This is a genomic window from Ruegeria profundi (assembly GCF_049800715.1).
Taxonomy (GTDB): Bacteria; Pseudomonadota; Alphaproteobacteria; order Rhodobacterales; family Rhodobacteraceae; genus Ruegeria; species Ruegeria profundi_A.
Window position 1 is genome coordinate 115,343 of the sequence record NZ_JBNAFO010000002.1, and the last position, 55,779, is coordinate 171,121.

The 55,779-nt window shown below is 58.9% G+C and carries 57 protein-coding genes and 1 tRNA gene (1 of these 58 running past the window's edge); 25 read left to right on the plus strand and 33 right to left on the minus strand.

The window, feature by feature from the left end; genetic code table 11:
• Window positions 1–604: the 3' portion of a hypothetical protein gene (locus ACP15L_RS04415; protein WP_425083285.1), read on the plus strand. The gene continues 125 nt to the left of window position 1, outside the view; 604 of the gene's 729 nt are visible here — the last part of the coding sequence; its start codon lies off the left edge, out of view; its stop codon occupies window positions 602–604.
• On the opposite strand, the gene ACP15L_RS04420 is transcribed toward ACP15L_RS04415, so the two are convergent.
• Window positions 598–2,553 (minus strand): 4Fe-4S binding protein, encoded by a 1,956-nt coding sequence (locus ACP15L_RS04420; RefSeq protein ID WP_425083286.1) that lies wholly within the window; start codon window positions 2,551–2,553, stop codon window positions 598–600. The genes ACP15L_RS04415 and ACP15L_RS04420 overlap by 7 nt on opposite strands.
• A 262-nt stretch (window positions 2,554–2,815) precedes the next feature.
• Between ACP15L_RS04420 and ACP15L_RS04425 the strand changes: the two genes are divergently transcribed.
• From ACP15L_RS04425 to ACP15L_RS04470, 10 genes are all read left to right on the plus strand, one after another.
• A complete protein-coding gene (locus ACP15L_RS04425) occupies window positions 2,816–3,370 on the plus strand; it encodes a DUF3305 domain-containing protein (protein ID WP_170469868.1) in 555 nt (184 codons plus the stop codon).
• On the plus strand, window positions 3,367–3,939 hold the full coding sequence (locus ACP15L_RS04430) for a DUF3306 domain-containing protein (protein WP_425083287.1): 573 nt from the start codon (window positions 3,367–3,369) through the stop codon (window positions 3,937–3,939). Before ACP15L_RS04425 ends, ACP15L_RS04430 begins: the two co-directional genes overlap by 4 nt.
• Window positions 3,940–3,942: 3 nt before the next feature.
• The gene (locus tag ACP15L_RS04435; RefSeq protein ID WP_170551332.1) at window positions 3,943–4,554 is read left to right on the plus strand and encodes a molecular chaperone TorD family protein; all 612 of its coding nucleotides are present in this window, start codon (window positions 3,943–3,945) and stop codon (window positions 4,552–4,554) included.
• 58 nt (window positions 4,555–4,612) lie between these two features.
• Window positions 4,613–4,801, plus strand: coding sequence for a ubiquinol-cytochrome c reductase iron-sulfur subunit N-terminal domain-containing protein (locus ACP15L_RS04440; protein ID WP_170376587.1), 189 nt, complete (start codon window positions 4,613–4,615; stop codon window positions 4,799–4,801).
• Between the two features lie 133 nt (window positions 4,802–4,934).
• A complete protein-coding gene (locus ACP15L_RS04445) occupies window positions 4,935–7,829 on the plus strand; it encodes a formate dehydrogenase subunit alpha (protein ID WP_170376584.1) in 2,895 nt (964 codons plus the stop codon).
• Window positions 7,830–7,844: 15 nt separating this feature from the next.
• Window positions 7,845–8,441 (plus strand): formate dehydrogenase FDH3 subunit beta, encoded by a 597-nt coding sequence (gene fdh3B, locus ACP15L_RS04450; RefSeq protein ID WP_170376582.1) that lies wholly within the window; start codon window positions 7,845–7,847, stop codon window positions 8,439–8,441.
• Window positions 8,442–8,512: 71 nt separating this feature from the next.
• Window positions 8,513–9,718, plus strand: a complete 1,206-nt coding sequence (locus ACP15L_RS04455) for a formate dehydrogenase subunit gamma (RefSeq protein ID WP_425083288.1) — start codon at window positions 8,513–8,515, stop codon at window positions 9,716–9,718.
• On the plus strand, window positions 9,719–10,981 hold the full coding sequence (locus tag ACP15L_RS04460) for a c-type cytochrome (protein ID WP_170689980.1): 1,263 nt from the start codon (window positions 9,719–9,721) through the stop codon (window positions 10,979–10,981).
• A gap of 13 nt (window positions 10,982–10,994) precedes the next feature.
• Entirely contained in the window at window positions 10,995–11,120 is a 126-nt protein-coding gene (locus tag ACP15L_RS04465) for a hypothetical protein (protein ID WP_256439764.1), read from the plus strand.
• On the plus strand, window positions 11,121–11,993 hold the full coding sequence (locus ACP15L_RS04470) for a substrate-binding domain-containing protein (RefSeq protein WP_425083289.1): 873 nt from the start codon (window positions 11,121–11,123) through the stop codon (window positions 11,991–11,993).
• A gap of 39 nt (window positions 11,994–12,032) precedes the next feature.
• On the opposite strand, the gene ACP15L_RS04475 is transcribed toward ACP15L_RS04470, so the two are convergent.
• The 10 genes from ACP15L_RS04475 to ACP15L_RS04520 form a co-directional block, all read right to left on the minus strand.
• The gene (locus tag ACP15L_RS04475) at window positions 12,033–12,848 is read right to left on the minus strand and encodes a substrate-binding domain-containing protein (protein ID WP_170665302.1); all 816 of its coding nucleotides are present in this window, start codon (window positions 12,846–12,848) and stop codon (window positions 12,033–12,035) included.
• A 20-nt stretch (window positions 12,849–12,868) separates the two neighbouring features.
• Complete coding sequence (locus ACP15L_RS04480; protein ID WP_425083290.1) at window positions 12,869–13,603, minus strand: ATP-binding cassette domain-containing protein; 735 nt, start codon at window positions 13,601–13,603, stop codon at window positions 12,869–12,871.
• The gene (locus tag ACP15L_RS04485; RefSeq protein ID WP_170689975.1) at window positions 13,596–14,309 is read right to left on the minus strand and encodes an ABC transporter permease; all 714 of its coding nucleotides are present in this window, start codon (window positions 14,307–14,309) and stop codon (window positions 13,596–13,598) included. The genes ACP15L_RS04480 and ACP15L_RS04485 overlap by 8 nt, the downstream gene beginning before the upstream one ends.
• A gap of 159 nt (window positions 14,310–14,468) precedes the next feature.
• A complete protein-coding gene (locus tag ACP15L_RS04490) occupies window positions 14,469–15,458 on the minus strand; it encodes an ABC transporter substrate-binding protein (protein ID WP_170376562.1) in 990 nt (329 codons plus the stop codon).
• 56 nt (window positions 15,459–15,514) lie between these two features.
• Window positions 15,515–16,360 carry an ABC transporter permease gene (locus ACP15L_RS04495; protein ID WP_425083291.1) on the minus strand — a complete coding sequence of 282 codons (846 nt, stop codon included), beginning with the start codon at window positions 16,358–16,360 and terminating at the stop codon, window positions 15,515–15,517.
• Window positions 16,357–17,289 (minus strand): ABC transporter permease, encoded by a 933-nt coding sequence (locus ACP15L_RS04500; RefSeq protein ID WP_170376556.1) that lies wholly within the window; start codon window positions 17,287–17,289, stop codon window positions 16,357–16,359. The genes ACP15L_RS04495 and ACP15L_RS04500 overlap by 4 nt, the downstream gene beginning before the upstream one ends.
• On the minus strand, window positions 17,286–17,729 hold the full coding sequence (locus tag ACP15L_RS04505; RefSeq protein ID WP_425083292.1) for an N-acetyltransferase family protein: 444 nt from the start codon (window positions 17,727–17,729) through the stop codon (window positions 17,286–17,288). The genes ACP15L_RS04500 and ACP15L_RS04505 overlap by 4 nt, the downstream gene beginning before the upstream one ends.
• Window positions 17,719–18,516: an ABC transporter ATP-binding protein gene (locus tag ACP15L_RS04510; protein WP_425083293.1), complete on the minus strand. Its 798-nt coding sequence runs from the start codon at window positions 18,514–18,516 to the stop codon at window positions 17,719–17,721. The genes ACP15L_RS04505 and ACP15L_RS04510 overlap by 11 nt, the downstream gene beginning before the upstream one ends.
• Window positions 18,517–18,570: 54 nt before the next feature.
• Window positions 18,571–20,025: a dihydropyrimidinase gene (hydA, locus tag ACP15L_RS04515; protein WP_170665305.1), complete on the minus strand. Its 1,455-nt coding sequence runs from the start codon at window positions 20,023–20,025 to the stop codon at window positions 18,571–18,573.
• 92 nt (window positions 20,026–20,117) lie between these two features.
• On the minus strand, window positions 20,118–21,368 hold the full coding sequence (locus ACP15L_RS04520; protein WP_425083294.1) for a Zn-dependent hydrolase: 1,251 nt from the start codon (window positions 21,366–21,368) through the stop codon (window positions 20,118–20,120).
• Window positions 21,369–21,539: 171 nt separating this feature from the next.
• Between ACP15L_RS04520 and ACP15L_RS04525 the strand changes: the two genes are divergently transcribed.
• Window positions 21,540–22,154: a TetR family transcriptional regulator C-terminal domain-containing protein gene (locus tag ACP15L_RS04525; RefSeq protein WP_170551383.1), complete on the plus strand. Its 615-nt coding sequence runs from the start codon at window positions 21,540–21,542 to the stop codon at window positions 22,152–22,154.
• Window positions 22,155–22,157: 3 nt separating this feature from the next.
• Here ACP15L_RS04525 and ACP15L_RS04530 read toward each other — a convergent pair whose 3' ends face one another.
• From ACP15L_RS04530 to ACP15L_RS04550, 5 genes are all read right to left on the minus strand, one after another.
• Window positions 22,158–22,637, minus strand: coding sequence for a hypothetical protein (locus ACP15L_RS04530; RefSeq protein ID WP_170376543.1), 480 nt, complete (start codon window positions 22,635–22,637; stop codon window positions 22,158–22,160).
• A gap of 73 nt (window positions 22,638–22,710) precedes the next feature.
• The gene (preA, locus tag ACP15L_RS04535; protein WP_425083295.1) at window positions 22,711–24,015 is read right to left on the minus strand and encodes an NAD-dependent dihydropyrimidine dehydrogenase subunit PreA; all 1,305 of its coding nucleotides are present in this window, start codon (window positions 24,013–24,015) and stop codon (window positions 22,711–22,713) included.
• An 18-nt stretch (window positions 24,016–24,033) separates the two neighbouring features.
• A complete protein-coding gene (locus ACP15L_RS04540; RefSeq protein ID WP_425083296.1) occupies window positions 24,034–24,870 on the minus strand; it encodes a class I SAM-dependent methyltransferase in 837 nt (278 codons plus the stop codon).
• 46 nt (window positions 24,871–24,916) lie between these two features.
• Window positions 24,917–26,251, minus strand: coding sequence for an NAD(P)-dependent oxidoreductase (locus ACP15L_RS04545; RefSeq protein ID WP_425083297.1), 1,335 nt, complete (start codon window positions 26,249–26,251; stop codon window positions 24,917–24,919).
• 157 nt (window positions 26,252–26,408) lie between these two features.
• On the minus strand, window positions 26,409–27,041 hold the full coding sequence (locus tag ACP15L_RS04550; protein ID WP_425083298.1) for a cupin domain-containing protein: 633 nt from the start codon (window positions 27,039–27,041) through the stop codon (window positions 26,409–26,411).
• Window positions 27,042–27,168: 127 nt separating this feature from the next.
• Between ACP15L_RS04550 and ACP15L_RS04555 the strand changes: the two genes are divergently transcribed.
• The 3 genes from ACP15L_RS04555 to ACP15L_RS04565 all read left to right on the plus strand — a co-directional run bounded on the left by ACP15L_RS04555 (window position 27,169) and on the right by ACP15L_RS04565 (window position 30,250).
• Window positions 27,169–28,158, plus strand: coding sequence for a hypothetical protein (locus tag ACP15L_RS04555; protein ID WP_425083299.1), 990 nt, complete (start codon window positions 27,169–27,171; stop codon window positions 28,156–28,158).
• Window positions 28,159–28,242: 84 nt separating this feature from the next.
• Complete coding sequence (locus tag ACP15L_RS04560) at window positions 28,243–29,535, plus strand: O-acetylhomoserine aminocarboxypropyltransferase/cysteine synthase family protein (protein WP_425083300.1); 1,293 nt, start codon at window positions 28,243–28,245, stop codon at window positions 29,533–29,535.
• Between the two features lie 4 nt (window positions 29,536–29,539).
• Window positions 29,540–30,250 (plus strand): GNAT family N-acetyltransferase, encoded by a 711-nt coding sequence (locus tag ACP15L_RS04565; RefSeq protein WP_425083301.1) that lies wholly within the window; start codon window positions 29,540–29,542, stop codon window positions 30,248–30,250.
• Window positions 30,251–30,252: 2 nt separating this feature from the next.
• On the opposite strand, the gene ACP15L_RS04570 is transcribed toward ACP15L_RS04565, so the two are convergent.
• Window positions 30,253–30,948 carry an SIMPL domain-containing protein gene (locus ACP15L_RS04570; protein WP_425083302.1) on the minus strand — a complete coding sequence of 232 codons (696 nt, stop codon included), beginning with the start codon at window positions 30,946–30,948 and terminating at the stop codon, window positions 30,253–30,255.
• 164 nt (window positions 30,949–31,112) lie between these two features.
• On the opposite strand from ACP15L_RS04570, the gene ACP15L_RS04575 reads away from it, so the two are divergent.
• Both ACP15L_RS04575 and ACP15L_RS04580 read left to right on the plus strand, forming a co-directional pair.
• Complete coding sequence (locus ACP15L_RS04575; protein ID WP_425083303.1) at window positions 31,113–33,002, plus strand: hypothetical protein; 1,890 nt, start codon at window positions 31,113–31,115, stop codon at window positions 33,000–33,002.
• Window positions 32,995–33,633 (plus strand): class I SAM-dependent methyltransferase, encoded by a 639-nt coding sequence (locus ACP15L_RS04580; protein WP_425083304.1) that lies wholly within the window; start codon window positions 32,995–32,997, stop codon window positions 33,631–33,633. The genes ACP15L_RS04575 and ACP15L_RS04580 overlap by 8 nt, the downstream gene beginning before the upstream one ends.
• A gap of 85 nt (window positions 33,634–33,718) precedes the next feature.
• Here ACP15L_RS04580 and hppD read toward each other — a convergent pair whose 3' ends face one another.
• Entirely contained in the window at window positions 33,719–34,816 is a 1,098-nt protein-coding gene (hppD, locus tag ACP15L_RS04585) for a 4-hydroxyphenylpyruvate dioxygenase (RefSeq protein ID WP_425083305.1), read from the minus strand.
• A 147-nt stretch (window positions 34,817–34,963) separates the two neighbouring features.
• Between hppD and ACP15L_RS04590 the strand changes: the two genes are divergently transcribed.
• Entirely contained in the window at window positions 34,964–35,419 is a 456-nt protein-coding gene (locus ACP15L_RS04590; RefSeq protein ID WP_170376867.1) for an Lrp/AsnC family transcriptional regulator, read from the plus strand.
• A gap of 19 nt (window positions 35,420–35,438) precedes the next feature.
• Window positions 35,439–37,319, plus strand: a complete 1,881-nt coding sequence (locus ACP15L_RS04595; RefSeq protein WP_425083306.1) for a monovalent cation:proton antiporter-2 (CPA2) family protein — start codon at window positions 35,439–35,441, stop codon at window positions 37,317–37,319.
• Window positions 37,320–37,349: 30 nt separating this feature from the next.
• Here the strand turns inward: ACP15L_RS04595 and cobT are convergent, their stop codons facing one another.
• On the minus strand, window positions 37,350–38,360 hold the full coding sequence (gene cobT / locus ACP15L_RS04600) for a nicotinate-nucleotide--dimethylbenzimidazole phosphoribosyltransferase (RefSeq protein ID WP_425083307.1): 1,011 nt from the start codon (window positions 38,358–38,360) through the stop codon (window positions 37,350–37,352).
• A 78-nt stretch (window positions 38,361–38,438) separates the two neighbouring features.
• On the opposite strand from cobT, the gene cobS reads away from it, so the two are divergent.
• Entirely contained in the window at window positions 38,439–39,203 is a 765-nt protein-coding gene (gene cobS, locus ACP15L_RS04605) for an adenosylcobinamide-GDP ribazoletransferase (protein WP_425083308.1), read from the plus strand.
• Here the strand turns inward: cobS and ACP15L_RS04610 are convergent.
• The 6 genes from ACP15L_RS04610 to ACP15L_RS04635 form a co-directional block, all read right to left on the minus strand.
• Window positions 39,200–39,961, minus strand: a complete 762-nt coding sequence (locus ACP15L_RS04610; RefSeq protein ID WP_170469956.1) for a potassium channel family protein — start codon at window positions 39,959–39,961, stop codon at window positions 39,200–39,202. The genes cobS and ACP15L_RS04610 overlap by 4 nt on opposite strands.
• 119 nt (window positions 39,962–40,080) lie before the next feature.
• Entirely contained in the window at window positions 40,081–40,596 is a 516-nt protein-coding gene (locus ACP15L_RS04615; RefSeq protein ID WP_170376497.1) for a CarD family transcriptional regulator, read from the minus strand.
• A 286-nt stretch (window positions 40,597–40,882) separates the two neighbouring features.
• A complete protein-coding gene (gene fdxA, locus ACP15L_RS04620) occupies window positions 40,883–41,221 on the minus strand; it encodes a ferredoxin FdxA (RefSeq protein WP_170469959.1) in 339 nt (112 codons plus the stop codon).
• Between the two features lie 53 nt (window positions 41,222–41,274).
• Entirely contained in the window at window positions 41,275–41,649 is a 375-nt protein-coding gene (locus ACP15L_RS04625) for an RNA-binding S4 domain-containing protein (protein WP_425083309.1), read from the minus strand.
• 6 nt (window positions 41,650–41,655) lie between these two features.
• Window positions 41,656–44,466, minus strand: a complete 2,811-nt coding sequence (locus ACP15L_RS04630; protein ID WP_425083310.1) for a helicase-related protein — start codon at window positions 44,464–44,466, stop codon at window positions 41,656–41,658.
• A 23-nt stretch (window positions 44,467–44,489) separates the two neighbouring features.
• A complete protein-coding gene (locus ACP15L_RS04635; protein WP_170376486.1) occupies window positions 44,490–45,098 on the minus strand; it encodes a tetratricopeptide repeat protein in 609 nt (202 codons plus the stop codon).
• 30 nt (window positions 45,099–45,128) lie between these two features.
• On the opposite strand from ACP15L_RS04635, the gene ACP15L_RS04640 reads away from it, so the two are divergent.
• From ACP15L_RS04640 to ACP15L_RS04650, 3 genes are all read left to right on the plus strand, one after another.
• A complete protein-coding gene (locus ACP15L_RS04640; protein WP_425083311.1) occupies window positions 45,129–45,419 on the plus strand; it encodes an SCP2 sterol-binding domain-containing protein in 291 nt (96 codons plus the stop codon).
• Window positions 45,419–46,366, plus strand: a complete 948-nt coding sequence (locus tag ACP15L_RS04645) for an alpha/beta fold hydrolase (RefSeq protein ID WP_425083312.1) — start codon at window positions 45,419–45,421, stop codon at window positions 46,364–46,366. The genes ACP15L_RS04640 and ACP15L_RS04645 overlap by 1 nt, the downstream gene beginning before the upstream one ends.
• A gap of 92 nt (window positions 46,367–46,458) precedes the next feature.
• Complete coding sequence (locus ACP15L_RS04650; protein ID WP_425083313.1) at window positions 46,459–48,279, plus strand: M3 family oligoendopeptidase; 1,821 nt, start codon at window positions 46,459–46,461, stop codon at window positions 48,277–48,279.
• On the opposite strand, the gene ACP15L_RS04655 is transcribed toward ACP15L_RS04650, so the two are convergent.
• The 5 genes from ACP15L_RS04655 to ACP15L_RS04675 form a co-directional block, all read right to left on the minus strand.
• Window positions 48,280–49,167, minus strand: a complete 888-nt coding sequence (locus ACP15L_RS04655) for a DMT family transporter (RefSeq protein ID WP_425083314.1) — start codon at window positions 49,165–49,167, stop codon at window positions 48,280–48,282.
• Window positions 49,168–49,179: 12 nt separating this feature from the next.
• The gene (locus tag ACP15L_RS04660; RefSeq protein WP_170469981.1) at window positions 49,180–49,449 is read right to left on the minus strand and encodes a DksA/TraR family C4-type zinc finger protein; all 270 of its coding nucleotides are present in this window, start codon (window positions 49,447–49,449) and stop codon (window positions 49,180–49,182) included.
• Between the two features lie 59 nt (window positions 49,450–49,508).
• Window positions 49,509–50,483, minus strand: coding sequence for a Gfo/Idh/MocA family protein (locus ACP15L_RS04665; protein ID WP_425083315.1), 975 nt, complete (start codon window positions 50,481–50,483; stop codon window positions 49,509–49,511).
• Between the two features lie 162 nt (window positions 50,484–50,645).
• On the minus strand, window positions 50,646–51,542 hold the full coding sequence (rpoH, locus tag ACP15L_RS04670; RefSeq protein ID WP_170376464.1) for an RNA polymerase sigma factor RpoH: 897 nt from the start codon (window positions 51,540–51,542) through the stop codon (window positions 50,646–50,648).
• A gap of 145 nt (window positions 51,543–51,687) precedes the next feature.
• Window positions 51,688–52,722 carry an RluA family pseudouridine synthase gene (locus ACP15L_RS04675; RefSeq protein ID WP_425083316.1) on the minus strand — a complete coding sequence of 345 codons (1,035 nt, stop codon included), beginning with the start codon at window positions 52,720–52,722 and terminating at the stop codon, window positions 51,688–51,690.
• On the opposite strand from ACP15L_RS04675, the gene ACP15L_RS04680 reads away from it, so the two are divergent.
• Window positions 52,721–53,029, plus strand: coding sequence for a DUF6476 family protein (locus ACP15L_RS04680; protein WP_170487624.1), 309 nt, complete (start codon window positions 52,721–52,723; stop codon window positions 53,027–53,029). The genes ACP15L_RS04675 and ACP15L_RS04680 overlap by 2 nt on opposite strands.
• Here the strand turns inward: ACP15L_RS04680 and lipB are convergent.
• Both lipB and ACP15L_RS04690 read right to left on the minus strand, forming a co-directional pair.
• A complete protein-coding gene (gene lipB / locus ACP15L_RS04685) occupies window positions 53,026–53,682 on the minus strand; it encodes a lipoyl(octanoyl) transferase LipB (protein ID WP_425083317.1) in 657 nt (218 codons plus the stop codon). The two genes, ACP15L_RS04680 and lipB, sit on opposite strands and share 4 nt — an antisense overlap.
• 39 nt (window positions 53,683–53,721) lie before the next feature.
• Window positions 53,722–54,381: a DsbA family oxidoreductase gene (locus ACP15L_RS04690; RefSeq protein ID WP_425083318.1), complete on the minus strand. Its 660-nt coding sequence runs from the start codon at window positions 54,379–54,381 to the stop codon at window positions 53,722–53,724.
• 130 nt (window positions 54,382–54,511) lie between these two features.
• Here ACP15L_RS04690 and ACP15L_RS04695 point away from each other — a divergent pair.
• Window positions 54,512–54,598 (plus strand) — tRNA-Leu (locus ACP15L_RS04695).
• A 680-nt stretch (window positions 54,599–55,278) separates the two neighbouring features.
• Here ACP15L_RS04695 and ACP15L_RS04700 read toward each other — a convergent pair.
• Window positions 55,279–55,695, minus strand: coding sequence for an HIT family protein (locus tag ACP15L_RS04700; RefSeq protein ID WP_425083319.1), 417 nt, complete (start codon window positions 55,693–55,695; stop codon window positions 55,279–55,281).
• Between the last annotated feature and the right edge of the window lie 84 nt (window positions 55,696–55,779).

Below are 55,779 nucleotides of genomic sequence, written 5' to 3' on the forward strand. Positions count from 1 at the left end.
GCGCTTTTCACTCAAGACCGGGATAAGGGTAATCAGCGATGCCGAGGGCGTTATGTCGTTGAATACCGGCGCAGAGGGCGATCCGGTCTTTGCACGTGGCAAAATTGTCTATCACCTGCGCATTCAAGGCGACCCGAAACAGGAGCGCTTTCGCGAATGGCTTTTGTCGGATATCGGCAAACGCACGATTGAAAGCTTTGCTCCGGATCAAGGCCCGCCCTTTAGCGCCAGTTTCGAGGTTGCCAGCGCCGAGGCCTCCGAAGTCATTGATGGCAATACCGCATTGGGTGAGGAGCTTTCGATGACCCATTGCGGCCGCTGTCATGTGATCGGCCCGCAGAACCGCATGAATGGGCTCGGCTCGACCCCCTCTTTCGCCGTGTTGCGCACGTTGCCAGATTGGGATGAGAGGTTTCAGGCCTTCTTCGCGCTGAACCCTCACCCGGCCTTTACGCAGATCGAAGGGCTGACGCCCCCCTTCGATCCCTCGCGTCCGTCGCCGATACACCCTGTTGAGATGACGCTGGACGATCTGGACGCCATTCTGGCCTTTGTCTCGGTCATCAGCGCAGCGGATCTGGGCGCGCCGCTGCAGCATCAATGATCCTTCCGCTTTGAGAAATAGTCATCCGTCGTCACAACCTTGGGCCGCGGCTTGGACTGGAACGGATTGTCCTGCATGTTGAACTGCGCGCCCACCCGGCAATTGTCGCACATCTGGATCATCCGCGCCTGCTCGGACGAGGCAAACATCGGGTGTATACCCGACAGCTTCTCCATGACCCGCTCAACCGTTGACTTCACGCCAAACGGGGCACCGCATTCGACACATTCAAAGGGCTCTTCCTCGTTCAGCACCTGCTGAGACAACGCGGCATCGCTCAGGTCCAGTTGGGGAACCAGCGCAATGGCATCCTCGGGGCAGATGTTTCGGCACAGGCCGCATTGCAAACAGGCGTCCTGCTGGAAGTTAAGCTGAGGTTTATCCGGGTTGTCGATCAGGGCCCCCGATGGGCACAGCGACACACAGCTGAGGCAAAGCGTACACGCATCCGTATCCACAGCGACGGCCCCATAGGGTGCGCCTTGAGGCAAGGCCAGAGGCTCTTCGGCCTTGGGGTTCAGAGCCTGCGCCGCCAACCGGGCGATTTGTCGGCGGTTGCCCAACGGTAGAACCGGGTCGGTCAGTGCCGTAGGTACGACTTGAGCATAAAGCAGATCGCTCATCGCATCCGGGTCGGCCTCATCAATAAGTCCAAGCCCCGCGACCGGCGCGATCGCCTGTGCAAGCTCCAGCTCGCGGTCCAGCGCGTCCCGCTCGGTCGTGGGGGCCAGCAGGATGTCGACCCTCGCAAAGCCGTGGGCCAAAGCGGCCAGCATCTCGGCGTGGCCGAAACCGGAAATCACACTCAACTCCATCGGAATGACATCGGCGGGAAGACCACGTCCGAACCGCGCGGCAAGTCGGATCATCTCGGCGCCGTGGGCGTCATGCACCAGCAGACGCGGCGCGGAGCCTCCGGCCCGGCGATAGGTTCGGGCCAGGACATGCATCCGCGACAGCACCGCCGACACAGGCGGGTCTTCATAGGTGATCGCGGTCGAGGGGCACAGCGCCGCGCAAGCCCCACAGCCTGCACAGATCATCGGGTCAATGGCGACATGCTCTCCGGCAGGCGTGATTGCTCCAGTCGGGCAGATATCGAGGCAATTGGTACAGGCGACCTGCTCGGCCCGCGAATGGGCACACAGAGTTTCCTCAAGACGCACATAGAGTGGTTTTTCGAACGTCCCTACCAACTGCGCTGCATCAAACGCCAGTTTGGAGACCGCCAGCGGGTCGCGCGGGTCAGCCCGCAGATAACCCTCTCGCTTAGCCGGGGCTTGAACCAGTGGCGTGTCTCCGGCCACATCAATCAGGATGTCGCAGGCCGACTGCGCCCCGTCACGCGGCTCGGTCCAGCCAAACGCCCCACGACCACCCGGGGCAATTTGCTGCAACCTTTCGATCCGCAGATTAAACCCACCCAATGCTCCCGAAACCGAACGGACCTGCCCCCGTACCACATCAAAGCTGCGGCCGATGGGCGGGGTCTCATCTCCCGTCACAACAGTCGCCGCCAGCGTGGTCGACAAACGCTCGGCCAGATCAAAGGCGACCTCAGCCGGGCCGACGATGCAACAGGTCCCCTCGCTGATTACATCAACACTGGGCGAGATGGGCATGGGCACCAACGCCTCGGCCGCCAGGGCCGCCATCTTGGGCGCCGCGTCACCGGATTGGTCAGACCAGCCTGCGCGGTCTCTCAGATCGACAAAGGCGGGCGGTTCAACCTCAAGATCCTCGGCCAGATCGCGGAACACCTCCTGCTCCTGCCCGCAGGCAATCAGCAGTTGGTCATCCCCCTTCATAAAGTCAGCAACAACACCCAGCTCTCGCGTGCAAAGGGCGGTGTGCGTCTTGCTGCACTCGAGTTCAGTGGCCGCGCCGATACGGTCGGCATCCACCTGCTGCGAGCCTTCGCAGTTACATAGAATAAGTTTGGTGGCCATGTCCCTCCCCCGGACAGCTTCCTGACTTGTTACCTTAGATGGTATCGCCCGGCTGGCAATCCAGTCTTTGTCAAACACCGCGGATCGCACATTAAATTCTTTGGGAGCGCCTGTTTTTCCTGACACAAACGCTCGGAATTTCACTTGTTAAACTTTAGTCGTACAAGAGGTTTTTCACGCGATTGAGACTTGGCAGAGCCGCCCTATGTGTACCATAGTAGACCTAGGGTAAGGCAGGGGAGAGCCTTACGGGGAGGAGCCAGTGGCCAAGGCCGCAAGCCGTATTGAAATGCCTGTTGGCGTCATCGTGCGCAAAACACCCGGGGTAACTCGCTGGGCGAAGTGGAACTGGCGCGCAGTTGCCGTGCTGCCCGGTGCAGGCCCTGCTGATTGGGTAGAGCTTCGGCGCGAAGGCGATGCGGTGGAATACCACGCCGCCACCCTACCCCTGACCCTCTGGGCCGATGAGACAGAAGCTTATATGGTTAACCTCTCCGATGGGCAGCCTTCCGTTTATCTGGTTCTGCGCAATGATCTGGACGGCAACCGCCCGATGGATGCGGCGCTGATCACTGCTTCGCCGTTCGAGGGGCAGGATTATGCAGATACTGGCGAGGAGATCGTTGAGAAAATCCCAATGACCGAAGGCCTGATCGCCTGGGTTCGGGATTTCACCTTGGAACACCACCGCGATGAGGTTTTCATCAAACGCCGTCGTGACAAGAAACGCACGGACCTTGTGGAGGACGGCAAAGGGGATGCGCGTATTCGGCAGACCTCGGACGTCTACCGCGCACCGAGGAAGGTGCTGCAATGACACAACCCCGCGATTTCTGGTCCCGCCGAAAGGCAGCCGTTCAGGCCGAAACCGAGGCCGAAGCAATCGCGGCGGAACAACAAACCATTGCGGCGCAACAAGCCGAGTTGGAAGAAAAGAGTGACGCCGAAATTCTGGCCGAGTTCAATCTGCCCGACCCCGATCAGTTGCAAGCTGGCGATGATGTGTCGGGCTTCATGGCCAAGGCAGTCCCCGACCGCTTACGCCGCCGCGCCTTGCGTCGGCTGTGGCGGCTGAACCCGGTTTTGGCCAACGTGGACGGGCTGGTCGACTACGGCGAAGACTACACAGATGCTGCCTGCGTGATCGAAAACCTCCAGACCGCTTATCAGGTCGGCAAAGGGATGTTGGCGCATATCGAGGCTTTGGCAGCCGAAGAGGATGAGCCTGAAATCGACGCCCCCGAGCCTGTCGAGGAAGAAGAACCCGCCGCGCTCGCCGAACCTGAACCAGCCCCGGAACCGATGGCTCTGGCAGCAGCGGAAGAGCCTGAGGACGAGCCATATACCCCGGCCCCGCGCCGCATGAGATTTGAATTCGAAGGATAACGGATGACCGCAAGCAACGCGCAACACATGGATATCTCGGCCGAGGATCGGCTGCGCGCGGATTTCTACAACTTCCTGGGCCTGCTGCTGGCTGGCCCGCCGGATCAATTGCTGTTAGACCAGATGGCGGGGCTAAGCGGCGATGACACCGATCTGGGTCAGGCTATTCAAGCCATGGCGCGGGTGGCCAAAGTGACCAAACCCGCCGCAGCAGAACGCGAGTTCAACGCGCTGTTCATCGGATTGGGCCGTGGTGAACTGCTGCCCTATGCCAGCTTTTACCTGACCGGGTTCCTGAACGAAAAACCTCTGGCTCAGTTGCGCAATGATATGGCCGTGCGCGGCATCACACGCGCCAAGAACGTGTTTGAGCCCGAAGATAACATCGCATCACTGATGGAGATTATGGCTGGCATGATCGTGGGCCGGTTTGGAACCGCTGCCCCGCTCGACGATCAAAAAGCGTTCTGGAACAAACATATCGGCCCTTGGGCCGCACATTTCTATTCGGATTTGGAAGCTGCCGAAGCTTCGGTTCTCTATGCCTCGGTCGGGACGGCCGGTCGGGTGTTCATGGAGATCGAGCGTGAGGCCTTCCGAATGACGGCGGCATAACCCGCCACTCACCGGCGCCCAAGAAGGCGCTAGATCGCAAATGGGAGAGGAGACACCCATGAGCAAGACCAAGGAAGAAGGCGCAACCCGCCGCGACTTCCTCAAACTGGCCGGAACCGCAGCGCCCGCTGCTGTCGCCGCCGCCAGCCTGAGCGGTCAAGCCGAAGCAGCCGAGCTGCCGACGGACGAGACCCGCATGCAGGACACCGCGCATACCCGCGCGTATCTGGAAAGCGCGCGCTTCTAAGCCGCCTCGACTGCGCCCGGCCTAGCCGCCGGACGATGTCATCTACCCGACGGACGGTTGCGATTGGCCCTGATGTCGGTTCGCGAAGTACCAAGCCAGCCGTGGCTGACACGGCGCGCAAGGGAGGAAAACAATGCTTAGGAAAAAGACCAACGGGGTTGCGAGACGCCCCCAGCGGACAAGTATCCTGTCCCAGGTCGGCGAAAAAACCGTCGATCGCCGCGCATTCCTGCGTGGCTCGGGCCTGACGATCGGCGGCCTTGCCGCGATCAGCGCCACGGGTGGAACCGTGACGCAAGCCAGCGCCCAGACAGCGGCAAACCAAGCCGTTGAGAATATCAAATCCGTCTGCACTCACTGCTCGGTCGGCTGTACAGTCGTTGCCGAGGTGCAAAATGGTGTCTGGGTCGGTCAGGAACCCGGTTGGGACAGCCCGTTCAACCTGGGTGCACACTGCGCCAAGGGGGCTGCGGTCCGCGAACACGCCCATGGCGAACGCCGCCTGAAGTATCCGATGAAAAAGGAAGGCGGAGAGTGGAAGCGCATCAGCTGGGACGAGGCGATCAACGAGATCGGCGACGGCATGATGAACATCCGTCAGGAATCCGGGCCGGACAGTGTGTACTGGCTGGGTTCTGCGAAGCACAATAACGAACAGGCCTATCTGTTCCGCAAGTTCGCCGCCTACTGGGGCACGAACAACGTGGACCATCAGGCCCGTATCTGCCACTCGACCACCGTTGCGGGCGTTGCGAACACATGGGGCTACGGCGCCATGACTAACTCGTATAACGACATGCACAACAGCCGGGCCATCTTTATCATCGGTGGCAACCCGGCCGAGGCGCACCCCGTCTCTTTGCTGCACATCCTGCGTGCGAAAGAACAGAACAACGCACCTCTGATCGTCTGCGACCCGCGCTTTACGCGCACCGCGGCGCACGCGGATGAATATGTCCGTTTCCGTCCCGGCACCGACGTCGCATTGGTCTGGGGTATTCTGTGGCACATCTTCGACAACGGATGGGAGGACAAAGAGTTCATCCGCACCCGTGTATGGGGGATGGACCAGATCAAGGAAGAGGTTGCCAAGTGGACCCCGGATGAGGTCGAGCGCGTCACCGGTACACCCGGCTCGCAGCTGCGCCGCGTCGCCCGGACCATGGTGAACAACCGCCCCGGCACCGTTGTCTGGTGCATGGGTGGCACTCAGCACACCAACGGCAACAACAACACCCGCGCCTACTGTGTGCTCCAGCTTGCGCTTGGCAACATGGGCACCACGGGTGGTGGCACCAACATCTTCCGCGGCCATGACAACGTGCAGGGCGCGACGGACCTTGGTGTTCTGTCCCACACCCTGCCCGGCTACTATGGCCTGTCCAAGGGTGCATGGGGTCACTGGGCCCGTGTATGGGGTGAAGATCCCGAATGGCTGGCGGGTCAGTTCGCCACGATCAAGGACAAGGAAGGCAAGGATAAACCGCTCCAGAACGAGCGCGGCATCCCGGTCTCCCGCTGGATCGACGGTGTTCTGGAAGACCCTGCCAACATGGATCAGGACAACAATGTCCGCGCCATGGTTCTGTGGGGCCACGCGCCCAACTCGCAGACCCGGATGACGGAAATGAAGACGGCGATGGAGAAGCTGGACATGCTGGTCGTGATCGACCCGTATCCCACCGTCTCGGCCGTTCTGCAGGACCGCACTGATGGCGTCTACCTGTTGCCAGCCTGTACCCAGTTCGAAACCCGTGGCTCGGTCACGGCATCGAACCGCTCGCTTCAATGGCGCGACAAGGTGGTGGATCCCCTGTTCGAAAGCTTGCCGGACGAGGTCATCATGGCCAAGTTCGCAAACAAGTTCGGCTGGGCGGACCGCTTATTCCGCAACATCGAGATGGACGACCCGGAAACCCCGAATGTTGAAAGCATCACGCGTGAGTTCAACTCGGGACTCTGGACCATCGGCTATACCGGTCAGTCGCCAGAACGTCTGAAAAGCCACATGGCCAACCAGCACACGTTCGACAGAACCACGCTGCAAGCCATTGGTGGACCCAACGACGGCGAGTATTATGGTCTGCCCTGGCCTTGCTGGGGAACGCCTGAGATGGGTCATACGGGGACACCGAACCTCTATGACATGTCCAAACCGGTGGCCGAAGGTGGCCTGACCTTCCGCGCCCGTTTCGGGGTGGAACGCGATGGTGACAACCTGCTGGCCGAAGGGGTCTATAGCGTCGGATCGGAAATTCAGGATGGTTATCCCGAATTCACGATGCAGATGCTGATGGACCTTGGTTGGGATGGTGACCTGACGGCTGAGGAACGCGCGGCAATCGACGCCGTTGCGGGACCAGAGACCAACTGGAAGACCGACCTCAGCGGCGGTATCCAGCGGGTCGCGATCGCTCATGGCTGTGCGCCCTTCGGGAACGCAAAGGCACGCGCGGTTGTCTGGACCTTCCCGGATCCGATCCCACTGCACCGCGAGCCGCTCTACACGAACCGGCGCGATCTGGTGGAGGACTATCCAACCTACGAGGACCGTCAGGCCTATCGTCTACCCACCCTTTACGCTTCGATCCAAAAGAACGACTTTTCAAAGGATTACCCGATAATCCTCACGTCAGGTCGTTTGGTCGAATATGAAGGTGGCGGCGATGAGACGCGGTCCAACCCGTGGCTTGCCGAGCTTCAGCAGGACATGTTCGTCGAGATCAATCCGCGCGATGCCAACAACCTTGGTATTCGGGACGGATCGCAGGTCTGGGTCGAAGGTCCTGAAGGCGGCAAGGTCAAGGTGATGGCGATGCTGACCAACAGGGTCGGTGCCGGCGTGGCCTTCATGCCATTCCACTTTGGCGGCCATTTCCAGGGCGAGGACCTGAGGGAGAAATATCCCAAAGGTGCCGATCCCTATGTGCTGGGTGAAAGCACCAACACCGCCCAGACTTATGGCTATGATTCAGTGACCCAGATGCAGGAGACCAAAGCGACTCTCTGCAAGATCTGGTCAGCGTAAGGAGGAGAAGAGAAAATGGCAGCAAGAGCAAAATTTCTCTGCGACGCTGAACGCTGTATCGAGTGCAACGCCTGTGTCACCGCGTGTAAGAACGAACACGAGGTGCCATGGGGCATCAACCGCCGCAGGGTGGTAACGATCAATGACGGCAACCCGGGCGAACGCTCAATCTCGGTGGCCTGTATGCATTGTTCGGATGCGCCTTGCATGGCGGTGTGCCCGGTCGACTGCTTCTATCAGAACGAAGAAGGCGTCGTCCTGCACTCCAAGGACCTGTGCATTGGCTGCGGCTATTGCTTCTACGCGTGCCCCTTCGGCGCGCCGCAATACCCGCAGGCGGGCAACTTCGGATCGCGCGGCAAGATGGACAAATGTACCTTCTGCGCCGGTGGTCCCGAGGAAACGCACTCGACCGCAGAGTTCGCCAAATATGGTCGCAACCGGATCGCCGAGGGCAAACTGCCCATCTGTGCCGAGATGTGTTCCACCAAGGCCCTGCTCGCCGGTGACGGCGACGTCGTCTCGGCCATCTACCGCGAGCGTGTCGTTGCGCGCGGGTTTGGCTCGGGCGCGTGGGGTTGGGGCACGGCCTACGACCAGAAAGACGGCTGATCCGTCTGTTTAAGAAACAGGTGACCCGCAAATGTGGGTCACCTGCATTTGGCATTTTGACCGAGGTTCAGATGTTCCGTCTACTCTTCGCCCTTCTGTTCACCCTTGGGCTGACTCAGTTCGCCCTTGCCCAAAGCACCGAGACGGAGGCCCCCGCTGCGGATGAACGCGCCTCGACTGGCGGTGCCACGACGCTCGAAGATATTCTGGCGCGGCAGCGGGGAGAGAAAGTGGACAACGCCTACCGCTCGGAAAACACCGGTCAGGGCAACGTCGAGGGGCTGCTGGGCCAATTCGGAACAAGCGGCGTTGCCTCGGACAGCGACGTGTATCGGGCTATTCGCTTTGGCTCGGCCGATACAACGGTTTCCTCGCAAGGCCCTGCCGCCGGTGTCCTGATTCAGGATGGCGGCATGTGGTGGTGGAACTTCCGAACGGGTCCACTGCGTGATTACGGCAGCTACATCATTGCTGGAATGGCAGCCGTCATTCTGCTGTTCTTCCTGATCCGCGGTAAAATCCGCATTGATGGCGAAAAGACAGGCCGCACGGTTCTACGCTTCAACAGTTTTGAACGGTTCGGGCACTGGCTGTTTGCCGGCTCGTTCCTGATCCTCGGTATCACTGGCCTGCTGACGCTTTATGGCCGCGACTTCCTGATCCCGATCTTCGGCAAGGAAGGCTTCGCGACCATCGCGCAGGGTTGCAAATGGCTGCACAACAACCTCGCATGGGCCTTCATGCTGGGCTTGATCATCGTCACCGTGAACTGGATCGCCCATAACATTCCCAACAAAACCGACCTGAAATGGCTGGCCGCCGGAGGGGGATTGTTCACCAAGGGCAGCCATCCGCCCGCCAAGAAATTCAACGCAGGTCAGAAAATCATCTTCTGGGCCTGTATCCTGCTGGGTATCTCGATCAGCCTATCCGGCCTGTCGCTACTGTTCCCGTTCGAGCTGCCGATGTTCGCCAAAACCTTCTCGATCGCCAACTCCACCGGAATTCCTCAAGCACTTGGCCTAAGCCTGCCCGTCCAGATGTCGCCGCAAGAGGAAATGCAATACGCACAGGTCTGGCACGTCATGGTGGCCTATGTCTTCATCGCCATCATCATCGCCCATATCTACCTCGGCTCGGTCGGCATGGAAGGCGCGTTTGACGCCATGGGCACTGGCGAGGTCGAAGAGCAGTGGGCGCGTGAGCATCACTCGCTCTGGCTGGAAGAGGTGCAGGAAAAAGAGGCAAGAAAAGCAGCGGCCTCTCCCGCTGAATAGATGCGCTGGCTCGCTGTCGCGCTGGCCCTGATCCCCCTGCCCGCATGGTCCGAGTTCTTTACGCTCAAGGGCCATGGCGGGCCGATCATGGGCATCGCAACCGCACCTGACGGGCGGATCGCCACGGCCAGTTTCGACAATTCGGTTGGTCTGTGGTCCGATCAAATGCCCGAATGGTTGGAGGGCCATGAAGCCGCCGTCAACTCTGTTGTGTTCAACGGCACTGCCATCTACTCCGCCGGAGACGATTTCACCCTGCGCCGCTGGCCGGGTGGAGAGGTCGTGGGCCAGCACAAGGGCAAAATCGTGGGCCTTGCAGCCTCAAAAACCCATGTGGCAACAGCCAGTTGGGACGGAACAATTGGGTTGTGGCCGGTGGACGGCTCCGCCCCGCAGATGCTGGGTCCGGCCGGTGGCGGTGTGAACGCGGTGGTGTTTTCAGAGGATGGAACCCGGTTGTTCTCAGCGGGCGTGGACGGCAGCTTGCGCGAATGGGACGTGGCCAGCGGCCAGGAAAACCGGCGCGTGGTCGAACATGGTTTCGGCATCAATGAGCTTGCCCTGAACGAACAAGACGGCTGGATCGCCTATGGCGCTGTGGATGGCGGGACCCGTATCCGCGACCTCAGCACGGATGAAGAGAGAGATTTCACGCTGGACCGACGCCCTATTCTGGCGCTGGCCCTCAGCCCCGATCGCAGCCTATTGGCAGTCGGGGATGGCGAAGGTTACATAATGGTGATCGACACGGTGGACTGGCGTATTGCCCAAGATTTTCGCGCCACGTTGCGGGGGCCGGTCTGGGCGCTGGCGTTCTCGACTGACGGCCAGAACATCCACGCGGGGGGAATTGATGAGGCCATGTATAGTTGGCCCGTCGCTGCACTGCGGGAACAGGAGCAGATGGCTGCGTCTGAACCCAGCTTCTTGAAAGACCCCGACCAGATGAGCAACGGCGAACGGCAATTCGCCCGAAAATGCTCGATCTGTCACAGCTTGACTCCGGACGGGCAACGCCGTGCAGGTCCGACACTTTACGAAGTGTTCGGACGGCAAGCCGGAACCCTGCCCGGTTATTTCTACTCGGAAACGTTGCAAGACTCTGATATCATTTGGAATGACGAGACGATAAATGCCCTTTTCGATGAGGGGCCGGATCACTACATTCCAGGATCAAAGATGCCGATGCAGCGGATCACGCAAGAACAGGACCGGAACGACCTGATCGCATTTCTGCGCCGCGCAACGGTTGATCCGAACTGAACCGGAGGAAAAGATGAAAGCCTTTCTTGCCGCCGCAACTGCAATGGTCGTCATCACTGTTGCCGCCCCTTTTGCCCTGAATCAGATCGGCTTTAGCGCGGAACAGGCGACCTCTGGCCCTGCTGTGCGCCTCGACTGAATGTCCGAATACCTGACGACGAAAGAGCTGGCCTACCTGTTGCGGATCGGCGAGCGGAAAGCTTACGACCTCGCCTCCTCGGGTGAGGTGCCCTGTGTCCGCGCCATGGGTAAGCTGCTGTTTCCCCGGTCCGAGGTGATTGCATGGCTCAACGCCTCGCGTTCGGGCCCGCAGGTGGCGGAACCACCCCTGCCCCCGATCGTGGCGGGCAGCCATGATCCACTGCTGGACTGGGCATTGCGGGAGAGCGGATCTGGCCTCGCGACTTACTACGACGGCTCTTTCGACGGTCTCAGTCGCCTTGGAAGTCGCAGCGCACAGGCAGCAGCGCTGCATATCCATGAGGACAATGGCTTCAACACCCAATCCCTGCGCGATGCTCTGGGCGAGGCCCCCGTGGTCCTGATCGAGATCGCACAGCGACAACGCGGGCTTTTGCTGTCTCCGGAGACATCAGATATTGCAGGTTTTTCCGACCTCAGAGGTCGCCGCGTCGTCCTGCGCCAAAACAGCGCCGCCAGCCAACGTCTGTTCGATGCCGAGCTCACAACCCACGGCCTGACCCGAGACGACCTGACCCCTCTGCCTACCTGCGCCCGCACCGAGGAAGAACTGGCCATAACCCTACACGACAACAAAGCCGAGGCCGGGTTTGGTCTGGGCGCGTTGGCCAGCCTCTACAACCTGCACTTCGTGCCAACCCACTCAGAGCGGCTGGATCTGGCAATCTGGCGGCGGGCCTATTTCGACGAACCGATGCAGAAACTGCTGCGCTTCATACGCTCGGATCAGTTCCAAACCCGCGCGTCAGAGTTTGGAGGGTACGACCTGACCGGCTTGGGCCAGGTCCACCACAACGGCGCCAGTGGTTAACCTTCCCCCTTTTCAAGAATACGTTTACCGCAGAACGATCTACTGCGCATTTGGGAAAAACACCTGCTGCCCTTCCAGCCGGAAATCCGCAATCGCCGCCTGACCGTCCGGCCCTGTCAGCCAATCAATGAACCTCTGCCCCGCATTGGCGCGCGTTTTCGGATGCCGCTCGGGATTCACCAGGATCACACCATATTGGTTGAATAACCGCGGATCGCCCTCGACCAGAATCTCAAGATCCCCTCTGTTTCCAAAGGAAAGCCATGTCGCGCGGTCGGTCAGCGTATAGGCCCCCATGCCGCTGGCTATGTTCAGCGTGGCACCCATACCTGACCCGGTCTCGCGATACCATTCGCCCGACGCTTCGGTCGGATCCAAACCAGCATCCGCCCAATGGCCCATCTCGGCCTTATGCGTTCCGCTGTCATCCCCGCGCGAGGTGAAGACGGCCTCTGCCGCCTCAATGGCAGAAAGCGCGGAGAGGATATCCGCCCCTCCTTTGACGCCAGCCGGGTCTGATTTTGGCCCGACCAGAACAAAGTCATTGTACATCAGATCCAAGCGCTCAACGCCCCAACCATCCGCAACAAACTTCTCTTCCGCAGGCTTGGAATGGACCAACAGCACGTCCCCATCGCCGTTCACCGCATTGCGAATGGCCTGACCGGTGCCAACGGCTACGACACGGACATCAATACCGCTTTCCGCCTCAAAGCCCGGCAACAGATAGTCCAGCAACCCCGAATTCTGCGTCGAGGTCGTGGATTGCACCACGATAAACGGCTCCTCCGCTGTGGCTATGCCAGCCATCATCCCAAGCCCAAGCGCCGCTGCGCGCAAAATTGCCCGTCTCATCACATGCTCCAATGTTTTTGTTATGTAACCAATGCGCCCGAGAGATAGCGACGTGATGCGTCGCTTTCAGGGGCATCCAGAACCTGTTTGGCCGGTCCGTGTTCCACCACACGCCCGCCCTGCATCATGACAATATCCGCAGCCAATCGCCGCGCCTGTCCGATATCATGTGTCACCATGACGATCCGCACCCCACGCGCTGAGGCTCGCAGGATCATGCGCTCAATCATCTGCACAGCGCTTGGGTCCAGTGCGCTGGTCGGCTCATCCAGAAACAGGGTCTCAGGAGTCATCGCCAAAGCCCGCAAGATCGCCAGGCGTTGCGCCTCCCCCCCGGACAAAGACCGCGCAGGCTGGCGGGCTTTGCTCTCAAGGCCACCTTCGGCCAACAGCTCGGCGATCCGAAGTTTGCGCGCGCGACGCGCCAGCCCCTGCCGTTTCAGCACGAAATCCAGATTGGCAGACACTGATCGGCGCAGAAGAACGGGCTGTTGAAACACCATCGCTTGCCGCGCTGTATGAGAGGCATTCAGCGGAGCACCATCCTGCACAACCTGTCCCTGATCTGGTGAGATCAACCCATGCAGACACCGCAAGAGCAGGCTTTTGCCCGCCCCGTTTGGACCCAGCAACAGTGTTGGCCCCGGCCCGTCCAGCGTCAGCTCGGCCACATCCAACAAGGCCTGCCCATTGCGCCGGATGACCAGATCACGGACCTGCAGGGACCGCGTCATATCAAAGGTCAGATCACGCATGACGCAACCCCTCCTGTTCGGCGCGGAGGCTGGCGGCACTGACCATGGCGTTCACAGCCACCGCGATCCCGATCAGGATCGCCCCCAGCGCCAGCGCCAAAGCCAGATTGCCTTTCGAGGTCTCGAGCGCGATTGTCGTCGTCATCACCCGCGTGACGTGATTGATGTTGCCGCCAACGATGATCACGGCGCCCACTTCGGCAATGGCACGTCCGAACCCGGCCAGAAGCGCGGTGATCAAAGCCAAGCGCGCATCCCACAACAACACCGGAACCGAGGCCAAACGCGACACTCCAAGTGAACGGAGTTGTTCTGAATACTCCTCGGCCAGCATCTCGACCACTTGCCGGGTCAGTGCGGCGATGATGGGCGTGACCAAAACCACCTGCGCGATGATCATGGCGGTGGGCGTATAGAGCAGCTCCAATACCCCCAAAGGCCCCGAACGGGACAGCATAAGATAGACCAACAGGCCGACCACCACCGGTGGAAAGCCCATCAAAGCATTCATCAGTACGATCAACGCGCGGCGACCGGGAAAGCGCGCCACGGCAAGCGCCGCACCAACGGGCATCCCGATCAGGGCCGAGATCAGCACCGCGAACACGGATACTTTCAGAGACAGAAAGACAATCGCCCACAGCTCTGCATCTCCATTGAGGATGAGAGAGAGGGCGTGACTGAATTCCTCTGCAAATCCTTGCATTTTATCCTTTTAAGCGAGACCAGATGGATGATTTGCGTTAATTTACAAGGAAATACTACTATAGATTCACCAAAAGTACATACACGAAACCGACAGTCAGAATAGAAAACGCGGCCCCGTTTTGGGACCGCGTCTTTGCGTCAGAAATGCCTGACTGGTTTAGTTCAGCGCTGCGTCGGTCACCTGATGTGTCCATGCACCTTCCGGCTTCGCGGTGATGACCGGATCGGATCCACCTGCCAACAGTGTACTTACCGTACGCTCAAAATCAGCCGGGTCCAGCGCCCCGTTCGATCCTGCGGTCAGTTTAGCAATCTCGCCCATCATGCGTTTCTGATGCTCTTCGGTCTGCGCACCAGTAGCGTCATTGTCGAGAACGATCAGAGCGGCCTCATCCGGGTTCTCTTCGGCATATTTCCAACCTTTCATCGAGGCCCGCACAAAGCGCTGCATTTTCTCAACAAAGGCTTCGTCGCTCAGGTTCTCTTCCAGCACGTAGAGACCATCTTCCAGCGTCGCAACGCCCTGATCTTCGTACTTGAAAGTCACCAGCTCGTCCGGATTCACGCCTGCATCAATGACCTGCCAGTATTCATTGTAGGTCATGGTACTGATGCAGTCGGCCTGACGCTGCAACAGAGGATCTACGTTGAAACCTTGCTTCAGCACTTCAACACCGTTTTCAGCCTTTCCGCCCGTGTCGATGCCCAACTGGCTCATCCAGCTCATGAACGGAAATTCGTTGCCAAAGAACCAAACGCCGAGGGTGCGGTTCTTCAGATCCTCGGGTGAAGAAATACCCGCGTCCTTCCAACAGGTCAGCATCATGCCTGAGCTTTTGAAAGGCTGAGCGATATTGACCAATGGCAAGCCTTTTTCACGCGCAGCCAGTGCGGCCGGCATCCATTCGACGGTTACATCTGCACCGCCGCCCGCGATCACCTGAGTGGGCGCGATATCGGGACCGCCCGGCAGGATGGTGACGTCCAGGTCTTCTTCCTCGTAGAACCCCTTGTCCTTCGCGACGTAGTAGCCTGCAAACTGCGCCTGCGTCACCCATTTGAGCTGCAACGTCACCTCATCGGCGGCCAGTGATGCACTGGCGGCCAGGCTAAAGGCGGCAACCGCCCCGCTGAGTAGCTTTTTCATCTTCATCTTCTCCTTGTTACGAATTGTGCCCCGTTTTCGGGGTCTGGTTGGTCTTGTTATCTGCGTTGTGAGGGGTGCCAAAAGGTTACCATTTTTTCGAGCCCTGCCACCAAAGCATAGAACACTGTTCCGGCGACTGCCGCCACTGCGATTTCGGCCCAGACGAGGTCGATCGACAGGCTGCCCACCCCAGTTGAAATCCGAAAGCCCATGCCGCGTGTGGGGGAGCCGAAATATTCGGCCACAATCGCCCCGATCAGCGCCAGTGTGGTGGCGATCTTGAGGCCATTGAATATGAACGGCATGGCCGCAGGCAGGCGTAGCTTGATCAGCGTTTGCGTATAGCTGGCGGCATAGGTCCGCATCAGGTCGCGCTGCATCGCATCCGCCTCACGCAGACCTTGCACCGTATTCACAAGGATCGGGAAGAACACCATCACGACAACCACGGCCGCCTTGGAGTGCCAGTCGAACCCGAACCAGCTGACCAGAATAGGCGCGATTCCAACGATAGGCAGCGCGGCCACAAAGTTACCGATGGGCAGCAACCCTCGGGTCAAAAAGACGGACCGGTCGATCAGAACGGCCGTCAGAAAGGCAGCAGAGGAACCAATTGCAAATCCGGTGAATGCCCCTTTAAACACGGTCTGTTTAAAGTCCTGCCACAGAATATCAGTCGAGTTCACAAAGGTCTGCGCTACCATCGACGGCGGCGGCAGGATCACGGGCGAGACGCCCAGTCCTTGCACCAGCCCCTCCCACAGGATCAGCAGCGTTACACCAAAAAGTACGGGAACAAAGACGCGCACGCCTTTGGAATCACGGTAAATTGACCGCGCCAGCCATGCGTTCAGCCACCAGGCACCGGCCCAGAAGAGGAGGGAAAAGATCAACCAGCTCATGCGCTCATCCCCATACGTTTCAGAGTCACTCGCTGCAGTATGTCCAGTAAGGTCACCAGAATTCCCGCCAGAATTGCAGCTGCGAACAAGGCCGCCCAAATGGCCAGAGGCGTACCGAATTGATCTCCGATCAAAATGCGCGCGCCGAGGCCTGAAATTGCACCGGTCGGCAGCTCGCCCACAATTGTCCCGACCAGAGCAGCTGCGATGCCCACCTTTAACGATGTAAACAGATAAGGCACCGAGGACGGTAAGCGCAGTTTCAGGAACGCCTGCAAGCCCGTCGCGTTGTAGGTCTGAAGCAAATCCAGCTGCGAAACGGCTGGCGAGCGCAGCCCTTTAACCATTCCGACCAAAACTGGGAAATAGCACAAGTAAGCCGAGATGATCGCCTTGGGCACCCCGCGCCCTTCGATCCCCAACTGAGAACTCAAGACAATGATCATCGGGGCCAGTGCCACAATCGGCACGGTTTGGCTGATGATGGCCCATGGCATCAGGCTCATGTCCACAACACGGGAATAGACGATAGCCACGGCCCCCAGAATGCCAACGGCCGTGCCCAGCACAAATCCCCAGAGCGTGGATTGCAACGTGATCCACCCGTGATAAATCAACGAGCGCTTCGACATCGCCCGGCCCCTCATCACCATTTCGCCGGTGGTTTTCCAAAGCTCCTGCCCGACTTGAACGGGCGTTGGCAGGCGCGGCCGGTCCAGCTCATAACCACCTGCGATATGCGACGGGTTCTGCACCATCAGAACCCAAACCGAGACCTGCTGACGGTCCCTCGACGTCTCGGGCGTCACGGTTTCCCCTGCACGTTCCGCCTGATCGAGCGAGACACGAACATTCATTGGCGCGACCGCCAGATACCACAGGACCGCAATGGCCAGCAGCACAGTAAGTACAGATAAGACCTGCTTCATGCGTGCCACTCCATCCGGCAAACCGGCACGGTGTCCGGGGGCACGGGAGGCTCTTCGCTTGTTACCTCGAACCCTTCGCGTTGATAGAACCGTTGCGCCGCTGTGTTCGGCGTGTGTGTTGTCAGCCAAAGAAACGCGCGGCCCTCTTTGGCCTTGTCGACAAAGCGCTTGCCGATGCCCTGACCGGTCCGTCTACAATAAAGCGCACCAATCTTCTGCTCATTCGGGTCCACGGACATGTAGCAATCGACCGGGTTGCCTGTGACCCAAATCTCACGTTGATCAAACGCCTCTTCAATCAAGGCTGTCAGTTGTTCAACTGGCAGCTCTTCCGGCATCCAATCCGTCTGGCAAGCCCAATCATGGATCACTTGGGCACAGGCCGGCACGTCCTGCAACGTTGCGCGCCTGATCATATCCGAGGCCTTATCAGTCATCATAGGAATGCCCCGCCCGCAGGCCGTCCCGCACCCGGTGTGCAACCTCAATAAACTCCGGCGTATCGCGGATATCCAAGGGCCGCTCCTTGGGCAGAGGGCTGTCGATCACATCCGTAATCCGCCCGGGCCGAGGGCTCATCACCACGATCTTAGTGCTGAGATACACCGCCTCGGGGATCGAGTGCGTCACAAAGCCAATCGTCTTCTCCGTACGCGCCCAGAGCGCCAGAAGCTGCTCGTTGAGGTGATCGCGCACGATCTCGTCCAACGCACCAAACGGCTCATCCATCAGCAGGATATCCGCGTCAAAAGCCAAAGCCCGCGCGATACTGGCCCGCTGCTGCATACCGCCCGACAGCTGCCACGGAAATTTCCCACCAAATCCAGCAAGATCAACGAGTTCGAGAACTTTGTTCACGCGCTCTTCCTGCTCGAATGCGGAATAGCCCATGATCTCAAGCGGCAGCTTGATGTTCTTGGAAATGGTCCGCCACGGATACAGACCCGCCGCCTGAAACACATAGCCATAGGCCCGCTTGCGCCGCGCCTCATCCGGGGTCATGCCGTTGACGGTCAACGTACCGCCCGTCGGGGTCTCCAAAGCCGCGATGCAGCGCAGAAAGGTGGTCTTGCCGCAGCCCGAAGGGCCGATAAAGCTGACAAAGTCGCCTTTGTCGATCGTCAGGTTCACATCTTTCAGCGCGTGAACCGGGCCGTCATTCGTCTGGAAGGTGAGATCCAGCTGCCTTGCCTCGATCACAGGCTGGGTCGTAGAGTCAGTGTTCATTCCATAGCCTTGAAAAATTTGATTGCGGGCCGCCCATAGAGCGGCCCGAATGCGTCAGACACCTGTCGCCGGAATACCCGTCCGCTCCACCGGGCGCGGGGCCGTCAGTTCTTTCCAGGTGCTCAGCGCCTTGTTCACATGGGTGTTGGCCTCGCGCGCCACGAATTTCCCGTGCCCTTCCTGTGTCTGGATCTCGCCATCATGCACAGCAACGGCACCACGGGTCAGCGTGAATCGCGGCAACCCGCGCACTTCTTTACCCTCGAACACGTTGTAGTCGATCGAAGACTGCTGCGTTTCGGCCGAAATCACCTTGGCCTTGTCCGGATCCCACACCACCAGGTCAGCATCTGCGCCAACCAAAACCGCGCCTTTTTTCGGATAGCAATTCAATATCTTGGCGATGTTTGTTGAAGTAACAGCTACGAACTCATTCGGCGTTAAACGCCCTGTATTCACCCCATAGGTCCAGAGCATCGGCATCCGATCCTCCAACCCTCCAGTCCCGTTCGGGATCTTGGTGAAATCACCCACGCCATAGCGTTTCTGCTCGGTCGTAAAGGCGCAATGGTCCGTCGCGACCACGCTCAACGTGCCCGATTGCAGACCGTTCCATAGGCTATCCTGATGCTGCTTGTTTCGGAACGGAGGGCTCATGACCCGCCGCGCTGCATGTTCCCAATCGTGGTGGAAATACTCGCTCTCATCCAAGGTCAGGTGCTGGATCAGAGGCTCTCCCCAAACCCGCTTGCCCTGCATCTTTGCGCGCCGAATGGCCTCATGTGCCTCTTCACAGGAGGTATGCACCACATAAAGAGGCACACCGGCCATGTCCGCAATCATGATCGCGCGGTTGGTCGCTTCGCCTTCGACCTGGGGCGGACGGGAATAGGCGTGTGCCTCAGGGCCGGTATTGCCCTCGGCCAGCAGCTTGGCGCTCAGTTCGGCCACCACATCGCCGTTTTCGGCATGCACCATCGCGGTTCCGCCCAACTCGGCCAGACGTTTGAACGAAGCAAACAACTCATCATCATTAACCATCAACGCGCCTTTATAGGCCATGAAATGCTTGAACGTGTTGATGCCACGCGTCTCGATGACAGTCTTGATGTCATCAAACACCTGCTCACCCCACCAGGTCACCGCCATGTGGAACGAGTAGTCACAATTTGCCCGCGTCGATTTATTGTCCCAACGCTTGAGCGCATCCAGCAGGCTCTCACCCGGATTGGGCAGCGCGAAATCCACAACCATCGTGGTGCCACCAGCCAAGGCCGCGCGCGTGCCGCTTTCGAAATCGTCGCTCGAATACGTCCCCATAAACGGCATCTCAAGATGCGTGTGAGGGTCGATCCCACCGGGCATCACGTAGCACCCAGAGGCGTCCAACTCCTTGTCGCCGCGCAGGTCCGGCCCAATCTCGGTGATCACGCCGCCCTCAACTTTCACATCCGCCTTATAGGTCAGATCAGCGGTTACGATGGTCCCGTTCTTGATAACAGTACTCATTTCAAACTCCCTGTTGCGGTCTGCGCCGCTTGCTTCATCTGGCTAAAAATATCCCGGGGGATTCGCCCTTTGGGCGACGGGGGCAGCGCCCCCTATTCCACGATCTCCGCCGTCTCAACGACCGCGTGCAGCAAAACATCAGCCCCGGCAGCCGCCCAATCCTTGCTGATCTCTTCAGCCTCGTTGTGGCTCAGGCCATCTACGCAGGGGCACATCACCATCGCGGTCGGCGCGACCCGGTTGATCCAGCAGGCATCGTGCCCGGCCCCCGAAATGATATCCGTATGGGAATACCCCAGCCGCTCTGCCGCGTCGCGCACGGCGGCGACACAATCCTCATCGAATTTGACCGGATCGAATCCACCGACCTTTTCGAATTCAATCTGCAGGCCCATTTCGTTCACGATATCCTCAGCCGCCACACGAAGGCGATTTTCCATATCAGTGATCACATCCAATTCGGGCGAGCGGAAATCGACCGTGAACACCACCTTGCCCGGAATCACATTGCGTGAGTTCGGATACACATCAATATGCCCCGCTGCCCCAACCGCATGCGGCGCATGTGACCACGCAATCTCATCCACTTTTTCAAGAATACGCGCCATCGCCAGACCCGCATTCTTGCGCATCGGCATCGGGGTCGAGCCGGTATGGGCATCCTTGCCGGTCACCGTGATCTGGGTCCAACTTAGCCCCTGACCGTGGGTGACGACGCCGATGTCCTTACTCTCGGCCTCCAGTATCGGCCCTTGTTCGATATGCAATTCAAAGAAGGCATGCATCTTGCGTGCGCCGACCTCTTCCTCGCCGCGCCAGCCGATGCGCTGCAATTCATCGCCGAATTTTTTGCCCTCGGCATCCTCGCGGTCATAGGCCCAATCCTGCGTGTGCATCCCGGCAAACACGCCCGAAGACAACATCGCAGGGGCGTAGCGCGTGCCCTCTTCATTCGTCCAGTTGGTCGCCACGATCGGATGTTTGGTTTTGATTCCCAAATCGTTCAGCGTGCGGATGATCTCCAAACCGCCAAGCACCCCTAGAACCCCGTCGTATTTCCCGCCGGTCGGCTGTGTATCCAGATGAGAGCCGACATAGACCGGCAACGCGTCCGGGTCCGTGCCCTCACGCCGTGCGAACATGTTGCCCATCTGATCCAAACCCATGGAACAGCCTGCATCCTCGCACCAGCTTTGGAACAGCGCGCGCCCTTCGGCGTCTTCATCGGTCAGCGTCTGTCGATTGTTGCCGCCCGCAACGCCGGGGCCGATCTTGGCCATCTCCATCAGGCTGTCCCACAACCTGTCGCCATTGATCCTGAGATTCTGCGCCGGAGCTGCCATAGTCTTCTTCCCTGTTGCTTGCGAGTTTGCTCGCTTTTGGTGTCTTGATTTGACCAACTGGTCAAACTCACGCTATCACGGGTTCGACATCAGTCAAGAAATTGCGCGCCATCGCTGGAGTTTTCAGCAAAATCCCCTATGAACTGGCGCAAAAACAGACACGTTGGATACATGCCGAAAGACCGCGCACCCACCAGAATACAAAAGAAAAATCGCGCTGCGATTCTGGAAGCCGCGCTCGAGGTCTTTTCGACCCACGGGTTTCGCGGGGCAACCGTGGATCAGATTGCATCCGCTGCCGGGCTGAGCAAACCAAACCTGCTCTATTACTACCGCAGCAAAGACGCGATTTATGCCGCCCTGCTCGAGCGTCTTCTGGACACTTGGCTAGACCCGATGCGTGCTATCGATCCCGATGGCGATCCTCTGAGCGAGCTGTTGGGATATATCCACCGCAAACTGGAAATGAGCCGCGACTACCCGCGTGAAAGCCGCCTGTTTGCCAATGAAATCATTCGCGGCGCTCCACATATCTATGACGTGCTGTCCACAGATCTGAAAGCGCTGGTCGATGAAACCTCGACCCTGATCCGCCGCTGGATGGCCGAGGGGCATATCGCCGAAGTGAACCCCTATCACCTGATCTTCTCGATCTGGTCTTTGACCCAGCACTACGCAGATTTCGACGTTCAGATCCGCGCCGTTCTTGGCTCGGATGAAGCCGATCCCTACCCCGACGCGAAAATCTACCTTGATCAGGTGTTCACGCGCCTTCTGACGAGGTAACCGCTATTTCGCAGGTTTCAGCGCCAGAATACGACGCAAAAGCACGATCACCATGGCGATCAGAATGGTCAGGTCGCCCATGGTTTTGACCGTATTGATCTTGGGCACCTTGCCGGCATCCTTGACGATCGCGGTATACATTTTCGGCTGCTGCACCCCAGCCATGTGATCCTTGGCCGAGGCCTTAACGTAGGCGTCAAAATTCTGTAGCGCCTTAACTTTTTTGACCACCTGCCCAAGGAAGCGTTGGTCCAGCTGACGCTCTTCCTTCAACTTGGCCATCATCTCTTCGAGAGAGCGTTTCAGTTTCTCAAGACTGTCAACGTCACGTTTGATCTGCTTCTGATGCTGAAGAAAATTCTTGGCGGCCATCGCGTCACGTTGCTTGGCCTTGGAGAGGGCGACGTTCTTTTTGGACGTATCACGGTCAAGCTTGGTGACCTTGTTGCCGCCCTTGTTCCGGCCCGGTGGTGCCGCTGGCATGACATTCTCCTTTGATCCTGTCTGTCAGCGGCAGTGTAGCACCGAACCGGCTTTTTAGGGATGAAGGTTTCCCTTACTCCGCCGCTTTCGCCATCGGATTGTTCGGATGCGAGGTCCAATTGGCATAGTCCGGCTGCACAGTTTTGCCTGTGCGCGGATCGACCTCACCTGCTGCCATCGGCTCCATCGTGATGCAGCCTTCGATCGGGCAGACATCGACGCAGAGGTTACAGGCGACGCATTCGTCATCCATCACCTCGAACACCCGATCATCAGACATCGAGATCGCCTGATGGCTGGTATCTTCACAAGCCGCATAGCACCGACCGCATTTGATGCACTGATCCTGGTCAATCTTGGCCTTGGCGACATAGTTCAGGTTCAGATACTGCCAGTCGGTGACATTGGGCACCGCACGACCAATGACTTGATCGACGCTGGTATAGCCCTTCTCATCCATCCATTCGGAAAGACCCGCCGTCAGTTCATCAATGATCTTGAACCCGTAGGTCATCGCAGCGGTACACACCTGCACATTGCCACAACCCAGCGAGATAAACTCGGCCGCGTCACGCCAGGTGGTCACGCCACCAATGCCGGAGATGGGCATACCATGAGTGGCCTCAGCCCGCGCGATTTCGGACACCATCGACAGGGCAATTGGCTTGACCGCCGGGCCGCAATAGCCGCCATGGCTGCCTTTGCCATCAATCGAGGGCTCGGGGCTGAACGTGTCCAGATTGACGCTGGTGATCGAGTTGATCGTGTTGATCAGCGACACCGCATCTGCGCCACCATTCCGCGCTGCCTCCGCAGGTTTGCGGATATCGGTGATATTCGGCGTCAGCTTCACGATGACCGGGCGGTCATAGTATGTCTTGCACCAACGGGTCACCATTTCGATATATTCCGGCACCTGCCCCACGGCAGACCCCATGCCCCTCTCGCTCATGCCATGCGGGCAGCCGAAGTTCAGCTCAATCCCGTCCGCGCCTGTCTCGGCGACGCGCGGCAGGATGGCTTTCCACGCCTCCTCCTCGCAGGGCACCATGATCGAGGCGATCAGTGCGCGATCCGGGTAGTCCGCCTTGACCCGCGCCATTTCCTCAAGGTTCACCTCTAGGGGGCGGTCGGTGATCAGCTCGATGTTGTTCAGACCCAGCAGCCGCCGATCCGCACCATAGATCGCCCCATAGCGCGGCCCGTTCACGTTCACGACCGGAGGGCCTTCAGCCCCCAGTGTTTTCCAGACAACGCCGCCCCATCCGGCCTCGAACGCGCGGCGGACGTTGTATTCCTTGTCCGTTGGCGGCGCAGAGGCCAGCCAATAGGGATTGGGGCTTGAGATGCCCAGAAAGTTTGTCGTCAGATCGGCCATGGCTTCTCCCTTCCCGGCTCAGCCGGTTTTTTTGAATATCATTTCAGTCGGGCGAATGCGCCCGGCCTTTAGGTTTGTTACGTAGTTTTGGAACTTCTCAGGTGCCGTCTCGCCCATCATCAGGTGGATGCCCAACGCGGGCGGGCCGCTTTCGGCCATACGCGCGAAGGCTTCCTCGAAGAACGCAAGTGCGAATTCGGTACGGTCCGTCTCACTCTCCAGTTCCAGGCCCGCAGCACTTGCGGCATCGTTGTAGACATTGGGCGCGTGGACGAAGGAAGTCTCGGCCACGGTGGACCATGGCAGAGGAAACGCCAACGGCTCATCCGTCTCACCGCCCATCACGTCGAACAAGGCAAAAGTACCGCCTGTCGCCAAAGCCCGAGAGACTTCGGCGAACAATCCCGCCTTGTCTTCGATGTTCATGCCAACATGGAACATCACGGCCAGATCGAACCCAGCATCGGGAACCGGCATGTCTAGCGCACTGCCGACCAGAAACTCCGACTTTTCGGAATGACCAACAAGATCGCTGAGCGTCTTGGCCGTTTCAACAAACTCAGGCGTCAGGTCGACCCCAGTGACCGTCGAGTCATAGCGATCCACGATATAGCGCGATGTTCCGCCGATACCGCAGCCAACGTCCAGCACACGCGTTGCGTGGGTGGGCGAGAGCTGGGCGAACAGGTTGTCTGTCGCCTTCACACCACCCGTATGAAACTCGTCCCCAGCCTTGAGGTCGGCAACGGTGGCTGCATCCGGGTCAATACCACTGGCCTCAAGCGCCGCACGGACGCGTTCGGTCAGGGCACCGGTTGTGTAATGTTGAGCAACAGCTTGTTCGATCTGGGACATGTCGATACCTCAGCAGCAATAAAAATGGGGTGAATGCCCCATCTTATCACGAAACGAGCGTTGCGTGGATGTCCATCGCCGCATCACGGCCTTCGGCCACGGCTGTTACGGTCAGATCCTCACCGCCAGCAGCGCAGTCTCCGCCTGCCCAGACACCGTCCAGAGAGGTTCGCCCTGCCCCGGTGACGGCGATCTTGTTACCGTCCAGCGCCAGTCCTTCGGGCGCGCCTTCTAAGGTCTGACCGATGGCCTTGAGGACCTGATCAGCAGGAAGCCGGATCATCTCACCCGTCCCTTCAAGCCTGCCGTCCCGAGTGGTCGTGTATTCCAGCTCGATATCGACCGCAGAGCCATTGCCGTAGACGGCGACCGGCTGCACATTCGTCAGGATCCGCACGCCGTGCGAGGCGGCGAGGTCCTGTTCGTACCGGCTGGCACCCATCGCATCGCGCCCTCGGCGATAGGCGATAGTGACGTGCTCGGCACCCAGCAGTTTTGATTTCACGGCAGCGTCCACCGCTGTCATGCCTCCACCGATCACGACCACATTCCGCCCGACTGGCAAGTGGGCCAGATCTTCGGCCTGACGCACATCCGAAATGAAATCTACAGCAGCCCGCACACCGTCCTTTTCGGTGCCTTGCGCACGCAGCGCATTCACACCCGCCAGACCGATCGACAAGAACACGGCATCATAGTTATCGACCAACCCGTCCAGCGAAATCGTATCTCCCAGAACCGAGCCCGTCTCGATCGCAATGCCACCGATTTTCAGAAGCCAGTCCACTTCGGCCTGAGCAAAGTCATTGGTCGATTTGTAAGCTGCAATCCCGTATTCGTTCAGACCGCCGGGTTTCGGCTTGGACTCGTGAATAACCACGTCATGCCCCAGCATGGCCAGACGGTGCGCACAGGCAAGACCAGCTGGCCCTGCCCCAATCACGGCAACCGTTTTGCCCGTAGGCGCGGCGCGTTCGAAGGGGTGATCGCCCGCTTCCATAACGGTGTCAGTCGAATAGCGCTGCAAGCGACCGATCTCGACCGGTTTGCCTTCGGCGGCTTCGCGAACGCAAGCTTCCTCGCACAAAGTCTCGGTCGGACAAACGCGGGCACACATGCCACCTAGAATGTTTTGCTCGAGAATCGTGCGACCGGCTGCTTGCGGCTGACCGGCCTGGATCTGGCGAATGAACAACGGAATATCGATATCCGTCGGACAGGCCGTCACACACGGCGCGTCATAGCAGAAATAACAGCGATCTGCCGCTACGGCGGCCTCATGCGGGGCCAAAGGCGGATGCAGATCGGTGAAATTCGAGGTCAGCTCATCGCTGGAAAGCCGCCCTGGGACAATCCCGGGTGCCATCTGGCCCTGTGCCATCACTCTACTCCCTGTAGATATGTTTGTTGTGAGGATCAGCTTGCCACATTCTGATTTTTTATCAATTGGTAAATTTTATCATTCGGTCAAAAAATGAAAAAACCGGGCTTTTGACCCGGATTTCCGCGATTTTGCCCAAAATTGATGCGGGTTCAGGTCAGATCATGCCCGTCAAATGCCCGGATTCCATCCAAACCCGCGCACCATCCGGCCCCGCAACGGCCTTTGACTGCGATCCGGGCGGCAGGCGTAGCCAGTCCCACGCGGCGAATGATTCACCGCCTTCATCAAAGCTGCCGGTGATGACAAACACCTCAAGCCCACCTTCTGCGCTCAGATCAATAGACTCTCCGGCGGCCCATTGCACGATGCGCACATCCTCATGCTCATCCTTGAACAGGCGCAGATCGCCCTGACCGTTGATCGAGCGTTTGACCTCCGTCCGGTCGGAGGGATCGAATTGATGCAGCTTGACCAGAATGGTCGCCCCATCCGCCGCCGATGGGGTATGGGATGAGGTCGGAGGGTTGCGGACATAGCTGCCCACCGGAAAATCTCCGGTTTCGTCCTGAAAGACGCCATCCAGAACTAGATACTCCTCACCGCCGTCATGGGTGTGGGCCGCGAAGGCGCTGCCGGGGGCAAAACGCACGATCGTGGTGGCGCGGGCGACTTCCTCACCGATCCGGTCCAGCATCTTGCGCTCGACCCCTGCCGCTAGCGATTGCACCCACTCGGTCTGATCAAAATGCACCGCGGCGCGTTTGGTGAAATCCGCGTTGATCCTCATGGCGGCCTCCTGCTTTGAGTCTCATGCTCGAAATGGGATGAAGAACGCGAAAATCAATCCAACAGTTTTGACGCCCTCTGCGGCTTGCTGTAATCCCAAAGCAAACGGGCGACAGGAACAGGCACGAATGGCTTCGCAGAAATTCAACATCGTCGTCATCGGGCAGAACAATCGCCTGCAATATGAGGCCCTTCTGTTCGCCGCCTCGCTACGCCACTGTTCCCCCGGTTTTGACGGCAAGCTTTATGTCGCCACGCCAAACCCCGGCCCCCGTTGGAGCCAGAACCCCAGCATCCAGAACGAGGATGTGCGCAAGGCGCTGTCTCAGCTGGACGCTGAGATCCTGCCCTTCGACAACCATGTGTTCGGCGAAAGCTATCCGCATGGCAACAAGATCGAGGCCCTGCTGGCCCTGCCCGAGGGGGAACCTTTTGTCTTCTTCGACAGCGATACGCTGATCACCGGCGACCTGACCTCGGTCCCGTTTGATTTCGACCGCCCCGGCGCCTCGCTCAAAGTCGACGGGACTTGGCCGAAACCCACCCTCTACGGTCCCGGGTTCGAGAGGATTTGGAGCGCGCTCTATCACCGCTTTGGTCTGGATTTCGACAGCTCGATTGATAACAGCCAGCCCAAGGAACACTGGAAGCGGTTTCTGTATTTCAACGCAGGCTATTTCTTCCATAAATGCCCGCGCCAATTCGGCGAGCGGTTTTTGGACTACGCCAAGACCATTCGCGACGAAGATATCCCCGAACTGACCGGACAGAACCTTGATCCCTGGCTGGATCAAGCCGCCCTTCCTTTGGTGATCCATTCCTTCGGCGGCGGGCGCGATGCCTTGCCGGGCGGGCTTCTCGATGGGTCGGTCAGTTGTCACTACCGGCTGTTTCCGTTGCTTTACGCCCGAGAGAATGACCGCGTGATTGAGGTGCTCGAGACCGTCTCGGCCCCCAACAAGGTCAAGAAGGTGCTCAAGGCCTATGACCCGATGAAGAGGCTGATTTTTCAAGGCAAAGGCCACAAAATCCGCGAGATGTTCGACCAGAACGCCCTGCCCGGGCGCGAACAGGCGATCCGCAAAGCGATCAAGGCCAAAGGTCTCTGGCTGCGCTGACAGGATCGCCCAGAGGATCGTTGTGCAAGGGCCTGCAATAGCCTACAGATTCGCCAACGCACATTCCAACAGGAGATTTTAACGATGTCTGACGGCCCTACATACGGTTTCGACACTCTGCAGATACACGCGGGCGCACGCCCCGATCCCGCAACCGGCGCGCGCCAGACTCCGATCTATCAATCGACGGCTTACGTCTTTCGCGATGCGGACCACGCGGCGGCGCTGTTTAACCTACAGGAAGTGGGCTTTATTTATTCGCGCCTGACCAACCCAACCGTCGCCGTCCTGCAGGAACGTGTCGCGACGCTTGAGGGCGGAGTGGGTGCGGTGTGCTGTTCCTCGGGCCACGCGGCGCAGATCATGGCGCTGTTCCCGCTTATGGGGCCTGGTTGCAACGTGGTCGCATCGACCCGCCTGTATGGCGGCACGGTCACGCAGTTCAGCCAGACGATTAAGCGCTTCGGCTGGTCGGCAAAATTTGTCGACACTGATGATCTGGAGGCCGTGAAAGCCGCCATCGACGAAAACACCCGCGCGGTATTCTGCGAATCCATCGCCAACCCCGGCGGCTATGTCACCGATATTCGGTCGCTGGCGGATGTCGCGGACGGCGCAGGCATTCCGCTGATCGTCGACAACACTTCGGCCACGCCCTACCTGTGCCGCCCGATTGAACACGGCGCGACTCTGGTCGTACATTCGACCACCAAATACCTGACCGGCAATGGCACCGTCACCGGCGGCTGCATCGTGGACTCGGGCAAGTTCGACTGGTCGGCGAATGACAAATTCCCCTCCCTCAGCCAGCCCGAGCAGGCCTATCACGGGCTGAAATTCCATGAGACCTTCGGCCCGCTGGCCTTCACCTTCCACGGCATCGCAATTGGCCTGCGCGATCTGGGAATGACCATGAACCCGCAAGCGGCGCACTACACGCTGATGGGGATCGAGACGCTGTCGCTGCGGATGGAGCGCCACGTCGAAAACGCCCAGAAGATCGCCGCCTGGCTCGAGGCGGATGACCGGGTCGACTATGTGACGTATGCGGGCCTGCCCTCGTCGCCCTATTATGACCGGGTCAAGGCGCAGTATTCGCGCGGTGCCGGTGCGCTGTTCACCTTTGCGGTCAAGGGTGGTTATGACGCATGCATCAAACTGGTGAACGCATTGGAGATCTTCAGCCACGTTGCCAACCTCGGCGATGCGCGTTCGCTGATCATCCACTCGGCCTCGACCACGCACCGCCAGTTGACCCCCGAACAGCAAGAGGCTGCAGGCGCGGGCCCCAACGTAGTGCGTGTGTCGATCGGTATCGAGGATGCCAACGACCTGATCGCCGATCTGGATCAGGCTTTGGCCAAAGCCAGCGCATGAAGCCATGAGCGGACACGACACCAACGCACTGGGTCAACCCATCGGACGGCCGGTCACGGGCGACTTCCCGCGCCCCACGCCGCCTTATACCCCGATGGAGGGCCAGTATTGCTCGGTTGTGCCGCTTGATGTGAATAGACATGCGCCCGGATTGTTCCGGGCGTTTGCCAATGATGCCGATCACCGCAATTGGACCTACCTGCCCTACGGGCCGTTTGGCTCTGAGCAGGAGTTTGAAACTTGGGCACGCGCAAACTGCATGGACGCCGACCCGATGTTTCACACGGTACTGGATGCCAACGACGTTCCCGTTGGCATGGCGTCATACCTCAGGATCGAACCGGCCGCTGGCGTGATCGAGGTCGGGCATATCCACTTCTCGCCCCTGCTGCAGCGCAAGCCACAATCGACCGAGGTCATGTATCTGATGATGCGCCGTGTGTTCGATGAGCTGGGCTACCGTCGCTATGAATGGAAATGCGACGCGCTGAATGCCCCCTCTTGCAGTGCGGCCCAAAGGTTGGGCTTCACCTATGAGGGCACGTTCCGCCAAGCGACCCACTACAAGGGCCGCAATCGCGATACGGCCTGGTATTCGATCCTCGACAGCGAATGGCCACGTATTCGAGATGCGTTTGAGGACTGGTTGTCCCCGGAGAATTTTGACGAAGCGGGCCAGCAACGAAAACCGCTGATGGCCCGCGCAAGTGCGTGAGCCTATTCTGAAATCTCGAACTCCATCGAGACACTGACAGAAACCGAGATCTCTCCGCCAGCCACAGGCACTCCGCCCGTGTCGGCCATGGCCATCGTTCGCATCTCTGCCATCGGGCGCACACCGCCCCCACGTTCCGAGATTGTCTGAACTGGCCCCAACGCGACATTGGCAGCCTGGGCAAGTTGCTCGGCCTTTGCGGTTGCTTCGCTCACAGCTTTTGCACGGGCCTGAACCTCAATCGGTTCAGGGTCTTGCAGACCAAAGCTCAACCCGCTGAAATCGTTGGCCCCGTCCTGAATGACCGCATCCATGACCTCACCCAGTTGCGTCAGATCACGCACCCGCACAAACACCCGGTTCGAGGCGACGAATCCGGTGATCTCAGGTGGTTCCCCATTTTGCTGATTCCGATTCGACCAGATGGGCGACAAAGACAGGTCGCGGGTCTGCAAATCCCGCTCTTCGATGCCCATATCAGCCAACCGCGCTAGCACCTGCGCAACAGCGTCTGAGGTGGCTTTCATGGCCTCTGAGGCCTCGGGGTTTTGATGTGTCACACCTAGGGTGATCGTCGCCATATCGGGGGCAACCTGAACGGTTCCGGTGGCATCCACGTTGATGCGACGTTCTTCCGCATGTGCCAGCCCGGCGGTGGTTGCGGCCATCATCGCGGCCAGAAAAGCGAATGTCTTCAAGGTGATCCCTCCAACTTACTCTGTCTCAACATGGGTCCGAGGGGCATACACGCACAAGGGGAAGTCCCGGCTTTTTCTTTCCCTCGGCGGGTTCCTGCTTTAGTATCACCCTGCGAATACAAAGGTATTTGCGTTGATATGGTTAACTGTGGTTCCTCCGGATTATGAAACCCGCTTTTGCGCTGACCTTTTCTGCGACCGGAATTTCCCTTCAACACCATTCGGATGGTGAATGGTACGACATTGGCGAAGTGCCTTTGTCGGCCCCGGATCTGAGTGATCAGATCAAAGCCCTGCACGACAAAGCGTTTGCACTGGAAAACGACCTGAGCTGCAAACTGGTGCTGCCCGCAGATCAGGTGCGGTATCTCGCCCTGTCCACCGAGGACCAAAGCGATGATCAGATCGCGTCCGAGGTTCAAGCCGCAGTCGCCGAGGCAACTCCGTATGAATTGGCCGATCTGTCCTACGACAGCGCAACCGAGGGGTCGACCACCTTTGTCGCCGCCGTCGCGCGCGAGACACTGGATGAAGCGCAGGCCTTTGCCGCGCAGCACGGGTTTTTACCCGTCACCTATAGTGCGGCCACGACTGAGGCCGAATTCCCGCGCGAGCCTGTATTTGAAATGACCAGCGAACCGCAGGTCGCTGCGCCTTCACCCGAGCCCGAGCTAGAAAGACCCACGGTTCACGCCATAGCGGATGACGCGGCGCCTACGGCGTTCCGCTCTCCCGAACCTGCTACGACCGCAATCTCGTTGCCTCCCGCATCGAACAAGGGACAACGTTGGGCGTTTCCTGCGATTGCCGCGCTGATCTGCGTCGGGGTTGGTGTTTGGGCGTGGTCTCTAATCGGGGCAGAACCAGACAACGACACATCCACCGAAAATGACACGGCCGAACTGTCTGCACCGCAGTCTCAGGACACCTCACTGCCTGAGACCGGTCCAGAGCCTGAAACCGAAATAGCGGCGGCACCGGCAGCGGAAGAAAAACCAGAACCTGAAACCCAGCCAGAACCTGAAGCACAGCCAGAATTGTCCCCGACAGATGCGGCCATTCTCGAAGCGCTGAAAGTCGCGCCGACGCCTGTGGAACAGATTGCACAGGACCCCGAAGCACAAAGCGACATCGAAGAGGTCGCGGGCACCCTAGTGGAGGCCCCCGAAGCGCCGCTTACCCCGGCATTGATTTCCGAGGATGACCTCTACCTCGCGTCTATTCACAACCCGGATCTGTCCAGCGACGCGATTGCCCTGCCCGATCAAGGCAGTTTCGACACGGATGCCGCCTTTGAACGCATCCCCGGCTCCGCAATAGCAGGCGCACAATACGAACTGGACGAACGCGGGCTGGTCGTACCGACCGCAGAAGGTGCACTGTCGCCCGAAGGTATCGTGGTTTATCAGGGGCGCCCATCCAAGGTCCCGCCTGAAGTACCGGTGCGGTTCGAAAAAGAACCCGTGGTCGATGAGGTCAACCAAAGGTTGGCCGAACTCCGACCCCGGCCCCGCCCTGGCAATCTGGTCGAGAATTTCGAACGCACGCAATTGGGTGGGCGCAGCCTTGAAGAGCTTGCGGTCGTGCGACCCAAATTGCGGCCCGAAAGCCTACAGGTACAGCCCGAGGTCGACGACACACCCACTGCATTGGCGGTTGTTCGCGTCCCTCGCCCCAAACTACGGCCCGCACGAGCTGTGGCCTCGGCCAGCACTAGCGGATCAAATCTGGGATCAACCGCAGCAGTCGCGTCCAGCAATGACGAGGCCGGGTCCTTCCAGCCGAAATCCGTGGCCCCCAAAATCCCGACAACGGCCTCGGTCGCACGACAGGCCACAATCGACAATGCTCTGAACCTGCGCAAGCTGAACCTGATCGGCGTTTATGGCACACCTGCAAATCGCCGTGCCCTCGTCCGGCTTCCGAGTGGTCGGTACAAAAAGCTCAAGATCGGAGACCGGATTGACGGCGGCAAGGTCATCGCCATCAGCGACAGCGAATTGCGGTATGAGAAGAAGGGCCGCAACCTGACTTTGAAAATGCCGCGTGGCTGAGGACGACCCGTATTTTCAAACTGTCAAAGCTGGGTACGAGCACGCTGCCCAACAGTTGATCCCGGCCTATGACAGCCTTTCTCCTACCGATGTCCTGCGCCCCGTTTTGGATCACTTGCCGGATACCGGGGCGAGCGTTCTGGACGTAGGCGCGGGCACTGGAAGGGTAGCGCGATGGCTGGCCAAACGAAGCTGCGACGTGACGGCGATCGAGCCAGTCGATGCATTTCGAAACTACGCAATGCGCGGTAACGGCGCGCAATCCATTAAATGGCTTGATGCTTGTCTGCCTAGACTAAGCGCTCTGCCAGATGGCGTCGCGTTCGACACCATTTTGGTCATGGGAGTCCTGCATCACCTGCCCCCGCGCGACCAACACATGGCGATCCGCGTCCTGGCTAAACGGCTGCGGCCGCAAGGGCGGATGATTTTGTCGCTCAGACATGGCCCCTGCCCGCCTGACCGACCCGGACATGTGATTTCGGACAACGCCATTATTGATCAAGCGGTAAGTTCGGGCCTGCAGGTGCACCACAGGTCCCGAACCGACTCGATACAACCGGCCAACCAGCGCGCCGGTGTGATCTGGACGTGGCTAGTCTTTGGCGCAGCTTATAGCGTTTCGGTTTAAACCTGCGACACGAATACCCTGCCACGCTTTCAGCGTTCGGGGGCACATTCGTGCCACTTGGCGCTTCAGGTAAAATCAAAACGCTTTAGGCCGCCGAAATCTCACCGCTTTCGATCTGTTCGCGTTCGATGGATTCGAACAGGGCCTGGAAGTTACCCTCACCGAACCCGTCATCCCCCTTGCGCTGGATGAATTCGAAAAAGATCGGGCCGATCACGGTTTTTGAGAAGATCTGCAGCAGAATCCGCGTCTCTCCCCCATCCACAACGCCTTCACCGTCGATCAGAATGCCATGCTTCATCATCCGATCCAGCGGCTCATCATGGTCCGTCACCCGGTCTTTGGACATGTCATAATAGGATTGGTTCGGACCCGGCATGAACTTCAACCCGTTCTCGGCAATGGCATCGGTTGAGGCATAGATGTCCTCGCTGCCCACCGCGATATGCTGAATGCCCTCGCCCTTGTACTTTTTCAGGTAAGAGACGATCTGACCCGTCTCACCCCGGTCCTCATTGATCGGGATACGGATGCGGCCGCAGGGCGATGTCAGCGCACGGCTATAAAGGCCGGTAAACTTGCCCTGGATGTCAAAGAACCGGATTTCACGGAAGTTGAACAGGTCGCCATAAAACTTGAACCACTTGTCCATATTGCCCCGGTAGACATTGTGGGTGAGGTGATCGAGATAATAGAACCCCTCGCCGCGCGGTTTGGATTCTTTGATCCACGCGAATTCCTCATTGTAGGGCGAGGTATCGTAATACTGGTCGATGAAGTAGATCAGCGATCCGCCGATCCCCTTGATGGCCGGGACATGCATCGTCTTGTCCGCGCTGTCATACGGCTCCGCCCCTTTTGCGACCGCATGCTCGTAGGCTTTCTGCGCATCCACGACGCGCCAGCCCATCGACGGCGCACAGGGGCCGTGTTCTGCGACGAACTTGTCGGCATAGCTTTCGGGATCAGCGTTCAGGATGTAGGTGACATCGCCCTGCTGCCACAGCTCGACCAGAGGTTTGGTTTTGTGGCGCGCTACCAGGTCAAAGCCCATTTTGGTGAACAGATCACGCAGCTCCTGCGGTTTGGGATGAGCGAACTCGACAAACTCAAACCCGTCGGTACCTGCGGGGTTTTCGGGACTGATGACAGATTTCGGGGCGTTATGCGGGAAAGGACCCATGGCGCGTCTCCTTCGAAAACAGGAATTTCTTTGCTGATTCCAAAATACGCCTTAAGCAGTGCTGTTTCCGCGCATTGTTTTCATGTAAATTATCCAAGTGTGCGCAAACTGCGCATGAATGACCTAAAATTTGAGATCTTGCCGCATATGCTTGATGCAACCGATACACGCCTGCTCTCAGCGCTTCAAAAGGACGCGCATCTGACTGCGCATCAATTGGGTGAGCTGCTGAACCTCTCCCCCAGCCAGGCAGGCCGCCGCCGTCAGCGCCTTGAGGCTGAGGGCTATATCACCGGCTACGCGGCTCGGCTGGATCCGCTGAAACTCGGCTTGCAGGTTCAGGGCTTCGTTCAGGTTCATCTGGGCACTCACGGCCCCGATCAATCCGCCAGCTTTGCCCGGATGGTCAACACCCAGCCCGAGATCACAAGCGCCTGGACGATGACGGGCGAGGCAGACTACCTGCTTCACGTCTATTGTGACGATCTTTCTGCACTCAACAGCTTGCTTCACGAGGTGATCCTGCCGCATCCTGCAGTGGCACGGGTACAAAGCCAGATCGTGATGGACCAACTCAAACGCGACGCACCCCTGCCAACCTGAGCGGGCAATGAGGACATAGATGGACGATTTCCTATATCAGGCTTCTATTTATCTGGCTGCGGCCGTGATTGCTGTGCCCCTGTCGGCGCGGTTGGGCCTTGGGTCGGTTCTCGGATACCTGGCGGCTGGCCTGATCATCGGCCCCGTCCTCGGCCTTGTTGGCGCCGAGACCGAAGAGCTGCAACATGTCGCCGAGTTCGGCGTGGTCATGATGCTGTTCCTCATTGGGCTCGAGTTGGAGCCGCGCGCCCTGTGGGATATGCGCGACAAGCTGTTGGGTCTTGGCGGGCTTCAGGTTCTGTTGTCCACCGCCGTTATTGCCGGTGTCGCGATGTACGCAAACCACCCGTGGTCCGTCGCTCTGGCGGTCGGGTTAACTCTGTGTTTGTCCTCGACCGCGATCGTGCTGCAAACCCTGTCTGAAAAGGGCTTGATGCAAACGAACGGAGGCCGCGCGACGTTCTCAGTTCTGCTGACGCAGGACATTGCCGTCATCCCGATTCTGGCCCTACTGCCGCTGCTCGCGCTGCCTGCCATGCCGCATATTGAGGCGGACGGCTCCATCGACCGCGGCGCGGAGCATCTGCATGAAGCCGGGCATCACAGCCTGTCTTTGGTCGAAGGGCTGCCGGGCTGGGCTGTCACTCTGGTCACCATCGGCGCTATTGCCTTTGTCATTCTGGCGGGCGTCTACCTGACCCGCCCACTGTTCCGGTTCATTCACGCAACCCGCCTGCGCGAGATGTATACCGCGCTGGCGCTGATGATCGTGGTCGGGATTTCGTTCCTGATGACATTGGTGGGCCTATCCCCCGCTCTGGGCGCGTTTCTGGCGGGTGTGGTTTTGGCCAGCTCGGAATTCCGCCATGAAATGGAAAGCGACCTTGAGCCCTTCAAGGGCCTGTTTCTGGGGCTGTTCTTCATTACGGTCGGAGCCGGGATCAACGTTGGCTATTTCTTCAACGACCCGTTTGACCTGATCGGCTTGGCCCTGCTGGTCATCCTCGTCAAAGGCGTCATCCTCTATCTCGTGGGCAAAGCCTTCAAGCTGAAGGGCCGGGACCACTGGCTGTTCACCCTAGGACTGGCCCAGGCAGGTGAGTTCGGCTTTGTCCTTTTGGCGTTTTCGACGCAGCAGAATGTCATCCCGCCGGACCTGTCGCAAAAGATGCTGATGATCATTGCGCTGACGATGCTGATCACTCCGCTTCTGTTCATCATCTACGACCTTCTGTCCCGCAAGATGGCCGACACCAGCGCTGCGCCAGAACCCGATGAGATCGACGAGAAAGGCCCCGTGATCATAGCCGGGATCGGTCGGTTTGGTCAGATCGTCAATCGGTTGGTCCGGGCCAGCGGCTTCAAAACCGTTGTTCTGGACCACGATATCGAGACGATCCAGCTGATGCGCCGGTTTGGCGTCAAAGGCTTCCTAGGCGATCCGACCCGGCCGGAACTGCTGCGCGCTGCGGGGCTTGAGAAAGCCTCGGTGCTTGTCGCTGCGATGGATGATCGAAAGACGGTGACGCGTTTGGTTGGCTACGCCCGCCGCCAGCGCCCCGATCTGCATATCATCGCACGGGCGCATGATCGGACACATGTGTATGAACTGTATCAGGCCGGGGCCAATGACATCGTGCGCGAAATGTTCGACAGCTCTCTGCGCGCGGGCCGCTATGTGCTCGAAAATATCGGGCTGAGCGAGTACGAGGCCGCACAGGCCGAACAGACCTTCTATCACCATGACCGGACGTCCGTACGCGATTTGGCCGAGCTTTGGATTCCCGGTATGCCCACGTCCGAGAATACGAAATACATCGAACGCGCGCAAAAGCTAGAGAAGGATCTGGAAACCGCGTTGCTGGAATTGGCGGAACAGCACGCAAAGGATTCTGCCTGACCGAAGCAATTGCCCGGTCAAGCGCTTGGGTTACCCGTCCGCGACGCCCGCCTCAGCAAAGGTTGCCATGCCCGAGTGGCAGGCAACCGCGCTCTTGAGAATGTTGATCGCAAGCGCACCGCCGGATCCCTCACCCAGACGCAGGCCGAGGCTCAGCAGCGGTTCCTTGCCCAGTTTTGACAGCATCGCTGCATGAGCGCCTTCTGCGCTTTGGTGCCCCGCGATGGTATGATCCAGGGCCGAGGGCGAGATGCGCGCCAGACAGGCTGCGGCAGAGGTACAGATGAAGCCATCCAGAATGACGGGAATGCGCAACATGCGGGCCGCCGCCATCGCTCCGGCCATGGCCGCGATCTCGCGCCCGCCGAGGCAGCGCAGAACCTCCAACCCGTCTTCACTGCCATGCAGCGCCACGCCTTCAGCCACTACGCGGGTCTTGTTTGCAAGGCCCGCATCGTCGACCCCTGTACCGCGACCGGTCCAATCGGCGGCCTCGCCTCCGAACAGGGCGCAGGCAATCGCAGCGGCGGGGGTGGTGTTGCCGATCCCCATCTCGCCGACCACCAGCAGGTCGGACTTCGGGTCCACCGCCTGCCAGCCGGTTTGCAGTGCGCTCAGCAACTCGGCCTCACTCATAGCGGGGCCTTGGGTGAAATCTGCCGTTGGATGATCCAGATCCAGCGCGTGGACGTCCATCTTTGCGCCCGCCGCCTTGGCCAACTGGTTGATCGCCGCGCCGCCATGTTCAAAATTCATAACCATCTGCACGGTCACTTCGGGCGGAAAGGCCGAAACGCCCTGCGCCGTGACTCCATGGTTGCCCGCAAAGACGATGACCTGAGGGCCCGCAACCTGCGGTCGCGCATCCCCACGCCACGCCGCATACCAGATCGCCAGATCCTCAAGCCGCCCCAGCGCACCCGGCGGTTTGGTCAACTGACCATTGCGTTCAGCCGCGCCATCGGCCGCCGCTATGTCCGGCCCCGGAGCGCTGGTCAACGCGTCGCGGAACGTGTTCAAATCATTCAGTTCAGGCAGCATCAAAGCCTCATTGCATCAGAGTGGTCCTGTGTGTTTAACCGAAGCACTGAATCCAACAAGGCCTCGAAAGGCGCAGAAGTGCAAAAAAACGACACCAATCCGGTTTCCGCATGGGATATCCCGCTGGCGCTGGTCCTGTTGACGCGCCTGCCCCTGCCCCGTTTGCCCGAGAGGGTCTTTGCCCGGCAAGCGCAGGCGGTTTGGGCCTTTCCGGTGGTCGGCCTGGTGATTGGTACATTGGCCTGCGTCATTGGGTGGCTGGCGCTGACGTTGTCGGTTCCGCCTTTCGTGTGCGCCGTTTTGCTCGTGGCGACCCTGACCATGACAACCGGCGCAATGCATGAGGACGGGTTGGCCGATACGTTTGATGGCCTATGGGGCGGGTTCACGCCAGAACGCCGGTTGGAGATCATGAAGGACAGCCACATCGGCACATATGGCGTGCTGTCCCTGATTGGTTCGCAGCTGATGCGAGTTGCAGCAGTCGCGGCCCTTTTGTCTGCCGGTGCGTTTCTAGCGATCATTGCCGCTTGTGTGGTGTCACGCGCGTTCATGCCCTTGCTGATGGCTGCATTGCCCAATGCGCGTAAATCCGGTCTCAGCCATTCTGTCGGTGCCCCGTCCGTGGGTCCTGTCGCGGTTTCGATTGCTCTGGCGGGTTTGACGGGACTGTTGCTGATCGGTGCGCAGGTCATTTTGCCCGCCCTATGCGCCGCGCTCGTTGTGGGTGCTCTGGCCCTCGTGGCGAAGGCCAAGATAGGCGGCCAGACCGGAGATATCCTCGGCGCTTCTCAGCAATTGGCCGAAATCACTTTCCTGGTAGCAATAGCAGCGCAGCTTTAGGATACTCCGCCCGTCTCAATCCGCAGAGTGCAGCCGCAATGCTTGCAATGCACCGCGTCGGGATCATGCCGGAACAGCCCGCAGCTGGGGCATTTGTGGCGCACTTTCTGCGGCATGAAAATCGCCTGAGCGAGGCGCACGAACAGAGCAACGCCCACCACCATGATAAACACCGAGAACAGCTTGCCCCAAGGCGTCGACAGGGTGATGTCACCAAATCCTGTCGTCGTCAGGGTCGCCATGGTGAAATACAGCGCGTCTATATAGGGGTTCTTAGCATCTTCGGGGATGAAAAAGACAAGAACGGCTGTCGAAGTTGCAAACACAAAAACCAGCAGATTGATGGCCGCGATGACCGCATCTTCATGCGTGCGGAAAAAGGTACTGTCGCGCCGCAAGTCCCAGAGCAGATGGTACGAATGGATCAGCCGAAGAGCGCGTAGGATACGCAGGAACGCGAGATTGCCGGTCAGAAACGGATCGAGGATCAGCGACACGATCACCACGATATCTGCCAGAGTGTAAATCTTGCGCAAAAGCTTCCAGCGGTCTTTGGCGATCCACATTCTGGCCGAAAAATCCAGCAGGATAATAAAGCCAACCACCCAGCTGATCCCTGTTACCCATGGGCCATGCGGAAAATGCGCGGTGGCGACAAAGAAGATGATCGTGACCACATCGAACAGGATCAACCCATAGCGGAACCAGACCGAAATCGGGGCCTTGCCGATATATAGGAACTTGACCGTCTTCTTCATGCCGACCCGGTATCTGCTTGCATCTACAGAAAAACTAACCGGTTTTCGCCAATCAACCAAGCAACGAAAAAGGCCGCCCCGATGACGGAGCGGCCTTGCTTTTTCTATCGGCGCAACCTTTAGGCAGCAGCCGCACGCGAGGTCAGAACATCATCCACCTGCTTGGCGGCAGAAATCTCTCCGTCTCCGGACACGGCGGCAACCTCACGGGTCAGACGCTCTAGCGCGGCTTCATAGAGCTGACGCTCAGAATAGCTTTGTTCGCGCTGGTCATCGGTGCGGTGCAGGTCGCGGACCACTTCGGCGATCGAGATCAGATCGCCCGAGTTGATCTTCTGTTCGTATTCCTGTGCCCGGCGCGACCACATGGCCCGTTTGACCTTGGCCTTGCCCTTCAGCGTCTTCATCGCCTGGCTGATCACATCCGGCGAGCTGAGCGAACGCAGACCGGATTCGGTCACTTTGTTTGTCGGCACGCGAAGGGTCATCTTGTCTTTCTCAAAAGAGATGACGAACAATTCGAGCGAAAATCCAGCGACGTCCTGCTCTTCGATCGAAATGATCTGACCCACACCATGGGCGGGGTAGACAACATAGTCGTTCGGGCGGAACTCAAGCTTTTTCGACTTCGACATTCAATTCATTCCTTGGTTTTGGACCGGGATGCGAACAACAAAAAACCCACGCTCGGTGCCTATTGTGGCCCCGGCAGGCGGTCTGTTTGTCGCAAATTCAGAACTCCAAAGCGAGCATACTTACGGAGTACATCCCAATCTCAGTCATCATGTAAGGAGAGAGTATATCACAAAAATGAGACACTCAAAAGTTTCCCTAGGGGAATTTTTTTATAAACGGCCTGCAATCAAGGGATTAGTCTTTGAAGACCGCTTTTCTTTGCCATCCAATTGGGGTGCGAATCACTTACCCGCCTTCACCCGGAGCTTCGGAGAAATACTTCTCCATTTTGCCTTCCTCGCCATCACGCTCTTCCGCCTCTGGCAACGGGTCTTTTTTGGTGACAATGACCGGCCACATTTCCGAGTATTTGCGGTTGAACTCGACCCAAGTTTCCATGCCTGGTTCGGTGTCGGGACGGATTGCATCAGCCGGGCATTCTGGTTCACACACGCCGCAGTCGATGCATTCGTCTGGGTGGATAACCAGTGTGTTTTCGCCTTCGTAGAAACAGTCCACAGGGCACACTTCCACACAGTCGGTGTATTTGCAGCCGATGCAGTTTTCGGTAACGACGTAGGTCATGTTCAGAATCCCATTCAGGTTTGGCGTCTAGCTAGTTCAGTCCGGGTTTGGCTTCAAGATGTGGGGCCGTTTGACGTGCGAGAAAGATCAAGCGCGCGCCGTTCTTTCTTGGTTGGACGACCTTTTCCCTCATATGACGGGTTTTTGGGCGGTATGTCCTTCTTTTCCGTCATATCGAAGTACAATGTTTGCGCTTCGGGGGCCGGACCGCGGCGGTCGCCGAGTTTTTCGACGCGAACGACCCGGATGATTTTGCCCTGTGGAAAGGTCAGAACGTCGCCGGGAACCACCGCTTGGGCGGGTTTCAGAACGCGGTTGCCGTTCAGCCTGACATGGCCGCCGCTGACCTGTTTGGCCGACAGGCTACGTGTCTTGAAGAACCGCGCCTGCCAGAGCCATTTGTCGATCCGCAGCTTGGCCTGATCCATGGCGGATCAGTTGCCGCCCTTCAAACCCATCAGCGCTGCTGCAAACGGGTTGTCGGGATCAATCGCCTTTTCCTTCTTCGGAGGCCGGGACGAGAAGGATTTTGCGCCCTGCGGCTTGCCGCCCTTCTTGCCTTGCGGCTTGCGACCGTCCTGAGGTTTCCCACGCGGCTTGCCCTTGCCCTGCCCCTGTTCGCGGCGCGGGGCGCGATTTTGCTGGCGCTGCCGGCCCCATGTGAAGGTGTAGAACACCTCGACCTCGGGTTCGTCACTTGCGGCGTCAGCGGCCGGAGTCTCAGCTGCTGCCTCGGTGCTTTCGGTGGCCTCGGCTGGCGCCTCGGTGGGTGCGGCGACCTCTTCGGGCGAAACCTCTACGGCCGGGGTTTCTTCGGCTGCGGGTTTTTCTGCCGCGTCAGTCGCAGGTGCCTCCGCTGGTGCAGCTTTGACTTTTTCGCGCTCGCCACGTTCGGCCTTGTAGCCCAGACCCTGCATCAGGTCCGCGAATTGCTCCAGCGTCATGCCTGTGATCGAGAGCATGTCAGGCTTGGCTTCAAAGCCGCCCCGGCTGTCCTCAGAGCGCAGCATATCAGCCAGACGCTCCAGCATGTCGATCCGGATCGAGCGTTCGCCCGCATCGCGGTAACCACACATGGTGTCGTAGCCCTGCGGCGCATCCTTGGCGACGGGTACGGTGACCAGACCCGGAGGCGGTGCCTCGGGGAATTCCTGCAGACCACTGGACAGTGCCCAAAGAACCAGGCGGAGGCGCGTGGGCGCAGGTTTCAGCAGCAGAGGCATGAAGATGGTGAACTGACCAAAACGGATGCCGTGCTTGCGCAGCGCGCCACGAGCGTCCTGATCCAGATCCTTGACCTCTTGCGCGACCTGCGCGCGAGGCAGCACACCCAGCGCCTCGACCATACGGAAGGCAAAGCCTTTCGCCAGGCCGGACAGTTCCTCGTCCCGCGACAGGTTGAGCAGCGGCTCGAACAGTGCGGCCACTTTGCGGTCGATGAAGTGCTGCAGACGGCGCTGCACCTTCTGTTCGACGTCCGGCCCCGCGGCCTCATCCACAAAAACCTCAACCATCGGCTTGAGAGGCTCGGCCCCGGCAACCAGTTTGCCGACAGCGTATTCGCCCCACATCAGGCCGCCCTGATCAGTGAAATCAATTTCGGTATCGGGTGCATTGTAGAAACGATCGGCACGCAGATGGAATTGCGGCGCGAGAGCTTGCAGCGAGGCCGACTTGAGTGCTTTCGCCTCAGCCCCTTGCGCGCTTTTGTCCGGTGTAAACCGGAACCCTTCCAGACGACCGACGAATTCGCCTTCGACGGTCACTTCACCCTTGTCATTTACTTCGGCCAAAAGGGCCTCCTTCTGTTTGAGCCGGCGCAACAACACCGAGGTGCGCCGGTCCACAAATCTTTGCGTCAGACGATCATGCAGAGCGTCCGACAACCTGTCTTCTACAGTGCGCGTTTCCTCACGCCAATGCGATTCGTCACGGACCCAGCCGTTTCGTTGCGCAACATATGTCCAAGTGCGAATATAAGCCAACCTTTTGGACAGCGCATCAATATCTCCGTCCGTGCGGTCAATCCGGCGGATTTGCCGCGCCATGAAGTCGTCCGGGATCGCGCCGCGTTCGTGCAGGTGGCCGTAGATCACTTCGAGCAGATTGGCATGTTCCGAATGGCTGATGCCCCTAAAATCGGGAATTCGGCACACATCCCATAGCAAACGGATCGACGGGCCATCGCTGGCGCGGGCTGCGACCTCGGGCACTTGCGACAGCGATTTCAGCACGTTCAGATCGTCTGCAGGGCGGGCCTTGGTCAGATGTTCATCATTCGGGCTGACCTCTAGCGAGTCGATCAGCGCATCCACCGAGCCGAAGCGAAGGGCGGCATTCCGCCAGTTCAGCTTTTTCATCGGCGTAAAGCGGCTGTCCATGATCGCCTGCGCAACGCCTTCGTCCAATGGCGGGGCCTCGCCGGTCACGCCGAAGGTGCCATCCGACATGCCCCGTCCTGCCCGACCCGCGATCTGGGCCAACTCATTCGGGGCCAAGGGGCGCATCCGGCGACCGTCGAATTTGGTCAGGGACGAAAACGCCACATGGTTCACATCCAGGTTCAGGCCCATCCCGATGGCATCGGTAGCCACCAGATAGTCGACCTCACCATTCTGATAGAGGTCGACCTGCGCGTTCCGTGTGCGCGGGCTGAGAGCGCCCATCACCACAGCCGCCCCACCCTTTTGGCGGCGCAGCAGTTCCGCGATGGCATAGACGTTTTCGACCGAGAACCCGACGATAGCGCTGCGCGGGGGCATTCGGCTTATCTTTTTCGACCCCGAATACACCAGCTGAGACATCCTCTCGCGCCGAACAAACTGCGCCTCGGGCACAAGTGCCGCAATCGGGCCGCGCATCGTGTCGGACCCCATGAACAGCGTCTCATTCGTTCCCCGCGACCGCAGCAAACGGTCGGTAAAAACGTGTCCGCGCTCAGGGTCCACGCAGAGCTGAATTTCATCAATCGCGACGAAATCGGCACCAATGCCTTCGGGCATCGCCTCGACCGTGCAGACCCAGTACTGCGTGCGCGGCGGTACGATCCGTTCCTCGCCCGTCACCAGCGCCACGACCGAGGGGCCGCGAATGGCGACGATCTTGTCATAGACCTCACGCGCGAGCAGACGCAGAGGCAGGCCGATGACACCGGTCCGGTACCCCAGCATGCGTTCAATCGCGTAGTGAGTTTTACCTGTGTTCGTTGGGCCAAGTACGGCCACTACTCGGGATGACCCGCTCACCTTTGCCCCCTGCGCCTTCCGACTTACAGCGCCTTGCCTTCAACCTGAGGCTTCAGCCGATTCACGGCATTGGTTACTTCTTCATGATGGGGATGTATAGCCAACGCGCGGGAATAAGCCTCAAGCGCCTGATCGGGTTTGCCGACGACCTCGAAGATCAGGCCCAGACCGTAAATAGCCTGATAGTTGTTCGGGTTGAGGGTCAGCGCGTGTTCCAGATCGGCGGCTGCCATTCCAAACCGGTCGATGCCGAAAAAAGCCGAGGCCCGCGCGTGCCAGCCTTCGGCAAATTCGGGCGCGTGGTCGGTCAACGCGGTGAGATGTTCGATCGCGGCCTCGATATCGCCGTCATCCAGCGCTTCGCGCCCCCGCTCAAGCAACAGATCAGCCGAGGCTGAACCCGATTGCGACCAGAGCGCCTGCAACTGACGATCCAAACCGATGGCTTGCTCTGGCGTTGCCTGCGCCAGTTGCCTCAACAGCGCTTCTTCGTCGCGGGAATCCGCTTGTTGCGCTCCACCACTGGTGGAAAACATGACTAGAACGGCAAGTGCCGCAACGGTACCTTTGAGATTGGTGATTGCAATACCCATAACAATGGTCAGTGTAGCGTTGCGACCGAGGATGTCCATTCACGGCGCATAAACAATATGAGGAAAAGCATGAGCGAGATTCTTGAAAAGGCTGCGGCCGCGCTGAACGAAAAGCTGGCCGGTGGTGGCTTTGATGCATCCGCCAAGTTTTCAATCGCCGATCTGGGCGCAATTGTTCTGGACGGAGACGGTGCCCGCGTCAGTGATGACGAAGCAGATGTGACACTCAGCGCGGATGCGGACACGTTCGAACAGATCCTCAGCGGCGATCTGAACCCGACCGGCGCGTTCATGTCCGGCAAGCTCAGCGTCGACGGTGACATGGGAATCGCCATGCAGCTTGCATCGGTTCTGGCCTGATGGAGTACTCGCCGGCCCCCTTTTATGATGACGTGGCCGGCGACCCTGCCGGTGGTACGGCCCATTGGCTCCACACCGCCGACGGCAAACGCATCCGTGTCGGGCATTGGCTGCCCGAGGATGCAAAGAACGGCACGGTCTTCCTGTTTCCGGGCCGCACCGAGTATATCGAGAAATACGCGAGCACCGCAGGGGAATTCCTGAATCGCGGATTTGCCGCCCTCGCCGTCGACTGGCGCGGACAGGGTTTGGCCGACCGCATGCTGGACGAACCCCGCATCGGGCATGTCGATAAATTCACCGATTATCAACATGACGTCGCCGTGGTGCTGGAACTGGCTGAGACACTGGACCTGCCGCGCCCGTGGTACGTGATCGGGCATTCGATGGGGGGCGCCATCGGCTTGCGCGCGGTCATCCAGAACGATTGCTTTGCAGCCTGTGCGTTTACCGGGCCGATGTGGGGCATTTTCTTTGTCCCGCTCATGAAACCCCTCAGCCGTCTGACCGCCTATTGGGGCACGGCGCTGGGATTGGGGGAACGCACTCCGCCGACCACTTCTTTGACCAGCTATGTCCTGGCGGAGCCGTTCGAGGGCAACTCGCTGACGCGCGACCCGGACATGTTCAAGATGATGCAAGATCAACTGAAGGCGCACCCCGAACTGGCGCTTGGTGCCCCGTCCAACCAGTGGTTACGTGAGGCGCTCAGCGAATGCGAATGGCTGATGGAGCAACCGGCGCCGGACACCGCCTGTCTGACCTATCTGGGCAGCCACGAGCAGATCGTTGACCGCAAGGCGATCCGGGCTCGGATGGCGAACTGGCCCAACGGTCGCCTGATTGAGATCCCCGATGGTGAGCATGAAGTGCTGATGGAGGCCCCCGAGGTTCGCAACCCGGTTCTGGACGAGCTGACAGCGCATTTCCTGGCAAATCGCCCCTAAGGCGTCCGCACGGCACTGATTCAGACTGGCGGCTTGTGATCCGGGCGCGCCAGCCCTAGATGTTTGGCAACAATGCTATTCAGAGGTGTTCCATGCGCGACCTGCCCTTTCCCGTCCGTGATGCAAATGCAGTCGGCGGTGCCGATAACCTTGGCAACCTGCCCGAATGGGACCTGACCGACCTTTATGCCTCGGAAGAGGCGGCCGAGCTGACGCGGGATCTGGACTGGCTCGAGGGCGAATGCGCATCCTTCGCTTCGGACTACGAAGGCAAACTGGCAGATTTGGACGCCGCAGGCCTGCTGACCTGTGTGCATCGCAACGAAAAGATCAACGCCATCGCCGGGCGGATCATGTCCTTCGCCGGTCTGCGCTACTACCAACTGACCACCGATGCCGACCGCGCCAAGTTCCTGTCGGACATGCAGGAAAAGATCACCGTCTTCACGACCCCTCTGGTGTTCTTCACGCTCGAGATCAACCGCATCGAAGACGACGTTCTGCAGGCCCATTTCGCGGCCAGTGCTGATCTTGCGCGCTATGAGCCTGTCTTCCGTCGCATTCGCGCGATGAAACCCTATCAACTGTCTGACGAATTGGAGAAATTCCTCCACGACCTCGGCGTTGTCGGCGACGCTTGGGAGCGTTTGTTCGACGAGACCATCGCGGGCCTGACCTTCACCGTCGACGGCGAAGAGCTGAACATCGAAGGCACCCTGAACCTGCTTACCGAACAGGACCGTAGCAAACGTGAGGCGGCCTCACGCGAGTTGGCCTCGGTGTTTCAGGAGAACATCAAAACCTTCGCCCGCGTTCACAACACGCAGGCCAAGGAAAAGGAAATCGTCGACCGCTGGCGCAACATGCCAACCGCTCAGACCGGTCGCCATCTGTCGAACGACGTAGAGCCCGAAGTGGTCGAAGCCCTGCGCGAAGCAGTGGTCGCCGCCTACCCCAAGCTGAGCCACCGTTACTACGAGCTCAAACGTAAATGGCTGGGTCTGGACGTGATGCAAGTCTGGGACCGCAACGCGCCCTTGCCGATGGAAGACACCCGCATCGTCGGCTGGGACGAGGCTGAAGAGACGGTTATGGATGCCTATAATGCGTTTGATCCGCGCATGGGTGAGATCGCCTCGCCCTTCTTCTCGAAAGGCTGGATCGACGCGGCGGTAAAGCCGGGCAAGGCTCCCGGTGCTTTTGCGCATCCAACCGTAACAGATGTCCACCCGTACGTGATGCTCAACTACCTGGGCAAACCGCGCGACGTGATGACCCTGGCGCATGAGCTTGGCCACGGTGTCCATCAGGTACTGGCGGCAGACCAGGGCGAGATGCTGTCCTCGACCCCGCTGACACTGGCCGAAACCGCCAGCGTTTTTGGTGAAATGCTGACCTTCCGCAAAATGCTGGACAAGGCCGAAACCAAGGAACAGCGCAAAGTGCTCCTGGCCGGCAAAGTCGAAGACATGATCAACACGGTCGTTCGCCAGATCGCCTTCTACGATTTCGAATGCAAGCTGCACGCCGCCCGCCGCGAGGGCGAGCTGACCCCGGACGACATCAACGCTTTGTGGATGAGCGTTCAGGCGGAAAGCCTTGGGCCGTCTTTCGAATTCATGGAAGGGTATGAAACGTTCTGGGCCTATATCCCGCATTTCGTGCATTCCCCCTTCTACGTCTACGCCTATGCGTTCGGAGACGGCCTCGTGAACGCGCTTTATTCGGTCTACGAAAGCGGTGCTGAGGGGTTCGAGGACAAGTATTTCGAGATGCTGCGCGCCGGTGGATCGAAACACCACAAAGACCTGCTCGCCCCGTTTGGCCTGGACGCCAGCGACCCCAAATTCTGGGACAAGGGCCTGTCGATGATCTCGGGCTTCATTGACGAGTTGGAAGCGATGGAGGGCTGATCACTCCTGTTTCATTGTCGTCAGAAAGACTGCAGCCACAATCAAAATAGCTCCGAGGGCCGCAATCGGTGTGATCGCGGCCCCCAGGAACAGCGCCGAATTGATAAACGTGAAAACAACAGAAGCGGCAAACATCAACGTTGCCGTCAAAGTCGATACGCGCGCGGCGGCCTCGTACCAGAGGTAGTAGGCCATCGCCGTCGGAAGGACGCCCAGTAGGATCAGAAAAATCACATCTTTTGCCGTCGGGGTTTGCAGGGAAAACGCAGCCAATGGCAACAACAGTACGCCCGCGCAGACAAAAATTCCGAAAAGAAAGTTCAATCGCTCGGCCGTTGAGGTCGAATTGCGCATGGCCTGGCTACTTGAAACCAGAAACACGGCCCAACTAAGCCCTGCGCCAATTTCCAAAAGATCACCGAACAAAGGCTCTCCACCGCCCTGAAAATCACGGAACACGGTCAGGAACACCCCAAAGATCGCCAGTATCGTGGCGAGTACATCCACGCGCGCAACTGGTGTATCTGCAAAGAAATAAAGGAAAAGCAGCACGAAAAACGGGGCGGTGTTTTCCAAGACCATTGCATTGGCGGCGCCTGTATGTTCCAGCCCTATGTGAAACAGGACATAGTTCACGACTGTCGACAGTACGGCTAGCCGAAAGTTCCAGTTTTTGTGCTCAATCGAAACGGGCACACGCATGACCCGTAATATGCAATAAATCGCCAGTGCCGCGATGAACAAGCGGGTCACTGCGATCTGCAGTCCACCCAGATCGCTCGTTAGATAGCGTACGATTACACTATGCGTGCCCCAGAGAAACGCGGCTAGAAACCCAAGTAGCAACCCGTTCTGCATCATTGGTTGTTTCGCAGTAGAGTAAGGCATCTTGCGCCTAGCCTATTTCAACTGGCTGTCTTTTGATCCGCGCCGGTTGATGCCTGACCGCTGTTGATACGTCCCGTCTCGATCCTGCTGACAGTCCAGACACAGCTTGACGCCGGGCAGCGCTTGGCGGCGTTTTTCGGGAATGGGTTCCTCGCATTCGGCGCAGTGGGTCAGGCTTTCACCGACCGGCCGCTTTTGCGCCTGCATGCGGGCCAGTTCGTCGGAAATTGACGCCTCGATCTGTTCGCTGACCGCACCATCGCGAGCCCAACCTCCGGCCATGACACCTCTCCTTTTATGGATGCAGCACAGAATACGCTCGCCGGGCGACTGCTGACAAGTCAGAGGGGAACGGCATCCGCGAACACGCGATCAATCATCTCTTGCGTCCCACGCGAAAACTCCAGCGGGCACGGATAGGCCGCCCCGCCGCGGACCGAGCGACAGAAGGCCTCAACCTGCAGTTTGTAGTGATCGTCGCCTGGGAACCGGGTCACCTGAACCTCAAGCCCCGGTCGGTGCAGCTCAACCCGCGCCTCGCCGAACACCCGCGCGTTGAACGGAGCGGTCAAGCGGATGACACCGCCTTCGCCATGAAACACCATCTCTTGTTGCGGGTGCATCCGGATCGAGACATAGGCCGAATAGGTAAAGCCCGGGAATTGCGCGCGAATTTCGGTGAACGTGTCGATGCCGTCCTGCCAGCGGATCGCGGACTGAACCGCAGAGGGCTCCTGCCCTGTGGCGAACCGCGCGCCACCGATGACATACACCCCGATATCTCGCAGCCCGCCCCCGCCGGTCTCTGCACGATTGCGAATGTTCGTCACTTCCTCACGATTGTCGAAACTGAACGCGCCTGTCACATGGACCAGCTTGCCAATTGCGCCATCCGCGATGAGTTTCTGCACGAACTGCCATTGAGGGTGATGCACGATCATATAGGCCTCAGCCGCCAGCAAACCTGTCTGATCGCGCTTTTCGATCAACGCATCGAACTCTGCCGCCTGCATCGTCATCGGTTTTTCGCACAGCACGTGTTTGCCCGCGTCAAGCGCCCTCAGGCTCCATTCGACGTGCATGTGATTTGGCAGAGGGATATAGACGGCCTCGATCTCGGGATCATCCAGAAGCGCGTCGTAGCTGTCATAGACGGTCAGATCGGTGCAAAAAGCCTGAAAAGGCTCGGCCTTGGCCGCGTTTGAGGTCGCAAGCCCGGCCAACCGCGCCCCGTCTGCGGCGTGAATTGCAGGCGCCATATATTGCCGCGCAAATTTGGCAGCCCCCAGAACACCAAATTGAACCGGTTTCTGCATCGCTCTCTCCCTGATCAGGCCATTTAGATGTGACGCAGACTCAAGACGCAGGCGAGGCAAGTGTCAACACACGATGAAAAGAGGATGAGGTATCCGGCGCAGTGCGCTGATTATCATCGAAAAAAAGCCCGCAGATATCTGCGGGCTGTGCGATCCTTGGATCTATCGGGTTGCAAGCATTCCCTTTTCACGGGCCAGATCGCGCATTTTCTTTTGCAGCTTCTCAAACGCGCGGACTTCGATCTGACGAATACGCTCGCGGCTCACATTATATTGCGTGCTGAGCTCTTCCAAAGTCACTGGCTGATCCATCAAGCGACGCTGGGTGAGGATGTCCTTCTCGCGATCATTCAGCACCTCAAGGGAGGCTGCCAACAGCTCACGTCGAGCATCCAATTCATCACGGGCTTCGTAGTCGCCCGCCTGATCGGCATCTTCATCCTCAAGCCAGTCTTGCCACTGCATGGTGCCTTCGCCCTCGGACCCGACGGTCGCGTTCAGCGAGGCATCACCGCCGGACATCCGCCGGTTCATGCTGATGACCTCTTCCTCGGTCACGCCAAGATCATTGGCGATCTGAGTGACGTTTTCAGGACGCAGGTCGCCCTCTTCCAACGCACCGATACGCGCCTTGGCCTTGCGCAGGTTGAAGAACAGCTTTTTCTGCGCTGAGGTCGTGCCCAGCTTCACCAGTGACCAGGACCGCAGGATATATTCCTGGATTGAGGCGCGAATCCACCACATTGCATAGGTAGCCAGACGGAAGCCCTTTTCCGGGTCGAACCGTTTGACCGCCTGCATCAGGCCCACATTGGCCTCGGAAATAACCTCGGCCTGCGGCAGACCATAGCCGCGATAGCCCATGGCAATCTTGGCCGCTAGACGCAGATGCGACGTGACCATTTTATGAGCGGACTCGGTGTCCTGCTCTTCGACCCAGCGCTTGGCCAGCATGTATTCTTCTTCCGGCTCCAGCAGAGGAAACTTGCGAATTTCCTGCATATAGCGGTTCAGGCCGCCCTCAGGCGTCGGCGCGGGGAGATTTGCGTAATTTGCCATTTTGATGTCCCTCCGACAAATGTTTAGCTCTTTAACATACGATATGGGTAAGGAACCCATCCCTTTCAAGAGGTACCGTTAACAGTTTGAAATTAAGCTTGGGTAAAGGAAAGCTAAGAAACTCTTACTCACAGGAGTTTGCATATTATGACAAAGGGGTGCGCAGCGTTTCAATCAGGTCCTGCATGTCCTGCGGCAGATCCGCTTCAAATCGCAGGTTTTCGCCGGTTACCGGATGTTCAAAGCCCAAAACGGCGGCATGCAACGCCTGACGCGGAAAGGCGCGTACGGCCTCAGAAGTTGCCGCACTGAACGCTTTCGCTGCCAATTTGCGTTTGCCGCCATAGACCGGATCGCCGACCAGACCATGACCTGCATGGGCCATATGCACGCGAATCTGATGGGTGCGCCCTGTTTCCAGCCAGCATTCGATCAGTGCCAGCCCAGCCGGGGCACCAAATGTTTCAACCACACGCGCCCGCGTCACCGCGTGCCGCCCTCCGTGAAACAGAACCGCCTGTTTCTGACGGTCGGTCTTGTGTCGGGCAAGCTGAGTGGTCAGGCGCATGATATTGCCCGGCTCGAAACTGACGCCTTTGACACCCCGCAAGCGCGGGTCATTGGCATCGGGCACCCCGTAGCAAACCGCCCGGTAGTAGCGTTCAACACTATGCGCCTCGAATTGCGCCGCAAGCCCGTGGTGAGCTGCATCCGACTTGGCGACCACTAGAAGCCCACTGGTTTCCTTGTCGATCCGGTGGACAATGCCGGGTCGTTTGACCCCGCCGACCCCGGACAAGTCTGCCCCGCAATGATGAAGCAGCGCATTCACGAGCGTTCCACTCGGCGAGCCTGGCGCAGGATGTACGACCATCCCCGCCAGTTTGTTCACCACAATCAGGTCGTCATCCTCGAAGACCACGTCCAGCGGGATATCCTCGGGGCCGATATGGCTGTCTTCAGCCTCAGCGACCGTGATGACCACCGTGGCGCCTTCCGCCACCTTGACCTTCGGATCGCGCACCTCAGCACCCTCGACCAGAACCGAGCCCTCTTCGATCAAACGGGCCAAACGGGTGCGCGACAGGTTTTCCTCGGCTGGTACATCCCGCGAAAGCGCCTTATCAAGGCGAGGCGGCGGAGCGGCCGCGATCTGAAACTCAACCTGTCGGGTGCCCATGACTGTCCCTTCCGAACCCCAAGAAGAACCGCAGGAAACGCCGCAGCTGAGGCTGCTTCGGCGCATGGTCATGCTGTTGACCGCGGTGATGATTGGCGGGGTTCTAGTGACATTCGCACTGATTGTCATCCGGCTATCGGACCGGACCCCAACCCTGCCCGATCAGATCGAACTGCCGGATGGCGCCAAAGCACAAGCGGTAACGATCGGGAACAACTGGTATGCCGTCGTTACCGACGACAACCGCATCCTGATCTTCGACAAAACCACCGCAAAACTACGGCAAGAGATAGTGCTGGAGCCCTAGGCGTCGGCTTGTTCGAATACTTCCGCAAAGGTCTTTTGCAGGGCAGTATCGACATCTGCCATGGTCACCGGCAACCCCAAGTCAACCAGCGATGTCACGCCGTGCTCCCGAATGCCGCAGGGCACAATGCCCGAGAAATGGTCCAGCTCAGGTTCGACATTGATCGAGATGCCGTGAAAGCTGACCCATTTGCGCAGGCGCAGACCAATAGCGGCGATCTTGTCTTCCTCGGGTTGTCCGGTGATTGTCAGCGGTTTGTCGTCTCGCTGCACCCAAACGCCAACGCGCCCGTCGCGTATCTCGCCTTTTACGTTGAACTCATCCAATGCGGCGATCACCCAGGTTTCGAGCTGTTTAACGAATAGACGCACATCGCGGCCTCGCTTGTTCAAGTCGAGCATGACGTAGGCGACGCGCTGACCGGGGCCGTGATAGGTGTATTCCCCGCCACGCTTGCTCTCATAGACAGGGAACCGGTCAGGGTCAGTCAGATCCTCGGGTCGCGCAGACGTACCTGCCGTGTAAAGGGGCGGGTGTTCCAGCAGCCAGACGCATTCGTCAGCCTCGCCTGCCGCAATAGCCGCCACGCGCGCCTCCATATAGGCGACGGCCTCTTGGTAGTCGGTCAGCCCGTCTGAGATCTTCCATTCCATGCTTGCCTCATACCGTGCCGGTCGGTTGGGGGAAAGAGGTCACGCGGCCTCTTCCAGACATTGCTTGAGGATATTGGCGTACGTCTCGACCCCTTGCGCCCCTGTCGTCAGGTATTTCCCGGCAAATACCATTGAGGGTACGCCGGAAATCCCGCGGCTGGTCCAAAATTGCTGTTTCTCTCGCACCGGAGCCTGATGATCCCCGGATGCCAAAGCCGCCCGCGCGGCTTGCGGGTCCAACCCGGCCGCCTCAGCCGCGTCTGCCAGTACATCGATGTCAGAAACATCCTTTTGATCCGTGAAATATGCTTCGAAAAGCGCAAGCTTCAGGGGGTGCTGCCGCCCCTGCCCCTCGGCCCAGTCCAACAACTGATGCGCCAGGAACGTGTTCACCATGCGGCTGTCGTCGGTGAAATTGAAAGCAAAGCCAAGCTCTGCCCCAATCGAGGTCAGCCTCTCGCGCGCCTGTGCGCTTTGTTCGGCGGTGCTGCCGTATTTCTCCATGATGTGTTCGCGCAGGTTCTGCCCTTCGGCTGACATCTGCGGGTTCAGTTCGAACGGATGCCACCTGAGCCGCGCGAGTACGTTTTGCTGCTGCAGCGCCTGATCAAGCTGCTTGAAGCCGACGATACACCAAGGACATACAACATCAGAGACAACATCAATCTGAACAACGGGGCGGGTATCCGGGGTGGTCATCGGGGGCTCCTACAGGGTGGTTGGCTGATACACATATGAATGCCGGTACTGAATTTAAACCAACGCGCTTTTGCCTCTTCACATCCGGGTTCCAAGGGTCTATACGCCGCGCTACCAAGTCATTGGCAGTGCGGTCGTGGCGGAATTGGTAGACGCGCAGCGTTGAGGTCGCTGTGGGGTAACTCCCGTGGAAGTTCGAGTCTTCTCGACCGCACCAACAAAAACAATAGCTTGGCTGTTTTCCCTCGATGCCGCGACTATTCTAAGTAACTTGAGAGTAGCTTTTCGTCCGTCTTTGACGGATCACCATTGCAGCGCCTTTGTTTTCTGACTGTCGCACAACAAAACGACTTTAGCTCCAAGAAGGTTGTCCCAGGCACCCAGATACGCGATCTTGTTTAGCAGGCTGAAGGACTTGCGGCGCGTGGCATTAAGGTACGACAAGCGCCCAAAGGCATTCCTGTCCGCAACCGCGTTCGTCGGACTCTTTCCCTATTGGCTATTGGTCCTGAGCCTAGCGCATCAAATGCCCTGATCGAATCGCCGAGGCGCCCAAATCCACGTACAATCCCTGCGCACGCGCCCCTCTGTTTCCAAGCTGCAGCTATCGGTCATTTCAACCCTGCAATATTCGACAGCAATTGTGGCCATTTAAGTAAAAGCTTAACCAAATTCCATTAAACCGGCATACATTCGCCCGGTTAAAGAGTAACATTGTCCTACCAGTCTTGAGTGAGTGGTATGTTAACCGGTAACCCGGATCTGCTCCGGTGACCCGTAATGTGTATGAGTACGAGTCTGCCGTTCCGACCCCAAATCGGAACGGCAATTTCGTTTCCGGGCTATGCTTAAGGCAGTTCGGACGGCCCGATACCCGAATTCCCGCATCGCCGAGAGCTAGAGCGCCGCCTTGATCTGCTCGGCGTGTTTAGCGATCACTTCGAAATCTCCCATCTTGCCGGGTGCGCGCAGGGGTTCACCTTCATGTCGGGGCAGAATGTGGAAATGCAGGTGGAAGACCTCCTGCCCGCCTGCGGCTTCGTTGAACTGCTGAATGGTCACCCCACCGGCGTCGAACGCCCGCTTGGCAGCGAGGGCCAGTTTCTGAACTGTCGCCATAACGGCATTCAACTGCTCGGGCGTGGCGTCCAGCACATTGCGGCATGGAGTTTTCGGGATGACCAGCAAATGACCATCGGCACGAGGCATGATGTCCATGAACGCCAGCGTCTCATTATCTTCGTATACGCGGGTCGAGGGGATTTCGCCGCGCAGGATTTTGGCGAAAATATTGTCCGGATCATATGCTGACATGTCGGGCCTCTGAATTTGCAATGGGTTCAAAGGAGTTCTGCGGTTCGAACGTGCGTCGGTCAAGGCGGAACTCGGCCGATTCAG

Excerpts from the sequence above, each read along its gene's own strand:
- ACP15L_RS04420 (WP_425083286.1), bottom strand. The coding sequence starts at position 2,553 with ATGGCCACCAAACTTATTCTATGTAACTGCGAAGGCTCGCAGCAGGTG.
- ACP15L_RS04430 (WP_425083287.1), top strand. The coding sequence starts at position 3,367 with ATGACACAACCCCGCGATTTCTGGTCCCGCCGAAAGGCAGCCGTTCAG.
- ACP15L_RS04435 (WP_170551332.1), top strand. The coding sequence starts at position 3,943 with ATGACCGCAAGCAACGCGCAACACATGGATATCTCGGCCGAGGATCGG.
- ACP15L_RS04440 (WP_170376587.1), top strand. The coding sequence starts at position 4,613 with ATGAGCAAGACCAAGGAAGAAGGCGCAACCCGCCGCGACTTCCTCAAA.
- ACP15L_RS04445 (WP_170376584.1), top strand. The coding sequence starts at position 4,935 with ATGCTTAGGAAAAAGACCAACGGGGTTGCGAGACGCCCCCAGCGGACA.
- fdh3B (WP_170376582.1), top strand. The coding sequence starts at position 7,845 with ATGGCAGCAAGAGCAAAATTTCTCTGCGACGCTGAACGCTGTATCGAG.
- ACP15L_RS04455 (WP_425083288.1), top strand. The coding sequence starts at position 8,513 with ATGTTCCGTCTACTCTTCGCCCTTCTGTTCACCCTTGGGCTGACTCAG.
- ACP15L_RS04460 (WP_170689980.1), top strand. The coding sequence starts at position 9,719 with ATGCGCTGGCTCGCTGTCGCGCTGGCCCTGATCCCCCTGCCCGCATGG.
- ACP15L_RS04465 (WP_256439764.1), top strand. The coding sequence starts at position 10,995 with ATGAAAGCCTTTCTTGCCGCCGCAACTGCAATGGTCGTCATCACTGTT.
- ACP15L_RS04470 (WP_425083289.1), top strand. The coding sequence starts at position 11,121 with ATGTCCGAATACCTGACGACGAAAGAGCTGGCCTACCTGTTGCGGATC.
- ACP15L_RS04475 (WP_170665302.1), bottom strand. The coding sequence starts at position 12,848 with ATGAGACGGGCAATTTTGCGCGCAGCGGCGCTTGGGCTTGGGATGATG.
- ACP15L_RS04480 (WP_425083290.1), bottom strand. The coding sequence starts at position 13,603 with ATGCGTGATCTGACCTTTGATATGACGCGGTCCCTGCAGGTCCGTGAT.
- ACP15L_RS04485 (WP_170689975.1), bottom strand. The coding sequence starts at position 14,309 with ATGCAAGGATTTGCAGAGGAATTCAGTCACGCCCTCTCTCTCATCCTC.
- ACP15L_RS04490 (WP_170376562.1), bottom strand. The coding sequence starts at position 15,458 with ATGAAAAAGCTACTCAGCGGGGCGGTTGCCGCCTTTAGCCTGGCCGCC.
- ACP15L_RS04495 (WP_425083291.1), bottom strand. The coding sequence starts at position 16,360 with ATGAGCTGGTTGATCTTTTCCCTCCTCTTCTGGGCCGGTGCCTGGTGG.
- ACP15L_RS04500 (WP_170376556.1), bottom strand. The coding sequence starts at position 17,289 with ATGAAGCAGGTCTTATCTGTACTTACTGTGCTGCTGGCCATTGCGGTC.
- ACP15L_RS04505 (WP_425083292.1), bottom strand. The coding sequence starts at position 17,729 with ATGATGACTGATAAGGCCTCGGATATGATCAGGCGCGCAACGTTGCAG.
- ACP15L_RS04510 (WP_425083293.1), bottom strand. The coding sequence starts at position 18,516 with ATGAACACTGACTCTACGACCCAGCCTGTGATCGAGGCAAGGCAGCTG.
- hydA (WP_170665305.1), bottom strand. The coding sequence starts at position 20,025 with ATGAGTACTGTTATCAAGAACGGGACCATCGTAACCGCTGATCTGACC.
- ACP15L_RS04520 (WP_425083294.1), bottom strand. The coding sequence starts at position 21,368 with ATGGCAGCTCCGGCGCAGAATCTCAGGATCAATGGCGACAGGTTGTGG.
- ACP15L_RS04525 (WP_170551383.1), top strand. The coding sequence starts at position 21,540 with ATGCCGAAAGACCGCGCACCCACCAGAATACAAAAGAAAAATCGCGCT.
- ACP15L_RS04530 (WP_170376543.1), bottom strand. The coding sequence starts at position 22,637 with ATGCCAGCGGCACCACCGGGCCGGAACAAGGGCGGCAACAAGGTCACC.
- preA (WP_425083295.1), bottom strand. The coding sequence starts at position 24,015 with ATGGCCGATCTGACGACAAACTTTCTGGGCATCTCAAGCCCCAATCCC.
- ACP15L_RS04540 (WP_425083296.1), bottom strand. The coding sequence starts at position 24,870 with ATGTCCCAGATCGAACAAGCTGTTGCTCAACATTACACAACCGGTGCC.
- ACP15L_RS04545 (WP_425083297.1), bottom strand. The coding sequence starts at position 26,251 with ATGGCACAGGGCCAGATGGCACCCGGGATTGTCCCAGGGCGGCTTTCC.
- ACP15L_RS04550 (WP_425083298.1), bottom strand. The coding sequence starts at position 27,041 with ATGAGGATCAACGCGGATTTCACCAAACGCGCCGCGGTGCATTTTGAT.
- ACP15L_RS04555 (WP_425083299.1), top strand. The coding sequence starts at position 27,169 with ATGGCTTCGCAGAAATTCAACATCGTCGTCATCGGGCAGAACAATCGC.
- ACP15L_RS04560 (WP_425083300.1), top strand. The coding sequence starts at position 28,243 with ATGTCTGACGGCCCTACATACGGTTTCGACACTCTGCAGATACACGCG.
- ACP15L_RS04565 (WP_425083301.1), top strand. The coding sequence starts at position 29,540 with ATGAGCGGACACGACACCAACGCACTGGGTCAACCCATCGGACGGCCG.
- ACP15L_RS04575 (WP_425083303.1), top strand. The coding sequence starts at position 31,113 with ATGAAACCCGCTTTTGCGCTGACCTTTTCTGCGACCGGAATTTCCCTT.
- hppD (WP_425083305.1), bottom strand. The coding sequence starts at position 34,816 with ATGGGTCCTTTCCCGCATAACGCCCCGAAATCTGTCATCAGTCCCGAA.
- ACP15L_RS04590 (WP_170376867.1), top strand. The coding sequence starts at position 34,964 with ATGCTTGATGCAACCGATACACGCCTGCTCTCAGCGCTTCAAAAGGAC.
- ACP15L_RS04595 (WP_425083306.1), top strand. The coding sequence starts at position 35,439 with ATGGACGATTTCCTATATCAGGCTTCTATTTATCTGGCTGCGGCCGTG.
- cobT (WP_425083307.1), bottom strand. The coding sequence starts at position 38,360 with ATGCTGCCTGAACTGAATGATTTGAACACGTTCCGCGACGCGTTGACC.
- ACP15L_RS04610 (WP_170469956.1), bottom strand. The coding sequence starts at position 39,961 with ATGAAGAAGACGGTCAAGTTCCTATATATCGGCAAGGCCCCGATTTCG.
- ACP15L_RS04615 (WP_170376497.1), bottom strand. The coding sequence starts at position 40,596 with ATGTCGAAGTCGAAAAAGCTTGAGTTCCGCCCGAACGACTATGTTGTC.
- fdxA (WP_170469959.1), bottom strand. The coding sequence starts at position 41,221 with ATGACCTACGTCGTTACCGAAAACTGCATCGGCTGCAAATACACCGAC.
- ACP15L_RS04625 (WP_425083309.1), bottom strand. The coding sequence starts at position 41,649 with ATGGATCAGGCCAAGCTGCGGATCGACAAATGGCTCTGGCAGGCGCGG.
- ACP15L_RS04635 (WP_170376486.1), bottom strand. The coding sequence starts at position 45,098 with ATGGACATCCTCGGTCGCAACGCTACACTGACCATTGTTATGGGTATT.
- ACP15L_RS04640 (WP_425083311.1), top strand. The coding sequence starts at position 45,129 with ATGAGCGAGATTCTTGAAAAGGCTGCGGCCGCGCTGAACGAAAAGCTG.
- ACP15L_RS04645 (WP_425083312.1), top strand. The coding sequence starts at position 45,419 with ATGGAGTACTCGCCGGCCCCCTTTTATGATGACGTGGCCGGCGACCCT.
- ACP15L_RS04650 (WP_425083313.1), top strand. The coding sequence starts at position 46,459 with ATGCGCGACCTGCCCTTTCCCGTCCGTGATGCAAATGCAGTCGGCGGT.
- ACP15L_RS04655 (WP_425083314.1), bottom strand. The coding sequence starts at position 49,167 with ATGCCTTACTCTACTGCGAAACAACCAATGATGCAGAACGGGTTGCTA.
- ACP15L_RS04660 (WP_170469981.1), bottom strand. The coding sequence starts at position 49,449 with ATGGCCGGAGGTTGGGCTCGCGATGGTGCGGTCAGCGAACAGATCGAG.
- ACP15L_RS04665 (WP_425083315.1), bottom strand. The coding sequence starts at position 50,483 with ATGCAGAAACCGGTTCAATTTGGTGTTCTGGGGGCTGCCAAATTTGCG.
- rpoH (WP_170376464.1), bottom strand. The coding sequence starts at position 51,542 with ATGGCAAATTACGCAAATCTCCCCGCGCCGACGCCTGAGGGCGGCCTG.
- ACP15L_RS04680 (WP_170487624.1), top strand. The coding sequence starts at position 52,721 with ATGACTGTCCCTTCCGAACCCCAAGAAGAACCGCAGGAAACGCCGCAG.
- ACP15L_RS04675 (WP_425083316.1), bottom strand. The coding sequence starts at position 52,722 with ATGGGCACCCGACAGGTTGAGTTTCAGATCGCGGCCGCTCCGCCGCCT.
- lipB (WP_425083317.1), bottom strand. The coding sequence starts at position 53,682 with ATGGAATGGAAGATCTCAGACGGGCTGACCGACTACCAAGAGGCCGTC.
- ACP15L_RS04690 (WP_425083318.1), bottom strand. The coding sequence starts at position 54,381 with ATGACCACCCCGGATACCCGCCCCGTTGTTCAGATTGATGTTGTCTCT.
- ACP15L_RS04700 (WP_425083319.1), bottom strand. The coding sequence starts at position 55,695 with ATGTCAGCATATGATCCGGACAATATTTTCGCCAAAATCCTGCGCGGC.